Origin of the sequence: Noviherbaspirillum aerium, from assembly GCF_008929045.1 — a bacterium.
GTDB lineage: Bacteria > Pseudomonadota > Gammaproteobacteria > Burkholderiales > Burkholderiaceae_D > Noviherbaspirillum > Noviherbaspirillum aerium.
In genome coordinates this window covers 171,732-229,402 of the sequence record NZ_VFAH01000008.1, presented here as the reverse complement: position 1 = coordinate 229,402, position 57,671 = coordinate 171,732, and the positions used below count along the sequence as shown (strand labels likewise).

General features: G+C 58.7%; 45 protein-coding genes and 3 tRNA genes (1 of these 48 only partly in view). 25 read left to right on the top strand and 23 right to left on the bottom strand.

What is annotated here, in order from left to right; genetic code table 11:
• Positions 1-76: 76 nt before the first annotated feature.
• The 9 genes from FH061_RS14155 to FH061_RS14115 all read left to right on the top strand — a co-directional run bounded on the left by FH061_RS14155 (position 77) and on the right by FH061_RS14115 (position 10,961).
• A complete protein-coding gene (locus tag FH061_RS14155; protein WP_151636465.1) occupies positions 77-1,222 on the top strand; it encodes an alpha-hydroxy acid oxidase in 1,146 nt (381 codons plus the stop codon).
• A gap of 169 nt (positions 1,223-1,391) precedes the next feature.
• Complete coding sequence (locus FH061_RS14150) at positions 1,392-1,595, top strand: hypothetical protein (RefSeq protein WP_151636464.1); 204 nt, start codon at positions 1,392-1,394, stop codon at positions 1,593-1,595.
• 668 nt (positions 1,596-2,263) lie between these two features.
• Complete coding sequence (locus FH061_RS14145; protein WP_151636463.1) at positions 2,264-3,208, top strand: chemotaxis protein; 945 nt, start codon at positions 2,264-2,266, stop codon at positions 3,206-3,208.
• Positions 3,209-3,649: 441 nt separating this feature from the next.
• The gene (locus FH061_RS14140; protein WP_151636462.1) at positions 3,650-4,240 is read left to right on the top strand and encodes a glycine zipper 2TM domain-containing protein; all 591 of its coding nucleotides are present in this window, start codon (positions 3,650-3,652) and stop codon (positions 4,238-4,240) included.
• 222 nt (positions 4,241-4,462) lie between these two features.
• Complete coding sequence (locus FH061_RS14135) at positions 4,463-5,731, top strand: exonuclease SbcCD subunit D C-terminal domain-containing protein (protein WP_318841017.1); 1,269 nt, start codon at positions 4,463-4,465, stop codon at positions 5,729-5,731.
• Positions 5,728-9,483, top strand: a complete 3,756-nt coding sequence (locus FH061_RS14130; protein ID WP_151636461.1) for an AAA family ATPase — start codon at positions 5,728-5,730, stop codon at positions 9,481-9,483. The genes FH061_RS14135 and FH061_RS14130 overlap by 4 nt, the downstream gene beginning before the upstream one ends.
• Positions 9,484-9,598: 115 nt before the next feature.
• Positions 9,599-9,922 carry a hypothetical protein gene (locus FH061_RS14125; protein WP_151636460.1) on the top strand — a complete coding sequence of 108 codons (324 nt, stop codon included), beginning with the start codon at positions 9,599-9,601 and terminating at the stop codon, positions 9,920-9,922.
• Between the two features lie 377 nt (positions 9,923-10,299).
• Positions 10,300-10,551 (top strand): hypothetical protein, encoded by a 252-nt coding sequence (locus FH061_RS14120; RefSeq protein WP_151636459.1) that lies wholly within the window; start codon positions 10,300-10,302, stop codon positions 10,549-10,551.
• 149 nt (positions 10,552-10,700) lie between these two features.
• On the top strand, positions 10,701-10,961 hold the full coding sequence (locus tag FH061_RS14115) for a hypothetical protein (protein WP_151636458.1): 261 nt from the start codon (positions 10,701-10,703) through the stop codon (positions 10,959-10,961).
• A 252-nt stretch (positions 10,962-11,213) separates the two neighbouring features.
• Here the strand turns inward: FH061_RS14115 and FH061_RS14110 are convergent, their stop codons facing one another.
• Entirely contained in the window at positions 11,214-11,642 is a 429-nt protein-coding gene (locus FH061_RS14110) for a VanZ family protein (RefSeq protein WP_151636457.1), read from the bottom strand.
• 827 nt (positions 11,643-12,469) lie between these two features.
• Between FH061_RS14110 and FH061_RS14105 the strand changes: the two genes are divergently transcribed.
• Positions 12,470-13,531, top strand: coding sequence for an acyltransferase family protein (locus tag FH061_RS14105; RefSeq protein WP_151636456.1), 1,062 nt, complete (start codon positions 12,470-12,472; stop codon positions 13,529-13,531).
• Positions 13,532-13,729: 198 nt separating this feature from the next.
• On the top strand, positions 13,730-14,959 hold the full coding sequence (locus FH061_RS14100; protein WP_151636455.1) for a nucleoside recognition domain-containing protein: 1,230 nt from the start codon (positions 13,730-13,732) through the stop codon (positions 14,957-14,959).
• A 64-nt stretch (positions 14,960-15,023) separates the two neighbouring features.
• On the opposite strand, the gene FH061_RS14095 is transcribed toward FH061_RS14100, so the two are convergent.
• Positions 15,024-15,257 (bottom strand): hypothetical protein, encoded by a 234-nt coding sequence (locus FH061_RS14095; protein ID WP_151636454.1) that lies wholly within the window; start codon positions 15,255-15,257, stop codon positions 15,024-15,026.
• Positions 15,258-15,486: 229 nt separating this feature from the next.
• Positions 15,487-17,916, bottom strand: coding sequence for a penicillin-binding protein 1A (locus tag FH061_RS14090; RefSeq protein ID WP_404822471.1), 2,430 nt, complete (start codon positions 17,914-17,916; stop codon positions 15,487-15,489).
• Positions 17,917-18,236: 320 nt separating this feature from the next.
• Here FH061_RS14090 and FH061_RS14085 point away from each other — a divergent pair, with 320 nt between their 5' ends.
• The 5 genes from FH061_RS14085 (at position 18,237) to FH061_RS14065 (ending at position 23,170) form a co-directional block, all read left to right on the top strand.
• Entirely contained in the window at positions 18,237-19,364 is a 1,128-nt protein-coding gene (locus FH061_RS14085) for a CBS domain-containing protein (RefSeq protein ID WP_151636453.1), read from the top strand.
• Positions 19,365-19,374: 10 nt separating this feature from the next.
• Positions 19,375-20,307: an aldo/keto reductase gene (locus tag FH061_RS14080; protein ID WP_225984664.1), complete on the top strand. Its 933-nt coding sequence runs from the start codon at positions 19,375-19,377 to the stop codon at positions 20,305-20,307.
• 100 nt (positions 20,308-20,407) lie between these two features.
• Positions 20,408-20,989, top strand: a complete 582-nt coding sequence (locus FH061_RS14075; RefSeq protein ID WP_151636512.1) for a hemerythrin domain-containing protein — start codon at positions 20,408-20,410, stop codon at positions 20,987-20,989.
• Between the two features lie 327 nt (positions 20,990-21,316).
• Positions 21,317-22,189, top strand: a complete 873-nt coding sequence (locus FH061_RS14070; RefSeq protein WP_151636452.1) for a YihY/virulence factor BrkB family protein — start codon at positions 21,317-21,319, stop codon at positions 22,187-22,189.
• A gap of 138 nt (positions 22,190-22,327) precedes the next feature.
• Positions 22,328-23,170, top strand: coding sequence for an aldo/keto reductase (locus tag FH061_RS14065; RefSeq protein WP_151636451.1), 843 nt, complete (start codon positions 22,328-22,330; stop codon positions 23,168-23,170).
• 72 nt (positions 23,171-23,242) lie between these two features.
• On the opposite strand, the gene FH061_RS14060 is transcribed toward FH061_RS14065, so the two are convergent.
• The 8 genes from FH061_RS14060 to FH061_RS14025 all read right to left on the bottom strand — a co-directional run bounded on the left by FH061_RS14060 (position 23,243) and on the right by FH061_RS14025 (position 31,799).
• Positions 23,243-23,497 (bottom strand): hypothetical protein, encoded by a 255-nt coding sequence (locus tag FH061_RS14060; RefSeq protein WP_151636450.1) that lies wholly within the window; start codon positions 23,495-23,497, stop codon positions 23,243-23,245.
• A 72-nt stretch (positions 23,498-23,569) separates the two neighbouring features.
• Complete coding sequence (locus tag FH061_RS14055; RefSeq protein WP_151636449.1) at positions 23,570-25,582, bottom strand: acetoacetate--CoA ligase; 2,013 nt, start codon at positions 25,580-25,582, stop codon at positions 23,570-23,572.
• Positions 25,583-25,629: 47 nt separating this feature from the next.
• Positions 25,630-26,904, bottom strand: coding sequence for an MFS transporter (locus FH061_RS14050; RefSeq protein WP_151636448.1), 1,275 nt, complete (start codon positions 26,902-26,904; stop codon positions 25,630-25,632).
• A gap of 116 nt (positions 26,905-27,020) precedes the next feature.
• Positions 27,021-28,295, bottom strand: coding sequence for a branched-chain amino acid ABC transporter substrate-binding protein (locus FH061_RS14045; RefSeq protein WP_151636447.1), 1,275 nt, complete (start codon positions 28,293-28,295; stop codon positions 27,021-27,023).
• A 239-nt stretch (positions 28,296-28,534) separates the two neighbouring features.
• Entirely contained in the window at positions 28,535-29,188 is a 654-nt protein-coding gene (gene ribA / locus FH061_RS14040) for a GTP cyclohydrolase II (protein WP_151636446.1), read from the bottom strand.
• Between the two features lie 32 nt (positions 29,189-29,220).
• The gene (locus FH061_RS14035) at positions 29,221-30,120 is read right to left on the bottom strand and encodes a pirin family protein (RefSeq protein ID WP_151636445.1); all 900 of its coding nucleotides are present in this window, start codon (positions 30,118-30,120) and stop codon (positions 29,221-29,223) included.
• Between the two features lie 50 nt (positions 30,121-30,170).
• Entirely contained in the window at positions 30,171-31,052 is an 882-nt protein-coding gene (locus FH061_RS14030) for a pirin family protein (protein WP_151636444.1), read from the bottom strand.
• A 126-nt stretch (positions 31,053-31,178) separates the two neighbouring features.
• Entirely contained in the window at positions 31,179-31,799 is a 621-nt protein-coding gene (locus FH061_RS14025; RefSeq protein ID WP_151636443.1) for an FMN-dependent NADH-azoreductase, read from the bottom strand.
• A 115-nt stretch (positions 31,800-31,914) separates the two neighbouring features.
• On the opposite strand from FH061_RS14025, the gene FH061_RS14020 reads away from it, so the two are divergent.
• A complete protein-coding gene (locus FH061_RS14020; protein WP_151636442.1) occupies positions 31,915-32,883 on the top strand; it encodes a LysR family transcriptional regulator in 969 nt (322 codons plus the stop codon).
• Between the two features lie 146 nt (positions 32,884-33,029).
• On the opposite strand, the gene FH061_RS14015 is transcribed toward FH061_RS14020, so the two are convergent.
• On the bottom strand, positions 33,030-34,049 hold the full coding sequence (locus FH061_RS14015; RefSeq protein WP_151636441.1) for a zinc-binding alcohol dehydrogenase family protein: 1,020 nt from the start codon (positions 34,047-34,049) through the stop codon (positions 33,030-33,032).
• 168 nt (positions 34,050-34,217) lie between these two features.
• On the opposite strand from FH061_RS14015, the gene FH061_RS14010 reads away from it, so the two are divergent.
• The 5 genes from FH061_RS14010 (at position 34,218) to FH061_RS13990 (ending at position 40,359) form a co-directional block, all read left to right on the top strand.
• Positions 34,218-35,144, top strand: a complete 927-nt coding sequence (locus FH061_RS14010; protein WP_151636440.1) for a LysR family transcriptional regulator — start codon at positions 34,218-34,220, stop codon at positions 35,142-35,144.
• A 244-nt stretch (positions 35,145-35,388) separates the two neighbouring features.
• Positions 35,389-36,642: a D-amino acid dehydrogenase gene (locus FH061_RS14005; protein WP_151636439.1), complete on the top strand. Its 1,254-nt coding sequence runs from the start codon at positions 35,389-35,391 to the stop codon at positions 36,640-36,642.
• The gene (locus tag FH061_RS14000) at positions 36,635-37,753 is read left to right on the top strand and encodes an NAD(P)/FAD-dependent oxidoreductase (RefSeq protein WP_151636438.1); all 1,119 of its coding nucleotides are present in this window, start codon (positions 36,635-36,637) and stop codon (positions 37,751-37,753) included. Before FH061_RS14005 ends, FH061_RS14000 begins: the two co-directional genes overlap by 8 nt.
• A 127-nt stretch (positions 37,754-37,880) precedes the next feature.
• Positions 37,881-39,476: an NAD(P)H-hydrate dehydratase gene (locus FH061_RS13995; RefSeq protein ID WP_151636437.1), complete on the top strand. Its 1,596-nt coding sequence runs from the start codon at positions 37,881-37,883 to the stop codon at positions 39,474-39,476.
• Positions 39,451-40,359 (top strand): DMT family transporter, encoded by a 909-nt coding sequence (locus FH061_RS13990; RefSeq protein WP_151636436.1) that lies wholly within the window; start codon positions 39,451-39,453, stop codon positions 40,357-40,359. Before FH061_RS13995 ends, FH061_RS13990 begins: the two co-directional genes overlap by 26 nt.
• A gap of 49 nt (positions 40,360-40,408) precedes the next feature.
• On the opposite strand, the gene FH061_RS13985 is transcribed toward FH061_RS13990, so the two are convergent.
• Positions 40,409-41,092, bottom strand: coding sequence for an ABC transporter ATP-binding protein (locus FH061_RS13985; RefSeq protein ID WP_151636435.1), 684 nt, complete (start codon positions 41,090-41,092; stop codon positions 40,409-40,411).
• Here FH061_RS13985 and FH061_RS13980 point away from each other — a divergent pair.
• Entirely contained in the window at positions 41,091-41,741 is a 651-nt protein-coding gene (locus tag FH061_RS13980) for an arylesterase (protein ID WP_151636434.1), read from the top strand. The two genes, FH061_RS13985 and FH061_RS13980, sit on opposite strands and share 2 nt — an antisense overlap.
• Before the next feature lie 683 nt (positions 41,742-42,424).
• Here the strand turns inward: FH061_RS13980 and FH061_RS13975 are convergent.
• From FH061_RS13975 to FH061_RS13930, 10 genes are all read right to left on the bottom strand, one after another.
• Positions 42,425-44,347: a SurA N-terminal domain-containing protein gene (locus tag FH061_RS13975; protein ID WP_151636433.1), complete on the bottom strand. Its 1,923-nt coding sequence runs from the start codon at positions 44,345-44,347 to the stop codon at positions 42,425-42,427.
• A 146-nt stretch (positions 44,348-44,493) separates the two neighbouring features.
• Positions 44,494-44,570 (bottom strand) — tRNA-Asp (locus FH061_RS13970).
• 24 nt (positions 44,571-44,594) lie between these two features.
• Positions 44,595-44,670 (bottom strand) — tRNA-Val (locus FH061_RS13965).
• A gap of 716 nt (positions 44,671-45,386) precedes the next feature.
• The gene (gene lon / locus FH061_RS13960) at positions 45,387-47,801 is read right to left on the bottom strand and encodes an endopeptidase La (RefSeq protein ID WP_151636432.1); all 2,415 of its coding nucleotides are present in this window, start codon (positions 47,799-47,801) and stop codon (positions 45,387-45,389) included.
• A gap of 243 nt (positions 47,802-48,044) precedes the next feature.
• Positions 48,045-49,313, bottom strand: coding sequence for an ATP-dependent Clp protease ATP-binding subunit ClpX (gene clpX, locus FH061_RS13955; RefSeq protein ID WP_151636431.1), 1,269 nt, complete (start codon positions 49,311-49,313; stop codon positions 48,045-48,047).
• Between the two features lie 161 nt (positions 49,314-49,474).
• The gene (gene clpP / locus FH061_RS13950) at positions 49,475-50,101 is read right to left on the bottom strand and encodes an ATP-dependent Clp endopeptidase proteolytic subunit ClpP (protein ID WP_151636430.1); all 627 of its coding nucleotides are present in this window, start codon (positions 50,099-50,101) and stop codon (positions 49,475-49,477) included.
• Positions 50,102-50,134: 33 nt separating this feature from the next.
• Positions 50,135-51,484 (bottom strand): trigger factor, encoded by a 1,350-nt coding sequence (gene tig, locus FH061_RS13945; protein ID WP_151636429.1) that lies wholly within the window; start codon positions 51,482-51,484, stop codon positions 50,135-50,137.
• Between the two features lie 29 nt (positions 51,485-51,513).
• Positions 51,514-51,600: transfer RNA gene (locus FH061_RS13940), tRNA-Leu, on the bottom strand.
• 198 nt (positions 51,601-51,798) lie between these two features.
• A complete protein-coding gene (locus FH061_RS13935; RefSeq protein WP_151636428.1) occupies positions 51,799-54,903 on the bottom strand; it encodes an efflux RND transporter permease subunit in 3,105 nt (1,034 codons plus the stop codon).
• Entirely contained in the window at positions 54,900-56,090 is a 1,191-nt protein-coding gene (locus tag FH061_RS13930; protein ID WP_225984663.1) for an efflux RND transporter periplasmic adaptor subunit, read from the bottom strand. The genes FH061_RS13935 and FH061_RS13930 overlap by 4 nt, the downstream gene beginning before the upstream one ends.
• 136 nt (positions 56,091-56,226) lie before the next feature.
• On the opposite strand from FH061_RS13930, the gene hpnC reads away from it, so the two are divergent.
• The gene (gene hpnC, locus FH061_RS13925; protein ID WP_151636427.1) at positions 56,227-57,069 is read left to right on the top strand and encodes a squalene synthase HpnC; all 843 of its coding nucleotides are present in this window, start codon (positions 56,227-56,229) and stop codon (positions 57,067-57,069) included.
• Between the two features lie 31 nt (positions 57,070-57,100).
• A protein-coding gene (gene hpnD, locus FH061_RS13920) for a presqualene diphosphate synthase HpnD (RefSeq protein ID WP_151636426.1) crosses the window boundary here: on the top strand, positions 57,101-57,671 show its 5' portion. Its footprint extends 263 nt past the window's final position; 571 of the gene's 834 nt are visible here — the first part of the coding sequence; it begins with the start codon at positions 57,101-57,103; its stop codon lies beyond the right edge, outside the window.

Genomic DNA, 57,671 nt, shown 5'->3' with positions numbered 1-57,671 from the left:
ATAAATTTCAAGCATTCGGCGCTGCGGCAGCGGGGTTGCGTGGATTAAACTTGCGCATCATTGCAAGGAGCACCGTATGCCTATCATTACCACCATCGAAGACTTGCGCAAGCTGGCGCACAGGCGTGTTCCGCGCATGTTCTATGACTATGCCGATTCCGGTTCCTGGACGGAATCGACTTACCGAGCCAACAGCACCGACTTCGAACATATCAAGTTCCGGCAGCGCGTAGCCGTCAATATGGAAAACCGCACGCTCAAGACGACGATGGTAGGGCAGGAGGTTGCCATGCCGGTTGCGCTGGCGCCCACCGGATTGACCGGCATGCAGCATGCGGATGGCGAAATCCTGGCGGCGAAGGCGGCCGAAAAGTTCGGCGTTCCGTTTACGTTATCGACCATGAGCATCTGTTCGATCGAAGACATCGCTGCCCATACCAGCAAGCCGTTCTGGTTCCAGCTGTATGTGATGCGCGACCGCGAATTCATCAAGCGGCTGATCGCCCGCGCCAAGGCGGCGCAGTGTTCCGCACTCGTGCTGACTCTGGACCTGCAGGTGCTCGGACAGCGGCACAAGGATCTGATCAACGGCCTGTCCGCACCGCCCAGACTTACCGTGCCCAATATCCTCAACATGATGACAAAGCCACGCTGGTGCCTGGGCATGCTGGGTACCAGGCGCAGGAGTTTTGGAAATATTGTCGGCCATGCGAGCAACGTATCCGACATGTCCTCACTGTCCGCATGGACAGCCCAGCAATTCGACCCGCGCCTGTCCTGGGATGACGTGAAATGGATCAAGGATCAATGGGGAGGCAAGCTGATCATCAAGGGGATTCTGGACGAGGAAGACGCCCGCCTTGCTGCGGCCAGCGGCGCCGATGCCTTGATCGTATCGAATCATGGGGGACGCCAGCTCGACGGAGCGCGGTCCTCCATTTCTGCAGTTCCTGGCATCGTCGAGGCAGTCGGTGACAAGATTGAAGTTCACATGGACGGCGGCATCCGCTCCGGCCAGGATGCGATCAAGGCGCTGGCGCTCGGCGCGAAGGGTGTCTATATTGGGCGAGCGTTTCTGTTCGGCCTGGGTGCGATGGGTGAAGAGGGCGTCAGTCAATGCCTGCAAATTATCCGCAAGGAGCTGGATCTGACCATGGCGTTTTGCGGGATTACCGACATTCGAAAGGTGGATCGCAACATACTGCTTCCCGGTACGTATTGAGGCGAAGTTACGGTATTGAAAATTGACCGACACGGTCTCCTTTGGAACTTACGTACGTCAGCGCATGACAAACCGCTAACAGATCGAGATCGGGCGCGAACAGAAAGATAGCGTCATTTACGGCTGGCCGCGTCCAACATTGCGGTCCGGCATTCCAAGGAGACGTGCCATGCATGCTTACATCATCAAGACTCCGGACGGCTATCTTTATCCGTTTGCAGACGATTTGTCACTGACGGATGATGCTTCGCAAGCCGGTCGATTCCGCAGCGTCGAAGAAGCCCGCACGACAGCGGAGGAACGCGGATATTACGATGGTGGTTTCGAGATCGTCCGTGTCGATCTGGATAACGAAAAAGCATCCAAACATTGAATTCGACAACGCTGGAGGCGGTTTGATGAACGAATGCGAAGACTGTGCAAGGCTGTTCGGCACGAATGCGACGACGTCTCCGCACGCCAATCTGATTCTTCATTCAGATGCGCTCATCAACTACGGCGCGACTGCCAGCGGACGGATCGAATATTACCGTTGCAATCGCTGCGGAGCGAAATGGGAACGGATCAGGGCGAGAAGTGAGCCGGAAGCACGGTGGACATATACAAGTAAAGAACTTCCGTAGGCTCACTGGAGCAAGCGGCATCTTCTTACTAGCACTTGGCATTGACAAGCCGACTAGGGTTTTATTGGACAAAGGCTTGTACGAACGCTGGTAAGACAAGAAGAGCGGAGACACGATTGATGACGTGTGGCTCGACCTGAAAGCGAATCGACTGAAAATGGTAGAGGGAAAAGAAATATTCTTTGCCACGGACATTATTTAACATAACGCAAATTCTACCCAACCTCGATATATTGCAAGATCACCCAATATCCATCCGAAGACATATTTCGTTGCCTGTTTGCAACAAGGCGTATAAAAGCGTATTTTTGATTTGGTAGCGCTTTTACACTTAGCGTTCAGTACCGGGTGTTGCATAAGCAAACATCTGTAGCCCTGGACAATGGATTCATTCAATAAAACGCATAAGGGAGACAGCATGAGCACTGTCCAGCAAGAAGTCGATGAGCGTACCAATCTGACCGCCTCGAACAAGTTCGAACTCCTGCTGTTTCGTCTCGGCGGCGATAGCAATGGCGAGCAAAATGAACTGTACGGCATCAACGTTTTCAAGATCAGGGAAATCGTTGCGATGCCCCCGGTGACGCCGATTGCCGAGAGCGCACCCTACATGATGGGCGTGGTTAACCTGCGCGGCGAAATCCTGCCTGTCATCGATCTTCCGGGCCTCATTGGATGTAGCCCGACGACCGGTCTCAACATCTTGCTCGTGACGGAGTTTGCAAGGACGACGCAGTGTTTTGCCGTGGAAGCGGTCGATGAAATCGTTCGGCTGGACTGGAGCCAGGTCCGCCCGTCGGCTGGAAGTTATGCCGACAATACCGTTACCAGCATCGCACGCCTCAACGACGAGGTGCACGGTACACGCCTGGTTCAAGTGCTCGATGTCGAAACCATCGTTCAGAAGTTCGTCCCTGGCAAGGAAACGCCATCCGCTCATGCCAGCACAGATATCCGTTTGCCGCCCGGCGCGGTCATTCTTGCGGCGGATGACTCTGCCATCGCCCGAACCATCATCCAGAAAGGACTGGATGAGATGGGGCTGCCTTACATCATGACGAAAAGCGGCAAGGAAGCATGGGAAAAACTGCAGGAGCTGGCGACCGAGGCAGACAAGGAAAACAAGACCTTGCGAGAAAAGGTGGCGCTCGTCCTGACCGACCTGGAAATGCCCGAAATGGACGGGTTCACGCTGACCCGGCAGATCAAGACAAGTAATCGTTACAACAGCCTGCCAGTGCTGATCCACTCTTCGCTGTCGGGTTCTGCCAACGAGGCTCATGTGAAAAGCGCGGGCGCCAATGCCTATGTTGCAAAGTTTTCCCCGGTAGAACTTGCTGAAAAAATCCGCCAGATTCTTTAACTCCCCTATCAAGCCTACCTGTTTACCTGCATCTCGCCGAGAGATGCAGACCCCTTGAGGCCCATTTCCCGTCTACAACCTGCACCACCGAGTGCTTTCACCGACGGATCTGGTGCCACGCTTTAGGCATACACCGACGACGCAGCACCGGAAACGTTTCCTGTGCGCCTTTGCTATGACCTGGCGGTCGCCAATCAGGCTGTGTTTGCCAAGCTGCTGCCAGATGCTGATGCGCGCCGGGGTCGCTCGTTTTCGTTCATACGAATGCACTCCTCCATGCAACTCCGGACCGCTCGCGACACTGCGCAAACACAGCCCGCGAAGACGTGAAGCCAATTGGCGTTACAAGCGCTTACCTGTGATACACAAGAGCGCTACAACGTCGAATCGCCAGGCGGTATTCTGATCCTGCCTTCTTACCAAACCGATGGAAACCCCGAAATGGAAATGTCGCAGACTTCTAACCGTATTCATCCCTTGATGGCTGGTGCCGCTGCTTCTGTCATGCTTGTAAGCTTGCTCGGGGCAGCTGCGATTGTCGGAATCATTCCCGCGTCTCAAGGCACAGTGTCGGACAAAGCCCCGGTAGTGGCGCCCACGTCTCAGGTCATCGTTCCGGCAAGCGTGCCGGCTGCCGCACCGGCATTACCGGCAACCGCGCTGGCGGCCGCTCCCCAGCCTGCGACTGCGCCTGTGGCGCAGGCGGAACCGAAGGAAGTCGTTCGTCACAAGACCGTCGTGCATCATAAGTATGTGCAGCACGCTGCGCCTTCCCGCACGCAACCGGCGCAACCGGTGCAGGTCGCGCAGGCGGAGCCGCAACGAACCTACTCCCCTGCCCCGGTCTACCAGCCGGTTCAGCAACCGGCGCCCGCGGCGCAGAACAGCCCGATCGGCATCGGTGTCGGCGCCGTGGTGGGTGGCTTGATCGGCAACCAGATCGGCAAAGGCTCCGGCCGGGCCCTGGCTACGGTTGCCGGCGTCGTTGGCGGCGGCTACATTGGCAATGAAATTGCAAAGCGGAATCCTTGAGTCGATATTAAAGCCTCGTATTGATTCGTACCGACTTTACACGCCCCTGTTCAAGGGGCGTTTTTCTTTGGAAGACGCCTCAGTTCAACTTCATGTCCGGCTTGTTCTAAACATCCTGCATGATGCAATGAACGGCTAGAGCGCTTGCTCCTGTCATCAAGCCTCGACGCATTTCCTCCCAGTTGCTATATTTCGGCCCAAGCCGGCATGGTTTTGACATGCATGGCTGCTGAATTAAGGGATGTCATGCGTTTCCTGCACACTTCGGACTGGCACCTGGGCCAGACCCTCCACAATTTCGATCGATGTCATGAGCATGAGAGCTTTCTCGCGTGGCTCGTGGAGTCGCTTGTCGCCGAGGAAATTGACGCCTTGCTTATCGCAGGAGATGTTTTCGACAATGCCAATCCATCCGCTGCCTCGCAAAAGCTGTTTTATACCTTCCTGCAGCAGGCCAAAAGGCGACTGCCTTGCCTTAACATCATTATCATCGCGGGCAATCACGATTCGCCCGGACGCCTCGAAGCACCAAGACCGCTGCTGGACGGCCTGAATGTTGCGGTTGTAGGGCATGTTCGCAGGTTTGACGATGGAGAGATTGACCTTGACCAGTTGCTGATCCCGCTCTTCCGGCAAGACAGGACAATCGCCGCATGGTGCCTGGCGGTTCCATTTCTCCGTCCCGGTGATGTACCACGTGTGGAAGACGCCGGCGATCCATATCAGGCAGGAATCGCACTGCTTTATCAGCGACTGCTTGCGCGCGCTCGGGAACGGAGGGAACCTGGACAAGCCATTATCGCGCTGGGTCACTGCCATATGCTTGGCGGCGAAGCGTCGGAGGACTCCGAACGGCGCATTGTCATGGGCAATGCGGAAGCGCTGCCCGACTCGATCTTCGACGATTCGGTCGCCTATGCGGCGCTCGGTCATTTGCACAAGGCTCAGCGCATCGGAAAACGCGAGCATGTCCGTTATTGCGGTAGCCCGCTTCCCATGTCGTTTACCGAAATAGACTATGCCCATCAGGTCTTGTGCGTTGACCTCGAAGGAGAAGGCGTAAGCAAGATTGCCGAACTGCGTGTGCCACGAACCGTGGACCTGCTGCGCATACCGCGCCGCCCTGCTCCCGTGGATGACGTGCTTGCAGCCTTGACCGCCCTTGAACATCCCGTTCATTCCGAGCATCGAAGGCAACCTTATCTCCAGGTCAGAATCAGTCTGGATCGCCCCGAGCCTGGACTTCGCGCGCGGATCGAAGCGGCGCTGGAGGGCAAGCATGTGCGCCTTGCGAAAATAGAAACGACGTTTACGCGTAGGGACCAGCCGAGACAGATATCGGTTGCCACGGAAGACCTCGAACGCGTCCAGCCGGAAGATATTTTCAGGCGCTTGTATGCCGGCAAATTCGGCACCGAGGCATCTGCGGAACAACTGGCTGCCTTCGGTGAACTGTTGCTAGGGTCGGCGGATGAAGCGGGCCGCAAATGAAGATACTAAGAATCGCCGGCAAGAATCTCGCGTCGCTGGGCGGGGAGTTCGAACTTGATTTCATGCAGGAGCCGCTGGTCTCCGCCGGATTATTCGCCATCTGCGGCCCGACCGGCGCAGGCAAAAGCACTCTGCTGGATGCGCTGTGTCTTGCGCTCTATGACGCCACGCCGCGTCTGTCGCGCGCGGGGAGCAAAGGCATCGGCTTGCCGGACGTGCGGGATGAAACGGTAACGCCGCAGGATACGCGCAATCTATTGCGGCGAGGCTCGGCAGACGGCTATGCCGAAGTCGACTTCATCGGCAACGACTCTTGTTGCTACCGCGCGCGCTGGAGTGTCCGGCGCGCACGTGCCAAGGCCGACGGTGCCTTGCAGCAGGTTGTGATGTCACTCCAGAGCTTGCCGGAACGGCAGGCAATTGGTGGCACCAACCGCGAAGTCAAGGCGGAGATCGAAGCCCGCATCGGTCTGAATTTCGACCAGTTTACCCGTGCGGTCCTCCTCGCCCAAAATGAATTTTCTGCATTCTTGAGGGCCGATGACGGAGACCGCGGAGAACTGCTCGAAACCCTGACTGGGACGGCGATCTACAGCGACATGTCCAAGCGTGCTTTCGAGCGTTCAAAATCCGAGCACCAGATTCTCAATGCAATCAGTCAGCGCATGGCGGATCAGCAACCTCTTGATGCGCAAGCCCGTCTGGAACTGGAGCGGGATTGCGCGCTGACGCATGACGCAATGACTGTGTTGGAGCAGCGCAAGGGCGAGCTCGAGTCACAGCTGCGCTGGCACGCCGCATTGCAGGCGGCACTGCGTGACGAAGAGCACGCACGCCTTGAGGCGGAGCGGCTTGCCTTGATATCCCGGAACATGGATGAGCGGCGACATCGACTGGCCTTGATTGAGCAAGTGCAGCCTGCTCGCGCCATAATGGACGACACCGCGCGCCTGTCCGCCGCCATTGAATCGATCAGAGCCGAGATTGAGCACATCGAAACACAACTGGCGTCGGCACACCGAAGCCGCCAGGATGCGGAGCTTGCCGCAGGCGCGGCCGAACAGGCGCACAAAATCGCCTTGCAGACTCTGGAAGCAGCCCTGCCTGATATCGACAAGGCGAAAGCACTTGATGCGCAGATCGCCGCACTTGTCCCCGACAATGAAATCGCGGCGACTGCAGTGGCGCGGATCAAAACAGACAAGGCTGGAATTGAAGCCCGCATGGATGCCGGGTGCAAGGCGCTGGAGGAGGCAAATGGCGCAAGGCAGGCGGCTGAACGGTGGCTCTCGGATCAAGCAAGCGTGCTGCCGCTGGCATTGCAGTGGCCGCGCTGGGACTCGATGTTGAAACACTCAGCTCTGCAGCTTGATTCGTTGAATGTCCTCGAGCAGGAGCTTGCTGCTGCCAGGGAGGCGTCGCATCGGTTTGATACAAGGCTGGCGGAGGTGGAAGACCTGCTTGCAAGCGCCACTCGTGCCCAGGCCGAGGCCGAGATGCAAAGGCTTACCTGTCAGTTCGAATCGGCCAGTCATTCCAGATCAGCAATACGGCAGGAAAGGCAGCAACTCGAACTAAAGCGCGAAAACCTCGACGATGGCGCACGCCTATGGTCGACCTTGAACACCGCCAGACAACAGCTGCGAGTTTTGAAGGATGAGGACAAGCAGCTGCGCAGCGCGGAAACTGAAGCGGCCTTGGCGAACAACCATGTCCGAACCGAGATTGCCGCGGCGAAGGCCGCACTCGGTCAGGCGGAAAAAGCCCAGGTCGCTGCACGCATAGCCTGCAGCGACTCGGTGAAAAACCTGCGTGACGCGTTGGAAGACGGTCTGCCCTGCCCGGTCTGCGGTTCAACCGAACATCCCTATGCGGACAGCGGCGGGCGACTGCACGCCCTGCTGGAGGAATTTGATGCTGAAGTTGCCCGCTGCCGCGAACGGGTCGACAATTTCCTCGCGCGGCAGGCGCGCAGCGAGGCGCTCTTGCATGAGGGTCAACGGCGCCTTCAGCAAATCTCCCGGCAGATGCAGGATGCGCAGGAACGTGTTTCAACTGCGGAATCTGAATGGTCTCAGCACCATCTGTCAGCGCAGGCGAACGTCCACGCCCGCGAGGACGTCGAGCGATGGCTGGCAGACGAAATACGCACCGTGCGGGAACGTCTCCATGAACTGGCCGTCGCCGAAAGCAGCGCGGAACAGGCTGCTCAACGCCTGGACATGGCACAACAGACGCTTGATGCCGCGGCAGTGTCACTGAGGGAGAGGCAGACGCAGTTCGACTTGACCATGACCGAGGCACGTCAGCGAAAACACGAAGTCGACCGTCTTATCACCAGTTCGACTGAAGCAAACGCAAGGGTCGCCCTGGCTCTGGATGAATTGAGTGCCGCATTCACAGCATCGGCGGATTGGCGCGAGCACTGGAGACGTGACCCGGCAGCGTTTCGGCTCGATTGTGAACAACGGGTTCAACGTTGGCAGGAGCAGTGTCGGATTCGCGATGAAAATCTCGCGCGCGTAGCAGAACTCGAAGCCTCTGCCATGAGCTTGAAGGAGGCCAAGTCACGCTGCGACGCCGAGCTTCAACGTGCGGATGCAATGCTGGAGGAAAGCAGCCGGCGCATCGCAGGCATGCGTTCTGCGCGGGCTGAAATCTTCGAGGGCAGAGCCCTCTCCGTAATCGAGGACCAACTTGCCGCAGCAGTTTCGCTCGCAAAGACTGCCATGCATGCGCAATCGATGCGCATGCAGGAATGTGCCATTGCGGTAGCCCGGCACCAGGAAAGCATGGAAAAGACGGCGCGGCGACTGGCGACGCTCGAAGCGGAGCATGCAGACTCGCGTGCCCGCTTGTCGGACTGGCTGACGCATTTCAACGCAGCGAAAGCCTTCGCTGCCGACACTCAAGATACGGAAAGTCTTCAGGTGCTTTTGGGTTACAGCCTTGAATGGATTTCCGCTGAAAGAGATGAACTCCATGCCGCCGTTACCGCGATGCAAACGGCGAACGCCATACTTCAGGAGCGCACCGAGCGCCGCACGGCACATGAACAAGGGCGTGTCGGCAGCGAAGATGCGAATGCCGTCAGCAGCCTGCTTGATGAGCTGATGGTTCGGTTCGAAGCAGTCCGTACCGATTTCACCCGCCAGAAGATTGCGCTAGCCGAGGACGATTCTCGCCACGAGAAATCAGTCGCCATACTTGATGAGTTCGAGCGCCAGCAAGAGAAGGCAAGGTTGTGGGGGCAACTGGCGGAACTGATTGGTTCTGCGGATGGGAAAAAATTCCGCAACTACGCACAGCAATTCACGCTTGATGTTCTTCTGGCCTACGCTAACCGGCATCTCGAAGATCTGGTGCGCCGGTATCGGCTGGAGCGTGTCAAGGACACCTTGGCGCTGCTTGTCGTCGACCAGGACATGGGCGATGAGATCCGTTCCATTCATTCGCTTTCCGGCGGCGAATCCTTCCTGGTTTCCCTTGCTCTTGCATTGGGGCTCGCATCGTTGTCATCAAATCGTGTGCGCGTCGAGTCGCTTTTCATTGACGAAGGCTTTGGCAGCCTTGACGCGGATACCTTGTCCATCGCCATGCATGCATTGGATAGCTTGCAGTCACAGGGCCGCAAGGTAGGCGTCATCACCCATGTTCAGGAGATGAGCGAAAGAATAGCTACCAAGGTCATGGTGCAACGAGTCGCAGGGGGCAAGAGCCTGGTGCGCATCGATAGCGAATCGATCTTGTGACGGAGATATTTCAGGCGTTACACTTGATAACATAGTGACAATGAATCTTTTTAAGGAATGCGGTCTGACGTAGTGACACGTTGATGTCACTTTTATTTTCTTTGAAAGGAATTCAATGAATAAATTCGTCGCCGCTCTTATTACCGGACTGTTTGCCACTTCCGTATATGCTCAAACCGGCACTGCCGAGACAGTTGGCTCGACGCCCGCATCTTCAGCCGGCATCAGCTCCGGAGCATCTACAACGACGACTGTCGAAACTCCCGTAACCAAGGCAGATGCAAAGGCCAATGCCAAGGCGGAAAAGGCGGATGCGAAGGCTGAGGAGAAAGCCGCCAAGGCTGATGCCAAAGCCGAAAAGAAGGTAGCGAAAGCGGAGGCCAAGGCGAAGAAGGACAAAGCCGAGGCGCATGCCGATGCCGCGGACAAAAAACATTGATACCGTAATTGACGACACCTTCGTTTGACTGGCCCATGAAGGTGGAAGGCGACATCCTCGATGTCGCCTTTAATTATGTCAGCTGAATATATACTCGGCTCGATCTGAATAATATCAAGGCAGACAATTTACTTCGCTTCATTAAGTATGGCATTCCCGTTTTAAATATTTAATAGTCCAGCCGTGCCATGAAGGGATCTTAATCCGCTTTGACCCGCGCGTCTGCCCACCCTCGCTTCATACCCTCCATCTAGTGTATCGCTCACACCCTAGGCGATATGTCTTTCCTTAACGAATCCTTTCCTGCAATACATATTGCGCCGCATCTTGCTCTGTGGTGATTACTGCCTATACTGCGAAAAGCCAAGGAGGTCATCGTGGACAAGTACCGTTTGTTGGATCTAATGATGCAGGAGCACGAGGAAGCACCCGATACAGATTTGTATTGCATCTCTGCATTGCTGGCAAAGCATCTGGAGTCTGTCTCTAACAAGTTAAGCGAAAGGGAGATGGAAAGGTTCATCGAAATCGGCGCTGCCATCTGCCGGTATGCAAACCGCGAATTCGGCATGAATGTACCGGTCGAAGATCTTTTCCCTCCGAGCGAAATCTGGCGCAACGTTCGCTAGGATAGATGTTAAGTATTGCCTGCCGGATCCGGTGTATCACGCTACCAACGCTACCCAATGCCTTGTTTAAAAAATGGGGTAAGTTGTTTTACACAGCGGTGCCAGAGGCATATACTAATTCTTGTGCACTGCACTGTAGCGAGGCCGACATGCAAAAATCCATCTCACGTTCTTTCCCGCAAAAAAACGTTTCCGGGACTGAACTTCCCCCTCAGATCAATAGCTTTTTCGAGTCTCCCGAAGCCAAAGGAAACTCGAACGAGATAACGCGCGAAGATGTATCACGCTGCATTAATATCTGGGCGAAAATGTATAGATTGAGTGATGAGGACACCCAACCTTCAGATCTGTGCATGCCTCCGCGTACCTGGATGGGACGAAGCCCCGACAAACTGAAGCGCTTTGATTAAATCATCTTGAAGACTGGAAACTCCTTTTTCCAGTCTTCATGGTTTTAATCATTTGACTAACATGCCACGCTCCGCATAGGAGCGGGTATGGTTATGCATTCACTAGTCTTATCTCTCGAATGTTGACTAGCGTTACCGCGAATCTTCATTCGCGGTGTCATGTCTGGATGCCCTCATGACGACGCTAAGTTCGTCACGTCCGTTTACTTGCCCTCCGTTACGAGAGTCAAGTCCTTAATCAAGGCCTATCGCCTAATTGGATTTGGCGTCTGAGGGAGAATGCGTTCCCGCGATTGCTCTTCTTTGTGCCTTCACGAATGACTGTGCCAATATGGCTGCGGTTATTAGGGCAGCAGCCACGTCGACATACCAATCATGAATCGTGCCGTGGCGATATGGCAGGAACGACTGAATAAATTCATCCAAAGCGCCCATCAACGAAACAATTATCACAGTACGCCATACCCTCCTGGCGGCACTGCCAACTTGGCCGGTAAATAGCAGTGCGGCAATGAAGGCGTACGTTGTGAAGTGCAGGAAAAAGCTCGACGCAACCTCCCCTACTTCAGACCGCGCCCCAGGAATCATTCCAAGAATGATCACAAGCGCGTAACCAAAATATCCAAACCGCCGCCGCAGGCTGACTTGATAAGTATCGGCAGGAAACAAAATCGAATGCATAGCTGTGCGAAAGTAAAAACAACGAAACCATACCGCAGTGATTCTCAGTGCAGGTCAACATTGCACAAACTTGGTTCTCGTTCAGCAGCAAATTCCCATTTGTCGCTTAACGGTCTCTTATGCCGGTCCCAAGTTACGTCATCACATATGAGCACAATGTATTTTCCGGCCCACAGGCGCGGGAGGAGCCAGTAGTGAGTCTGCGAACAAGGGGCGGCGGGCGTCGTGCTGGCTTTTGAAAAAGACACGCTCTCATCGATTGGCAGGCATTGGTATGGAAATTGACTGCCAAGAGTTGCGTTGGGGTATGCCCGCAAGCGATATCCTTATGCGGAAGCGTTCAATGCATCCTGTCTCCGGGACAAACGTCAAAAGATGCAAATTGTTCCCAGCGTTCCGTGCGACGGATCTGGATTAATTCCAATCGCATTACCCCAATTACGTTAACGGCCCTAGAAGTCGGCCGGCGACTATAGGTCGTGAGTATGCAGTCGACCGTATTATCTCGCCTCCGGGTCCTATCATGTTCTTTCGGGTGAATTGGTCGATCGGCACCATATGGATCGAGACAAATTTTTCGATGGGCAGTCGATTCATGCAATTCCTGCGCCGGGAAAATGCCTGTGCGTTTCATAAATCGGTAGCGGAGTTCTCTCCTGCGCGGCCCCGCTTTGCACAAGCGCTTTCTGCGTTTTTGATCGTCGCACTGTCGCACGTGCGCGCAATGGTTCGGACGTCGATACAGGGATGCCGATAACCAACCCGGCATGTAAAATGATCGCCTTTTCAATGGCCTGAACCGCCCTCACCGTCATCGGACTCAACTCATGGACTCATCTAAAGACATCGTCCGGGACCATCGAAAAAACAACTTTGATTTCCTGCGCATCGCAGCCGCACTGCTCGTCCTATTTAGTCATCAATATGCGTTGAGCGGCCTTCCCGAGCCGGCTATCTTCGGCATGAGCGCCGGGACATTCGCGGTGCTCGTTTTCTTTTCAATCAGCGGATTTCTTGTATCCCAGAGCTGGCGCCAGGATGCCAATCCGCTGCGCTTTCTTGCCAAACGTTTTTTAAGGATTTGGCCGGGTCTGGCGGCAGCTACCCTGCTGACCGCTTTTGTGCTGGGCCCCGCCGTGTCGTCACTCGATGCGCAGGCTTATTTCTCCCACCCGGCCCTGACGGATTTTCTTCGTAATCTCAAGATAACGACGGTCCGCTATTTTCTTCCCGGGGTATTCGAAGACAATATCTACCCCAAGGCGGTCAACGGCTCCCTTTGGACCATTCCGCTGGAAGTGCGCTGCTACTTCGCATTGCTCGTCGCCGGCTGCCTCGGCTTGATGAGGAAGCCGGTGCTGGTTGTGCTTGCTACCTTCGCACTGGGAATCCATTATTTTGCCTTCAACCCGGACCCGAATAGATACCAGGTTCACTTCGGTTTGTACTTCTTTGCCGGAGTCTGCCTGGACTTGTTCAGGCGGCATTGGGAAGGCAAGTCGTTTCTACTGCTCGCCATACCGGCGGCCATCGCACTTGCACTTCATGCAGCGGGCTTGCCGCAGCTGGCATTGGTACTGGTCGTTCCGTGCGCCGCGATTCTTATCGGATGCCAGTCGACGCCAGGATTGAAAGACGCCGGAAAATATGGCGATATTTCTTATGGCATCTATATCTATGCATTTCCGGTGCAGCAGACTGTGCTCTGGGCATTGGACAAGGACACCGCATTCGCATCGGGCCTGGCGCTGGCGGTGCTGATGACAGTCTTCTGTGCGCTGTTGTCCTGGCATCTGGTAGAAAGTCCTGCCCTGCGCCTGAAATCCTATCTGCCGCAATGGCCGACCTTGCCTTGGCTCTCGCCTCGCATGAAGATCGTCAATAGGTAACGCCCGGCTTCTTGATACGCCAGTCACTATGCTCTTTTCAGCGAGAAGGACTTTGCTTGCCGGCGCAGTCTCCGCCACGCGTCAAGCTTGATGCTTTGCTGAACAGCATGGTAGAAACCGCTCTCCTCCGCACCAGTATTCGCCTTGCCAAGCGTTAAAGTCTGTCTGTTACTGTGATCGTCATGTAGAAGGAAGCGTATGTTGAATGCCCTGTGGCTGGGATTTTTCATCATTGCAGCCATTTGCGCCTTCGGGCGCTGGCTGTTCGAGGGGAACGCCGCCGTATTTGCCGCCATGGTCGACAGCCTGTTCGCCATGGCGAAGCTGTCGGTGGAAGTCATGATTCTGCTGTTCGGCACGCTCACCCTGTGGCTGGGCTTTCTGAAGATCGCCGAGAAAGCCGGCGTGGTGGATGTGCTGGCGCGTGCCCTTTCCCCTTTGTTTCGCCGCCTGATGCCGGAAGTCCCGGCTGGGCATCCTGCGTTGGGACTCATGACGCTGAACCTGACTGCCAACGCCCTTGGCCTGGACAACGCGGCGACGCCAATGGGCCTGAAGGCAATGCGCGCGCTGCAGGATCTGAACCCCGATCCGCAAACCGCAACGCGGGCGCAAGTGCTGTTCATGGTACTCAACGCGTCTGCGCTCACACTGCTGCCAGTCTCGATCTTCATGTACCGCGCACAACAGGGCGCAAGCGATCCCACACTGGTGTTTCTGCCGATACTGCTTGCGACCACGGCCTCCATGCTGACCGGCTTCGTTGCAGTGGCAATCGCGCAGCGCATCCGTCTCTGGGATCCGGTTGTGCTTGCCTGGCTGGCCGGCACGGCGCTGGTGCTGGGCACGGCCATCGCGGTGCTGGCAGGCATGTCGGCGGCGGCGCTTGCAGCAGTATCGTCGCTGCTCGGCAATCTGGTCCTCTTTCTGCTGATCCTGTTCTTCCTGGCGTTCGCCGCGTTGCGCCGGATTCCCGTCTATGAAACTTTTGTCGAAGGAGCGAAGGAAGGATTCGAGGTGTCGCGCAACCTGCTTCCCTACCTGGTGGCCATGCTGTGCGCTGTCGGAGTGATGCGTGCGTCCGGCGCGCTCGACATTCTTCTGGAAGGTTTGCGCTTGCTGGTGCAGACCTTCGGCCTCGACACACGCTTCGTGGATGCGTTGCCGACGGCGCTGGTGAAGCCCTTCTCAGGAAGCGCGGCGCGCGCCATGCTGATCGAATTGATGAAATCCGGTGGAGTGGACAGCTTTCCCGCGCTTGTTGCCGCAACCGTGCAGGGAAGCACGGAAACGACCTTCTATGTACTGGCGGTGTACTTCGGATCCGTCGGTATCCAGCGGGCTCGTCACGCGGTCAGCTGTTCGCTGATTGCCGATGCGGCGGGCATTGTTACGTCGATCGGGGTGTGCTACTGGTTTTTCGGATGATTCTGCGATGCGCAAGCTAAGAAATATGCCGGAGGCTGTCCACAGATCCCCGGCAGTTGCCCGGTCATGCGAATTTCCGCGCCTTGGACAGGATCACCAGCCAGCGACGGAGAATCAGCAGTTCCACATGGCCCGCCTGGACGCCGGGGCTGCAATCGAGCACCGGATTGACCTTGTAGTAGCGATTGCGGAAGTCACGGCAGACGAACAGTTCACGCTTGCCGAAACGGACCAGGAAGGACATCGGCGCATATTCAAGACCAAAGCGTGTGCCGAAAGAGTTGTTCAGGTAAGCCATGTCAGTTCTCCTTTAACTACTTGCCAATGAATGAGTAGTTAATGTAACACAAGTACTGTACGGAAATACAGTACTTTTTTAAACATGGCTTTTCCCTGACCTTGCCTCGACCCTGCACGTTCAAAAACAGGCGTCGCGAACCGGCGAGAATTCCTGTCTGCGTTGCGGCGGCAATGATGCCACGTAGGACGGTCGAAGGAATAATCGGACTCGATAAAACGAAAGGCCGTTATCCGCCGCCTCCGCCGCCGCGATACGACATGTCGTCACCCGGCAGGCTAGGCCTTGGAGGTGGAGCAGGCGCAGGACCCGGCCCCGGAACCGCGCCTTGCGGCCTGTTTCCGAATAATTTTTCCCAGAAACTGCGAGTATCCTCCACGCCAACCGAGCGAACCGCATTGCCGTTCGCGTATTCCTGATAGATCCAGTCACCGTCGAGCTGCGCAACGCCCTCGGGAACTGAGCGTTCGAGCAGCGGCTTGCCTTTTAGCGCAGTGCGCATGTAATCGATCCACATCGGCAGCGCGACCGTGCCGCCAAATTCGCGGCCACCCAGCGAGCGGGGCTTGTCGAAGCCCATCCAGGACACCGCGACGATATCGCCGCCATACCCGGCAAACCAGCCATCGATGGAATCATTGGTGGTGCCGGTCTTGCCCGCCAAGTCGCGCCGGCCGAGTTTCTGGCTGGCTGCGAAGCCGGTGCCGCCATTGACCACGTCGCGCATCATGCTGTCCATGATGAAGGCGTTGCGGGCGTCGAGCACGCGAGCCGCTTCGTCGCCGGCTTTCGCCGGTTCGGAATTGATGAGAACCTCACCGCGGTTGTTGACGACCTTCTGGATCAGGAATGGCTTTACCTGGTAGCCGCCATTGGCGAACACCGCGTAGCCGCTTGCCATCTGCATCGCCGTGACCGACCCCGTCCCGAGTGTCATGGTGAGGTTGGCCGGATGCTTGTCCTGTTCGAAGCCGAATTTCGTCAGATACTGCTGCGCATACATTGGCGAGATCGACTGCAGGATGCGAATGGAAACCAGGTTCTTGGATTTCTTGAGACCGGTCCTCATGCTTACCGGGCCGTCATATTGTCCGTTATCGTTCTGTGGGTCCCAGCTCTGCCCGCCGGAGTCGCCGGAATTCAGGGTCAGGGGGGCATCGTTGATCAGCGTTCCAGGAGAGAAGCCTTTTTCGAGCGCGGCAGAGTAGATGAAAGGCTTGATGGTGGAGCCCGGCTGCCGCCAGGCCTGGTTCACATGGTCGAACTGGTTGAGCGTGAAATCAAAGCCGCCGACCATGGCCCGTATTGCGCCGTCCCGCGCATTCATTCCGACGAGCGCTGCCGACACTTCCGGCAGCTGGGAAATCCACCATTTTTTCTTCGCGTCGCGCACTACCCGGATGATGGCACCGGGCCGTATCTTGTTCTGCCCTTTCCCCGACAGGGCCGGCGCCGCGAAGCGCAACCCGTCGCCGGTTACTTCCACGTCTTCCCCGGACAGCAATTCGGCCTTCACCAGTTTGGCTGTCGCCGATACCACCACGGCTGACTGCAGTTCATCGCTGTCAGGATACTTGAGCAGGACTTCGGAAATAGCCTGGGCACGGTCGTCCGCGTCCCGCGGCAGCTCGATGAATCCTTCCGGTCCGCGATAGCCGTGGCGGCGGTCATATTCGATGACTCCGCGGCGCACCGCTTCATAAGCCGCAGTCTGCTCGGTGCTGTTCAAGGTCGTATAGACGTTGTAACCGTGGGTATAAACGTCGTCCTTGTACTGCGCCACCATGTACTGGCGAACCAGCTCGGCCGCATATTCCGCATGCGTGCTGAAACGGCGGCGGTCGCCGCGTATGAGCAGCTTTTCCTGGGCGGACTTGGCGTACTGCGCTTCGCTGATATAGCCGAGTTCGCGCATGCGCTTGAGGATGTATTGCTGGCGTTGACGCGCGCGGGTCGGATTGACAATCGGATTGGCGCCGGCCGGCGCTTTCGGCAGACCGGCGAGCATCGCTGCCTCCGCCACCGTGATTTCCTTGACCGGCTTGCCGAAATAGACACGTGCCGCGCTGCCGAAGCCATAGGCCCGCTCGCCAAGATAGATCTGATTCATGTACAGCTCGAGAATCTGGTCCTTGCTCAGCTTGCGTTCGATTTCATAAGCCAGCACGATTTCATGAAGCTTGCGGGCGTAAGTCTTCTGGCGGGAAAGGAAAAAAGTGCGGGCGACCTGCATCGTGATGGTGGATGCACCCTGCGAGCGGCTGCTGCGCAGATTCGCCAGGCCAGCTCTCAGTATCCCGATATAGTCGACGCCGCCGTGTTCGTAGAAGCGGTCGTCTTCAATCGCCAGGAGCGCCCTCTTCATGACTGCGGGCATTTCCGCGATGGGCACGAAATCTCGCCGCTCCTCGCCGAATTCGCCGATTAGCACCTCATCGGCGGTATAGACCCGCAGCGGCATTTTCGGGCGGTAATCGATGAGTGCGTCCAGCGAAGGCAGGTTTGGCATCACGAACAGAGTGATGTAACCGAACATGACCACGCATACCAGCACCAAAGAGCCAAGAAGGATGGCGCCGACCTGTCCGAGCCGGCTGGCGAACGGCTTGAAGAACGACTTGCGAGACCTTGATCCACGCGATGTTTTTGCCAACGAAATCCCCTCTTGTAAATGTGAAGCACCGTCACTTTAACAGGCTGAGTCATCTGCGATGTAACGCGATGTTACGGTCTTCCGACAGTAGAGATTCCGGCTATTTGAACGCGGCGGAAATTTGTCTGAACGGAAGCGTTGCCTGTCCGGCCCGGACCGCATTTTACGTTGAGCAATCCCGCCCGTCATGTCCCGATTTTTGTACTTTATACATCCACTTGGTAAAGATGGGTAGCGACTAAGCGGAGTAGCGCCCTTCCCGGCCACACAAACCATGGCAAACATCTTGCAGGTTCTCGATCGGGGTTTCTTGAATGGAGGCAGCCATGGGGCAACGGCGTTTCGGCAATCGCAGGGAAGCAGGACGCCAGCTTGCATCCGCACTGGCATTCCTGAAACAGCGTTCGCCGGTGGTTCTCGGCCTGCCGCGAGGCGGCGTGCCCGTGGCCTACGAGATTGCATTGGCGCTACAGGCGCCTCTTGATGTGCTGCTGGTACGCAAGCTGGGGTCGCCGGTCTCTTCCGAAGTCGGCATCGGAGCTCTTGTCGAAGGCGACCCGCCGCGCAGAGTGCTGAACAGTGAAATGATCGACCTTCTGCGCCCGTCCTCCCTGTTCCTGGCCCAGGAAGTCGAACGCCAGACACGGGAGCTGCAACGCCGCCGCCAGCTGTATTGCGGCAACCGAGCACGCGTGCCGCTCGCCGGGAGGACCGTCATTCTTGTTGATGACGGTATCGCCACCGGAGCGTCAATGCAGGCGGCGGTGGAAGCGGTGCGGGATACGGGGCCGGAGCGCCTGCTACTGGCGGTGCCGGTGGCGCCCGCCGAAACCCTGAAAAAGCTGTGCTCGCTTGCCGATGATGCCATCTGCCTGCAGGTGCCCGAACATTTTCGCGCGGTAAGCCAGTATTACGACGATTTTGCGCAGACTGATGACCAGGAAGTCACTGCATTGCTCGACGACGCGGCGATGCGCAGCCTGCGAGCACCAAGCGAAAGGATTGCCAATATGCCAACCGTATCGGATCTGATGGACCATGATGCAACTGTCGTCGGCCCGCACGACAATGTCTCCCGTGCAGCAGCCATCATGCGTGACTGGAAGGTGGGCGTGCTTCCGGTATGCGACGGACGACGGCTGATCGGCATGATCAGTGACAGCGATATTCGCGTGGCTGCGGCACGGGAAGGCCGCCCGCCGGAACATATCCATGTGGCCGAACTCATGAGCGAGGAACTGGCATGGTGTTTCGAAGACGAAAGCATGGCCAGCGTCATGCAACGCTTCGGCGGCTCGCTGCTGGAACGCATCCCTGTACTGGACAGTGAAAGGAATCTTGCGGGAATGCTCACTCTCGACCGCAGCATGAGCGATCCGCATGTATCCCATGAGGGATCCGATTTGAGCCGCCTGAACCGCCTGTCGTCGGACCAGGCAAACGGACAGTTTTGAGGGCGGCGCCATGGATTTCAGTCACCTTAGCCGGCGCGACGCGATGCGCCTGATCGCGGCGGCGCTTGGCACCGTCGGCACCGGCGCCAATGCCGTACCGCCGGCCCCCGGCGGAAATGCGATGCTGTCGCGGCGCATTCCTTCCTCCGGGGAGATGCTCCCTGTCATCGGCCTCGGTACCTGGCAGACCTTCGATGTCGGTACGACCGCAGCCGACAGGGCCCCGCTGGAACAGGTTCTTGCGGCGTTCGTCGAGGGCGGCGGCAGGCTGATCGATTCCTCGCCGATGTACGGCCGGTCCGAAGAGGTGGCGGGGGAGCTTGCTTCCCGCATGGGACTGCGCGACAGGCTATTCATCGCCACCAAGGTATGGACGCAGGGAAAGGAGTCCGGCAAGCGGCAGATGGAGGAATCCATGCGCAAGCTGAAAGCCGATCCGATCGACCTGATGCAGGTCCATAACCTCGTCGACGTCGACAGCCACCTTGAAACTTTGAATGAATGGAAGCGCGCCGGACGCATTCGCCATATCGGCATCACGCATTACACCGCCAGCGGCCAGCAGGACGTGGTCCGCGTGCTGGAACGGCACAAGGTGGACTTTGTGCAGATCAATTATTCGGCGGGCGAGCGCGAGGCGGAACAGCGGCTGCTTCCTTTCGCTGCCGAGCGCGGCATCGCCGTGATTGCCAATCGGCCATTTGCCAGCGGAGAACTGCTGCGCCGGCTCAAGACCAGGGCCTTGCCGCCCTGGGCTGCGGAAATCGACTGCAGCAGCTGGGCGCAGGTGTTGCTCAAGTATGTGGTGTCCCATTCGGCACTGCATTGTGCAATTCCCGCCACGGCCAATCCTGCTCATGTGCGTGACAACCTGAGGGCCGGATACGGGCGCATGCCGGATGCGGCGTTGCGCAAGCGCATCGTTTCCGAAGCGCTCGGCTGACACGCCCGCGCTCACAAGGTCGAGCAGGTACGCAGTTTGCTCCTGTGTTGTTTTCGCCTTCGCGGCGAGAACAACATTTACAAAAATGGAGAGCGCCATGATGAAAAGCTTTACTGACAAATTGTCCCCCAGCATTACCAACATGATCCGCATGGACCATACCTCCGTACTGGAAACCTTTCACCAGTATGAAATGGACTCCGCACCGCAAACCAAGAAGGCATTGGTCGGCACCATCTGTCTCGCACTGGAGATCCACGCGCAGCTGGAAGAGGAAATCTTTTATCCGGCAATGAGCCATTTGGCGGCGGACACGCCTATCGTCGGCAAGAGCGTCCCGGAACACAATGAAATGCGACGCCTGATCGCGCAGCTGCGCGCAATGGAAGCCACCGATCCCACCTTTGACCAGACCTTCCTGCAATTGATGAAGGACGTCATGCATCACGTGGCAGATGAGGAAACGACTCTGCTTCCTGACGCGGAAAGACTGATCCCGGATCGCCTCGGCGAACTCGGCATGCAGATGACCAAACGACGCCTGCAGCTGATGGCGCCGCACGCCGGCGAAATGGCAATGAATACGGCACGCACCTTCCCGACCAGCTCCATGCTGGTGGCGGCTGGAGCAGTCCTTGCCGGCACCTACTTCGCCAAACGCACCATGTCGCGTCATCATTGATAAGCGATGCGCCAGTAACGAAAGGATCGGCCCGTTGTCCACCGCGGCCGATCCGCAAGATCGAGCGAACTTAGGTGGACTCTAGTCCGGCACGGGTACCGGCTAGAACGCATTCGTTCTGAATGGACTCGACGACGCCGAGAAAATATCCCTGTGGGCGCAGGCTGGTGACGCGACATGGCGAGCCCGGTGTTCCCGTACCATGGCAAGGAGGACCCGGCGTTCACACGCAACCCAGTGCCGCCGGCAGCTTGCCCGGATCGTCAGTCTGTTCAGGACGAAAGCATCCTGGCAAGCCAGTACCCGTGCTTTCATACGAGGAGGATTATGCGGATTCCGGGATTGCGCGGCCTGAAACCAAGCCTGGTCATAAAAAAAACCATCAGCGACTTCTTTGACGACGACATGACCACCTATGCGTCCGCGCTCGCTTACCAGGTACTCTTTTCCATCTTTCCCTTCATTATTTTCCTGATCGCCCTGCTGGGCTTCCTGCACCTTTCGGATTTCTTCGAATGGCTGCGAAGCCAGGCGCAGTTCGTCGTTCCGCGCGAAGTCATGCCGACGGTCAATCAGGTGATTGATGAACTGCAGCAGGAAAAAAGCGGCCTGCTGTCATTCGGCGTGATCGTTGCACTTTGGTCGGCATCAGCGGCGGTACGTGCGACGATGAACGCGCTGAACGTGGCGTATAACGTGCGCGAAACCCGCCCTGCCTGGAAGCTCTATCCGCTATCGATTCTCTATACGCTCGGGCTTGCCGTTCTTCTCATTCTCGCTGCCGCCCTGCTGGTCGTCGGACCGCAGGCGATACAATGGCTTGCGCACTGGGTTGGCCTGGAACAGCTGTTCGTGACGCTATGGGCATGGCTGCGCTGGCCCGCCGCCCTGTTCCTGTTGATGCTGTCGGTGGCGGTAATTTATTACGTCGCTCCGAATGTGCGGCATGAATTCAGCTTCATTTCACCAGGCGCACTGCTCGCCGTGCCGGTGTGGATCGGCGCCTCGATCGGCTTCAACTACTATGTCAGCAATTTCGGCGATTACAGCGCGATGTACGGCAGCGTCGGCACGATCATCGTGCTGCTGCTGTTTTTCTTCATTTCGGCCGCCGTCCTGCTGTTCGGCGCGGAACTCAATTCGGTCGTCGAACAGAATGCCGGCAATACGCGCGCTAATTCGCCTGAAGAATTAAGATAGCAATCGCAATCACTTGGAGCGCCTGCCAGCATGCCGCCCGGCGCGTTGCACCTGCTTGCCGCAGGTGTCAGCCGTCTTCGTCGGTGCGACGTGCCATCGTCATTACGATAAACATTCTTGAACCCGCAAAGGAATCCCATGCAAACACTGCGTCTGCTTGATTTGCCCGACGAACCCGAGGTTCCGGTACTCGGACAAGGCACCTGGTGCATGGCGGAAGAGCCGCGCAAGCGCGCCGGGGAGATTGCGGCCTTGCGGGCAGGTATCGACCTCGGCATGACGCTGATAGACACTGCGGAAATGTATGGAGACGGGGCATCGGAGACCCTGATCAAGGAAGCATTGTCCGGCCGCCGCAGCGACATTTTCCTGGTCAGCAAGGTCTTGCCTCACCATGCGAGCCGGCGCGGCACCGTTGCCGCCTGCGAAGCCAGCCTGCGCCGGCTAGGCACGGATTACCTGGATCTCTATCTGCTGCACTGGCGCGGCCAGGTGCCTCTGGATGAAACGCTGGAAGCGCTGCAGGCACTGGTGCGGGACGGCAAGATCCGCCGTTGGGGAGTCAGCAATTTCGATCTGGCCGACATGGAAGAACTCGAACGACTCGCAGGCGACGACAAGCCGGCCGTCAATCAGGTGCTCTACAATCTGAGCCGGCGCGGCATTGAATACGACCTGATGCCGTGGTGCGCCGAACGCCGCATTGCCGTGATGGCTTATTCGCCGATCGAACAGGGCCGCCTGCTGAGCAATCCCGCACTTCGACGCGTCGCCGAACGGCACCGGGCCAGCCCCGCGCAAGTGGCGCTTGCATGGGTACTGCGCCAGCCGGGAATGATCGCGATTCCGAAATCAGGCAGGGTCGAACATGTGGCCGATAACCGGCATGCGCTGGAGCTTCGCCTCGGCGACGACGATCTGGCCGAACTCGACCGCGCCTTCCCTCCTCCCGCCGGACCACAGCCGCTGGAAATGATCTGATATCTGGATGGCCGCTTCGATGCAGGAATGACGGATCAAGGGTCTGCCGATTACCTATTGCCTATTGCCGATTCACCCCGCCAGCAGCGAGTCAACAATCGCATAGCCCTTGACGAAGCCGGCCTCGATCGCCGCCTCCTTGGTCGGATAATCGCCGCTGTCGCCCGAGGCGGCGGTCAGCTCGCTCTCGTAACTGGCATCTTCGCCGGGCTGGGAGATGCGTACGCTGAAGTCCCAGGAGGTGCCCGCGTCGTCATGCGCCAGCGGCGACACATGCACCTCCATGCCCTTGTATTCCTCGGTATGCCAGTCCTGCTCGAATGCCATAGCTGCCGTCCGCGATTCAAATAATGATCCGCAGATCGTAACGCGCGCCGGCCCGCCGCTGGTTGAGATATCTCACGCCGGCTGGTGCCCGGCCTGTGCCGGCTGGCTGGCCAGCAGCGCGTTGCGCCGCTTTGCGAAATCGATGAAATAGGCAAGGCTCCCCGGATTGCTCATCGCATCCGGATTGGCCACCTCCTCCACCGCCATCCCGAGCAGCAGCTTCTTCACCGGCAGTTCCATCTTCTTGCCCGACAGCGTGCGCGGTATTTCGGTCACCGCGAATACCTCGTTCGGCACATGGCGCGCCGAGAGCGAGGTGCGTATGCTTGCGGTGATCCGTGAAATCAGCGGTTCATCGAGCGCAATGCCCGGACGCAGCACGACGAACAGGGGCATGTAGGATTCCCGCCCCAGGTACTCCAGGTCCACCACCAGGCTGTCGAGGACTTCCGGCAGCCCCTCCACCACCCGGTAGATCTCGCTGGTACCCATGCGCACGCCATGCCGGTTGATGGTGGTATCGGAGCGTCCGTAAATGATGGCGCCGCCGCGCGGCGTGATGCGCAGCCAGTCGCCATGCCGCCACCAGCCCGGATAGGTATCGAAATAACTGTCGTGATAGCGCCGCCCATCGGGATCGTTCCAGAAGAACAGCGGCATCGACGGCATCGGCCTTGTCACCACCAGCTCGCCCACCGCATCGTCAAGCGGCTTGCCCTGTTCGTCCATCGCGTAGACCGCCACGCCCAGGCTGCGGCACTGCATTTCTCCCGCATACAGCGGCAGGATCGGGCAGGCGCCGACAAAGGATGCCGCCACATCGGTGCCCCCGCTGATCGAGGCCAGCAGGATGTCGGGGCCCAGCTGTTCATAGATCCAGGCGAAGGCATCGGCGGAGAGCGGCGAGCCGGTCGAGCCGACGGTATGGAGATGGTCGATGCGCGCCAGCTTGCGCGGTTCGATGCCGGCCTTCATGCAGCCGGCATAGTAGGCAGCGCCGGCGCCGAACACCGTCAGGTCAGCCTCCTCGGCGAACTTCCACAAGGTCCCGAGATCCGGATAGCCGGGATTGCCGTCGTAGACCGCAATGGTCGCGCCGACCAGCAGTCCGGTGACCTGGGAGTTCCACATGATCCAGCCGGTGGTCGAAAACCACATGAAACGGTCGTCTTCGCCTATGCCGTTCTGCAGCGCCTGGCCCTTCAGCGACTCGAGCAGGGTACCGCCCTGGCCGTGAACGATGGGCTTGGGCATGCCCGTGGTGCCCGATGAATACACCACCCACAAGGGATGATCGAATGGCAGCTGCTCGAAGCGCATCTCGCTGTCACCGGAGATCAGCTCGCGCCAGGAATGAGTGTCGGGCAGCGTCACGCTCTGATCCAGATAAGGCAGCAGGATCACATGCTCCAGCGTCGGCAGCGAACGCGCCAGTTCCTTGACAACCTCGCGCCGGTCGAAGTCCTTGCCGCCGTAGCGGTACCCGTCCACCGCGAACAGCACCTTGGGCGAAATCTGGCCGAAGCGGTCGAGTACGCTGGGCGTGCCCATGTCGGGCGAGCAGCTCGACCAGATTGCGCCGATGCTTGCGCAGGCATAGAAGGCGACGACCGTTTCCGGAATGTTCGGCAGATAGGACACGACCCGGTCTCCCGGCTGAACGCCCATGCTCCGCAAGGCATTCGCCATGGCACCGACCTGCCGGCGCAACTCGCGCCAGGAAAGCCTCACCGTGGATCGGACTTCCGAGCGGCCTATGATGGCCGTACGGTCCAGGTCGCCTTCATGGAAGCGGAAAAGCTGCTCGGCCAGGTTCAGGCGGGCACCGTCGAACCACTTCGCTCCCGGCATCTTGTCGCCGTCCAGCACGCGGGTATAGCCCGAGGAGTGACGTACGTCGAAGTACTGCCAGATCGACTCCCAGAAGTCTTCCAGGCTATCGACCGACCATTGCCACAGGTCCTGGTAGGCGGTGAAGCGCAGCTTCTTTTCACGCTCGAGCCATTGCATGTAATCATGCAGCCGGCTGCGTTCGATTCTTTCCTTGCCGGGTGTCCATAGCAATACCGGGTTTTCCTGGCTCATGGTTGTCTCCTGTTTGTTATAAGTTGTTTGCCGTCTTACTGCCTTTTCTATGCCGATGATTGTCGCTGCGCTGCCGCGCGCTTGCGCAAGCGGTAGCTGAAATTCAGGGCTGCGGCCAGAACCCCCAGACCGCCGGCGAACATCACATTGACCGTGCCGATGCGTTCAACCAGCGCACCGGCGATGCCGACGCCGACCGACTGCCCGATGAAGAAACTGGAAGCAAAGGCCGCTACCGCCGCGCCCCGCCGTTCCGGCGCCATCTGTGTTGCGTTGATCTGCAGGGTATTGTGAAACATATAGAAACCGAGGCCGGCAAGGAAACACCCGGCCACGGCCCACCACCACACGGGCGCAAAACCGATACCCCACAGCGAAATCGCCAGAAAGCCGCCACCCCACCGCGACAGGCCGGCCTCGCCGAGTCGGCGCACCAGGATCCGCGACAGCATGGCGAATACGAAGCCGCCAAGGCCGAAGAGCATGACCAGCGCGCCGGATGCCGTCAGGGACAGACCGAAGGTATGGTGAACATGCGAGGCGATGAAAGCGAAGGCGCCGTAGAGGAAGGCGCCTTCAAGGAAAACGCTGATGAGCACCATGCGGGCCCATGGCTTGGACAGCACCTGGCGGAATTCCCCGATCATGCGCGGAATGGCCGCCCCCTCGGCGCGATGCTGGCGGCGGGCATGGGCCGGCAAGGTGCGGTTCAGACGCAGCAGCGCAATGCCTACCACCAGAAAGAGCACGGCGATGAGCAGGAAAGGCAGGCGCCAGTTGTTCGCGTCCGCAGCCAGCCCGCCGACCAGCACACCGGCCGCGAGGCCGAGGATCTGCCCGATCAGAAAGCGGGCCAAGACCGGCTGCCGGTCCTCGTAGGCGATCACGTCGCCGATCCAGGCCATGGACAAGGGAATGATGGATGCGGCGGTGGCGCCGGCGAGCAGGCGCGCGATCAGCAACGAAGAGAAATCGGGAGCCAAGCCGCAGAATGCGGAAGTCAGCGCACAGGAAAGCGAGCCGCAGGCGATGATGAAATACTTGCCGTACCTGTCGCCAAGCGGTCCGAACAGCAGCTGCGACAAACCATAGGCAATCGAAAATACCGTGATGACAAGCGATACGTTGCCAAGCGACAGGCCAAACTCCCTTGCCAGCTGCGGCAGCATGGGATCGGATACGCGCAGGGAAACTCCGCTTCCGAAGGCGGCCAGTGACAACAGCGGAACAGCCAGCCTGGAAATCGGAGCAATTTGGGCCGCAACCGCCCCTTCGGCCTCTCGGGTTTGCTGCGTGTGGGTGGTATGGTCGGTCTGCGTCATGAATCGGCGAAAGAAAACAGGCGGTTCCGCGCCGGGCCGTTGCCTGGCGACGAAATCCGTGCCGACCATTCTAGTGTGAATCCGGATCCGGCGTATTGGAGCGGATCGGCGCTTCCCTAATCCGGCCGTTTCATCCTGCAGCTGGTTGGCAGCATGGTCTTGGCCAGCGGCAGATAGCGTTCGGTCTTGAAGCCGTAGCCGCTGCCCTCGTTGTCGAAGCGCACGGAACCGTCACTGGTCTTGCGCATTACCGACACATACAGCGGCTGCATCAGCTGATGATCATCGGCGCGCATCACCGCTTCATGAAAGGCATTCTTGTAACGTGCGCCTTCCATGGCCTTCGCCACCGCCGCCGCCTCGGTCGTGCCCGCCTTTTCAATGGCGGCCGCCAGCATCTCGATCATCAGGTGCATGCGCATGTGCACATAATCGTCTTCCGGCTGCGGATAGCGCCGGCGGAATTTTTCGTAGTAGGCGTCGCTCGCGGAGTTGGCGATGCCCTGCCCGGCATTCGGATGCCACTCCGCTACCGCGCGCACGCGGCCGACGCCGGCTTCCCCGATGGCGGCCGGCGCACCGAGTCCGTTGCCGTAGAAGGTATAGAACTTGACGTTGAGTCCGCCTTCGCGCGCCGCTTTCACCAGCAGCGTCAGATCATTGCCCCAATTGCCGGTTACCACTGTGTCGGCGCCGCTGGAGCGTATCTTGGCGATATAGGGCGTGAAATCCTTGATTTTGCCGATCGGGTGCAGCTCGTCGCCGACGATGGCCATGTCGGGCCGCTTGGCGCCGATCTGGGCACGCGCGGAACGCGCCAGCTGCTGGCCGAAGCTGTAATCCTGTCCGATCAGGTAGACGCGCTTGGCACTACCGTCATCCTTGATGACCTCGGTCAGCGCATGCATGCGCATGTCGGCATGGGCATCGAAGCGGAAATGCCAGAAGCTGCATTTTTCATTGGTCAGCGTCGGGTCGACGGCAGAATAATTCAGGAAGAGCACGCGCTGATCCGGTGCTCGCTGGTTATGCTTTTCAACGCCGTCGATGAGTGCGGCGGCCACCGCCGAACTGTTGCCCTGGGTAACGAAGCCGACACGCTGGTCGGTCAGCTGCCGCAACGCGATCAGCGACTCCTCCACGCCCTGCTTGTTGTCGATGCTGACCAGCGCCAGCGGACGCGAACCACCGGGCAGTTTTACGCCGCCCTTTGCATTGATGCGCTCGATGGCGAATTGCAGGTTGCGCGCCACTGCCTGCCCGGCATTGGCAAACGGCCCCGACATGCCTTCAATCATGCCGATGCGGATGGGTTCGGCGGCCTGCGCCATGCCGCTGAAGATCAGTGCGGCGAGCGGGATCAGCTTGTTCTTGAGATTCTGTCTTGACATGGCGGTGCGGTTACGTGAATTCAGTCGCGGGAGAGTGATGGAATGGTATGCCGCGATCGGCCGACGAAAGAATTCACATGGCTCATCCACATGAATTCAATTGGCCCGGCGCGCGGAACTGTGCCGCAGCGTGGTACCACGCGGCACGCGAGATACGCACCGCACCAGGCCGGTCGCGGCAAAATAGACGACGGCATGCACGGAAGTCCGTGCATGCCGAAGGTCTTTGGGAAAGCCGACTATTCGAAATCGAGCATATGCCCGAGTTTTTCCTGCTTGGTGCGCAGGTAGCTGATGTTGTGCGGCGTATGCGCCGTCAGCACCGGGACGCGCTCGATGACGTTGACGCCGTACTCGGCAAGCTTGTTCATCTTGCGCGGATTGTTGGTCATCAGGCGGATCGACTTGATGCCGAGGTTGCGCAGGATATGTGCCGCCACTTCATAGTCGCGGATATCGACCGGCAGTCCGAGGTCGAGGTTGGCTTCGACCGTGTCTCGCCCCTGGTCCTGGAGCTGGTAGGCGCGAATCTTGTTGGCGAGACCGATACCGCGTCCCTCGTGGCCGCGCAGATACACCACCACGCCCTTTCCGGCGGCAGCGATCTTTGCCAGCGCGGCGTCGAGCTGTTCGCCGCAGTCGCAGCGCATCGAGCCGAGTACGTCGCCGGTAAGGCATTCCGAGTGCACGCGCACCAGCACGCGCTCCTGGTCTGTCAGATCCCCCCTGACAATTGCGACATGTTCCACCGTCTCTCCCGCCGGCTGGTAGACATGAATGCGAAACTCGCCGTGCTTCGTCGGCAGCAGCGAGGAGACGATGTGATCGAAAATCTTGCCGGAGCCGGCGGCCGCCGCTTGCTGCAGTTGCTGAGGCTCTCCGTTGTTGTTCATTATGCAGTGTCCTAAAAACGCCAGCCCGAAGTTTAACTGAAAGATTCGGGCGGCTTGCGTTCGGCGGGCAGCGGAATCCATTCCGTCTCATCCGGCACCTTGCCAAACTCCTGGGAACGCCACCTTTCCTTGGCGTCCTCGATCGCTTCCCTGCTGCTGGAAACGAAATTCCACCAGATGAAGCGGTCGCCGTCCATCGGCGCACCGCCCAGCAGCATCAGCCGCGCGCCGGCGCCAGCCTCTATTGTAATTTCCCGGGCATGTTCCAGTACAGCCATGTGTTTCTCCGCCAGCGGCATGCCGTCGACCGCGATCTCTCCGTCGACCAGGTAAATGCCGCGCTGCGCATATTCTGGCGGCAAGGAGAACGACGAACCGGCTTCCATCTCCACCGCCAGATAGAACATGTCGGAATAGGTGCGCGCCGGTGCCGTCTTTCCAAACGCGGACCCGGCGATCAGCCGCATGTTCACGCCCGGATATTGAATGACAGGCAAGCTTGCCGCCGGATGATGTTCGAAGGCCGGCTCGGCCCGCTCATCGCTCTTGGGCAGCGCCACCCAGGTTTGTATGCCTTGCAGCGTGCCTCCGCTTTCGCGCAGCCGCTCGGGACTGCGTTCGGAGTGCGCGATGCCCCGCCCGGCTGTCATCCAGTTGACGTCACCAGGCCGGATTTCCTGGACGGTGCCCAGAGAGTCGCGGTGCAGGATGGCGCCCTCGAAGAGGTAGGTAACCGTTGCCAGGCCGATATGCGGATGCGGCCTCACGTCGAGTCCGGCACCGGACTCGAAGTCGGCCGGTCCCATATGGTCGAAGAAAATGAAAGGCCCAACCATCTTGTGCGGATGGCTGGGCAAAAGGCGGCGAACCGTGAAACCGTCGCCAAGGTCCTTGACGTGGGGCTTGACTAGCGTAAACGGGGTGGTGTCCATGGGTTGCACTCCTCTGAAGTGATCTCCCTAGCATTATCCACGCAATCCGCTCAGGCGGCAGGTTGGGTGAAATTACCCTGCTGGAAGTCCCGGATCGCCTGCTCCACCTCTTCCATCGTATTCATCACGAAGGGACCATATTGCGTCACGGGTTCACGCAGCGGCCGCCCGGCCAGCAGCAGGAAGCGTGCGCCTCCAGGCTCCGCGACGACCTCGATTTGTTCGCCCGGCGACAAGATGCCAGCGCTTTGCGGCTTGAGCAGCCTCTGCGCGCCGTCAGCGCCGATCTGCACCGCGCCTTCGTAGGTGTAGAGAAATACATTGTGCTGCGCATCGACGGCATGCACAAACCTGGCGCCTTCCGGCAGGTGCACATCGAAATACAGCGGTTCTGTCGACAAGCCCTGGATCGGCCCTGCAACCGAGTGTCCGTTCTGTACCAGGGTGCCGGCGATGACCTTGACGCTGCCGCCTTCGGGCAATTGCGCAGTCGGAATTTCGGATGCAGGAATATCACGATAGCCGGCAGGCTTCATTTTTTCCTTGGCGGGCAGATTGATCCAGAGCTGAAAACCGCGCATGCGCCCCTCTTCCTGCTGCGGCATTTCCGAATGGATGATGCCGCGCCCGGCCGTCATCCACTGCACGCCGCCGCTCATCAGTTCGCCGACATTGCCGAGGTGGTCCTCATGCCGCATGTGGCCGTCAAGCATATAGGTCACCGTCTCGAACCCGCGATGCGGATGCGGGGGGAAGCCTGCAATGTAATCACCCGGGTTTTCAGAAGAAAATTCATCGAGCATCAGGAAGGGATCGAGCCGGGTGCTCTGTCCCTGTCCGAGTGTGCGGCGCAGCTTGACGCCGGCGCCGTCGGAAGTCGGCATGCCTGCAATCACGCGCTGCAACGAACGGGAAACGACGGTGGTATCCATGATGATGTCCTTGTTGTCAGTTCAGCAATCCATCTGCTGGTGTTCAATCTACGCATTGCCTCGGCCAGGCGGCGGCGCATGCGGCAACGACATCCTTCTCCTTCAGGATGCCGTCGCCCTGCGCGATCAGGCCGCGGTGCGCAGCGGCTCGACGAGTTGCCCGATCGCGTCGCTGGCGTTCGTCAGCGACTTCTGCTTGCTCTCGTCGCCCATTGCCAAGCCTTCGGCGTAGACGAATTCCACGTCCGTGAGACCGAGGAAAGCGAGAAAATCGCGCACATAGATAGTCTGGCTGTCACGCGGGGTACCCGCGTACAGGCCGCCACGGGCTGCGAACACGTACACTTTCTTGCTCTGCAGAAGACCTTCGGGACCGTTCGCCGTATAGCGGAAGGTTACTCCGGCGCGCGCCACATGGTCGAAGTAGGCTTTCAGTGTTGAAGGAATCCCGAAGTTATACATCGGCAGACCGAGCACGATCACGTCGGCAGCGCGCAGCTCGTCGATCAGGCGGTCCGAGAAATCGACCACCGTCTGCTGCTCGGGCGTGCGCGCTTCAGGTGCGGCCAGGAAGGAACCGAAACGCTCGGCAGTCAGGTGCGGCACCGGTTCGGCGGACAGGTCGCGGGTGACGACCCGGCCTTGGGGATTGGTGGCTTTCCAGGCTGCCACGAACTTGTCGCTCAACTGGCTGGATTGGCCGTTGCCGGCAAAGAGGCTGGAGTTGATCTGCAGAAGCGTTGTCATGTTTTTTCTCCTAGTGATGGTTGGGTGAGTTCATTAAACTATTTATTCAGACGATAAAAAAGTAGAATAATTAGCCTAAATCTATCTAATGATCTGATAAATCATCTTTTCGCCCATGGATACCCAGTACATCACCCTTGAACAATGGCGCACCCTCGTTACCGTTGTCGACACCGGCGGGTATGCCCAGGCCGCCGAAGTTCTGCATAAAAGCCAGTCCTCGGTGACCTATGCGGTGCAAAAAATCGAATCCCTGCTTGGGGTAAAGGCATTTGAAATCCAAGGGCGCAAGGCAATCCTGACGCCCACCGGCCAGTTTCTCCATCGCCGCGCGCGGGCGCTGCTGGATGAGGCGGCGTCACTGGAACGGGCGGCGAAGCGGTTGTCGGCGGGATGGGAAGCGGAAATCAGGATCGCGGCGGAAATCATCTTTCCCAGCTGGTTGCTCCTTGCCTGTTTCGACAAGCTGGGTGAGGAAAGCCCGCATACCCGGATCGAATATGTGGAATCCGTACTGGGCGGAACCATGGAAGCGCTGCTGACCGGACAGGTCGATCTGGCGATTGCCAACCAAGTGCCGCCGGGGTTCCTGGGCTTGCCGCTGATGCAGCTGCGCTTCATTCCGGTCGCCAGTCCGGACCATGCTCTTCACAGGCTGGATCGGGAACTGACGCTGGAAGACCTGCGCCGACACCGGCACCTGGTCGTAAGGGAATCAGGCAGCAGGCGCGATACCCGGGTCGCCTCGCTGGAGGCGCCGCAGCGCTGGACCGTCAGTCATACCGCCACCTCGATTGAAGCGGTAAAGCTGGGCTTCGGATTTGCGTGGTTCCCCGAAGAAAAAATTCGCGATGAACTGCGCAACGGCAGCCTGAAGCCGCTTCCGCTGCGTGACGGCGCGGAACGCTTTACCCACCTGTACCTGGTTCTGGCCGACCCTGACAGCGCCGGGCCGGGAACACGGCGCCTGGCGGAAATCATCCGCTACGCCGTGGCGCATGAATGCATGCGGTTCAGCGATCAGCAGCGCGGCCGGGACGCCGAACCCGCGGGCGATATGAGCGAGGATGCGCGGACCGATTGAAGCTCTGGTGTCCATATGTCCGCATTACACAGATAAGAAAGAGCCGGTCGCGATGCAGGGAAAGCTGGAGGAATCCGGATGCGACGGGCATCCGGCAATACTGACATATGAAAATGGCCTTTTGAAATAGCCTATTCAAGCACGCCCTAGAAATCCTTCAGAACCAGCTTGCCGATCACATGCCCATCTTCAAGCCGGCGATGCGCTTCACGCAGGTTGGCGGCATTGATCGGACTCATCACTTCGGTACCCGTTGCGCGCAACTGGCCGGATTCGACCAGACGGGCGATTTCCTCCAGCAGCCTGCCCTGCTCGATCATGTCTTCGGTCCCGTACATGGATCGGGTGAACATGAATTCCCACACCAGCCCCGCGCTCTTGGATTTCAACGGACTGACGTCCAGCGTATCCCTGTTTTCCACGATGGTGCAAATGGTGCCCTGCGGCGCAATGATGCTGGTGGCCGCAGGAAAATGACGGTCGGTGTCATTGAGGATCAACACGTAATCGACCGTCGGAAAGCCGGCCGCCGTCAGTTGCGCCTGCATGTCGCCAAAATGATCGATCACATGATGAGCGCCCAGCTCCCGGACCCAGGCGATCGACTCGGGGCGTGATGCAGTGGCAATCACTTCCATCCCGGCGACCCGCGCCGCCAGCTGCACGGCGATCGAGCCGACCCCGCCGGCACCGCCGATCACAAGAATGGATTTGCGCGGCATCGCATGCGGCGGAGTCGGCACGCGCAGCCGGTCGAACAGCGCTTCCCATGCGGTGATGGCCGTCAGCGGCAGCGCGGCAGCGGTCTCGAACGGGATGCTCTCGGGCAGGCGGCCCGCGATGCGCTCGTCCACCAGATGAAACTCGGCGTTGGTGCCAGGCCGGGTGATATCTCCCGCATAGAACACGCGGTCGCCCGGCTTGAAGCGCGTGACCCCGGGACCGACCGCTTCCACGATGCCGGCCGCATCCCAACCAAGCACGCGCGGCGTCTTTTCAACGGCATCCTTCGGCGCCCTTACCTTGGTATCGACCGGATTGACGGAAATCGCCTTGATGGCGACCAGCAGATCGCGGCCGGCGGCAACAGGCCGTTCGATCGTAGTATCGAAAAGGGAATCGGGGTGGCTGATCGGCAAATACTGCGTCAGTGCGATGGCTTTCATTGCTGCTCCTGGTTGGCTTGATCACGGTAAAGGTAAAGGTGCCCGCGGCACCGGCTGCATCCGGTTTCCTGTCTTGGCCGGCCGCGCGTTAGACAGAGCAATTATCTTCACCTTGTTATATTTGATAAATATCCCAATAATGAATTGAATTTCAAAAACTTTTTGATAATGTATTCCACAGCCGATCTCCACCTCTTCGTCAGGACAGCCGACTGTGGCAGCCTGACGCGCGCCGCCCGCATGCTGCACCAGAGCCCGGCCGCCGCAAGCGCCGCGCTGCGCCGCCTTGAACAGCGACTTGGAGTCCTGCTCTTTGCCCGTTCCACGCGCAGCCTGCGGCTGACGCCGGATGGTGAAATCTTCCTTGAATACTGCCGCGATGCGCTCGCCAGCCTGGCCGAGGGCGAAGCCTTGCTGATGGCGGGCAAGGACAAGATACGCGGCCAGCTCAGCTTGTCCGCGCCCTCGGATCTTGGCCGCCAGGTCTTGCTGCCATGGCTCAATCATTTCCAGGAGATACATCCCGACCTGAAGCTTTCCCTGCAGTTCGCCGACCGCGTCATCGACCTGCGCCGCGATCCGGTCGACATCGCTCTGCGCTACGGACGGCTGGACGATTCCTCCCTGGTTTCCCAGCATGTGGCGGCCAACCGCCGCGTGATCGTGGCCTCGCCCGATTACCTCGCCCGCCATGGCACCCCGAGGACCTTGCACGAATTGAGTGAACATAATTGCCTTCTCTACTACCTTTCTCCCGGCCTGTTCAATACCTGGCGTTTCAATGCGGGGAAGGAACCGCTTGAAATCAAGGTGCGCGGCGACCGCATGGCCGACGACGGCGGCATCGTGCGTGAATGGGCGGTGGCCGGCATCGGTATTGCCTACAAATCGTGGCTCGATGTATGGCCGGACCTGAAGCGCGGGACGCTGGTCACCATCCTTGACGATTACGCCGGCGAGGACACTCCCCTCAATGCCGTCTGTCCGCATCGCAACAGCATCTCGCCGGCGGTGCGGGCGCTGGTGGCATTCCTGCGGGAAAAGTTCGAGCGGCAGCGCGACGCGACAGGCACGGGCGGAGCGGCCAGCGATTAGAATGATGCGTTCGAACTAGAAATGTGCACGGAGGTCTACGACAGGTCCTCAGGTCCGCCTTCCGATCCGACGCAGTTCGCATTCCTTCCCAAGGCAACTTGGGATGGTGCCAGCTGCGGCAGGATCGAACGTTGTCGGTACGGCAAATCCGATGGCGTCAAAGTCTGTCCGGCAAGGCTGTCATAGGATGGTGTCGGACACTTTTGCACATTCACCAGCATTCAACAGGTTCCCGGGTTAATACGTGACACAAAAACAAGTAGCCGTCATCGGAGGCGGCATCGCCGGCGTCTGCACCGCCTATTTCCTGGCCGAAGCCGGGCATGACGTCGTCGTCATTGAACGCCACCATAACGTGGCGGAAGAAGCAAGCTATACCAATCCCGGCCTTGTCGCTCCCGCCTATACCGGACCATCGGCCGCGCCGGGCATGCCGCGCAAGATTCTTTCCTCGCTGTTCAAGTCGGAATCCGCAGTCAGCTTCAAGCCCTCCGCCGACCGTGCGCTATGGCGCTGGATCAGCCGCTGGCTGGACGAGTGCGATCTGGAGCGCTTCCGGACCAACAAGCTGCGCATGCATAGGCTGGCGGCTTACAGCCGCGACATCCTGCACTTGATGCGCAAGCATTATGAGATCGACTATGAACAGACCCGCGGCGTGCTGCAGCTGTTCCGCACGGCAAAGGACTTGAAGCTGGCCGAACCGGCAATCAACCTGCTGGCCGAATACGATGTGCCTTTCCTGATGCTGGACGCCAAGGGCGCACAGGCAGTCGAACCAACCCTGTCCACGCATACGCCGCTGGCCTCGGCCATCTATCTGCCGGAGGACGAAGCCGGCAACTGCCCGCTGTTCACCAAGCGTCTCAAGTACATCTGCACCTCGATGGGCGTGCAGTTCCATTTCACCAGCGCCGTCGAGGCACTCGAACCCGAAGCCGGCGGCGTCGGCCTGCGCATCAATGGCAATCGCTTCACCGCGGATGCGGTTGTGGTCGCCGCCGGCGTGGACAGCATGCGGCTGCTCAAGCCGCTCGGCATCCAGGTGCCGATCTATCCCGTTAAAAGCTACGTGGCGACGGCCATTATCAAGAACTTCGACCAAGCGCCGGTGGCCACCGTCATCGATGAAGCCTACAGCGTCACGCTGGCGCGCATGGGCGGGCGCATACGCATCGCCGGCATCCCGGAGTTCGGTACGCGCACCGAGGAACTGCAGGATCGCGCATTGCGTACGCTTGCACGGGTGGGCAGCGACTGGTTTCCGCATGCCGCCATCTATGGCAAGGCGAATTTCTGGAGCGGCGCCCTGCCGACCCTGCCCGACGGTCCGCCGCTGCTTGGCGCGACGCCCGCGCGCAATGTCTACATCAATATCGGCCATGGCTCGGGCGGCTGGACCATGGCGGCGGGCGCAGGCAAGCTGGTGGCCGATCTTGTCACCGGCAAGCCGCCCGACATAGACTTGGATGGACTAACCCTGGCACGTTATGGATAAAGTTGATTGCATCGTGATTGGGGCCGGCGTGGTCGGGCTGGCGACCGCCCGCGCGCTCGCCCTTGGCGGACGCGACGTATTGATCGTGGAACAGCACCCGGCCATCGGCATGGAGACGAGTTCGCGCAACAGCGAAGTGATTCACGCGGGACTTTACTATCCCACCGGCAGTCTGAAGGCACGCTTGTGCGTCAGGGGACGCGACGCGCTCTATGCTTACTGCGCGGACCGCGGGATTCCTCACCGGCGCTGCGGCAAGCTGATTGTCGCCACCTCCGAGGCGCAGCTGGCCAAGCTCGGGCAGATCCATGAACAGGCCATGGCCAATGGCTGCAGCGAAGTCGTGTTCCTGACCGCGCGGGAAGCGCGCGAACTGGAACCCGAGCTGTCCTGCGTCGGCGCCCTATCCTCGCCCAATACCGGCATCATCGACAGCCATGCCTACATGCTGGCGCTGCAGGGCGATGCGGAACATGCCGGAGCCGTGCTGGCCGTCGGCAGCCAGGTACGGAATGCGCGCCTGCACGCGGACATGGTCGTGCTGTCGGTGCAGGCATCCGACGGCACCGAAATGGAGATTGCCACCGAACTGCTTGTCAACTGCGCAGGCCTGTGGGCGCCGCGCCTTGCCGGGCTGATCGAAGGACTGGATCAGCGCCAGACTCCCCGGGCCTGGTTTGCAAAGGGAAATTATTATTCCCTCGCAGGCAAGGCTCCGTTTTCACGGCTTGTTTATCCCGTGCCCGAACCTGGCGGCCTGGGCGTTCACTTGACGCTTGACCTCGGCGGCCAGGCGCGATTCGGCCCGGACGTGGAATGGCTCGAGACTCCCGACGGCGAACCCGACTATCGTGTGGCCCCCGAGCGGGCGGACCGGTTTTACCAGGAAATCAGGGCATACTGGCCCAAGCTGCAGGACGCCGCGCTGCAGCCGGCCTATTCGGGCGTGAGACCCAAGATCAGCGGGCCGGGTGAACCGGCCGCCGACTTCATGTTCTGCAACCATGGCAGCCCGCACTATCTCGGCCTGTACGGTATCGAGTCCCCGGGACTGACCGCGGCGCTCGCAATTGCAGAGCATGCCGCATCGCTTGCCGGCAGACGCGGATAGCACGCCCGACAGGAGGCAGACAGATCGCTGACCGATATCAGCGCAATAGCGGATCATCAATTCATCATTAGCTGATCGCTTGCGGACAAACATCCTACGACGACATAACAAGATTGCGAGACAAGCCATGAACAGACCACCCGCCAGCTACCGGATTCCGTCACCGCCCGCCAACACGCACCGGCAGGATCCCACCGCACTGTTCAGCGTGGCGGAGATCCGGGCGATCGAGGAAAAGGCCATGGCGGATATTCCGCCGGGCACGCTCATGCAGCGCGCCGCGAAGGCTGCGGCTTCCCTCGCCCTTGCCCTGCTCAGCCGCGTGACGGACTCTCCCAAGGTGCTGCTTGTCGCCGGGCCGGGAAATAACGGCGGCGACGCGCTTGTCATGGCATGCCTGCTGGCCGATGCGGGATTGCATCCGACGGTCATGGTCTGCGCCGATCCCGCGCGCCAGCCCGACGACGCACAGCGCGCGCTGGAACGCGCGCAGGCGGTCGGGGTGCGCCTCATCGCACCGAATCCGGAAGCGGTACGCCATCCTGTCCACTGGGACCTCGTCGTCGATGGCTTGTTCGGCATCGGACTGGCACGGCCGATTTCAGGCGCCCTGCACAGCCTGGTCGGGGCCATCAACAGCCTCGACTGCCCGGTGCTTGCGCTGGATGTGCCGAGCGGACTCGATGCCGACACCGGCTGCGTGATTGGAGGCGGCAGCGAGGGCGGCATCGCGGTGCGTGCCACGCATACGCTCACCTTCATCGGCAACAAGCCTGGCCTGCATACCTGCGATGGCCGCGATCATGCCGGAGAGGTCCAGGTCGCGGCGCTGGATATTGCGCCCGAGCTGTTCGTCCCTGCTCATGCATGGCTGGGCAGCATCTCGCAATTCTCCTCTTCCTTGCGCAAGCGGCTGCACAGCTCCCATAAAGGCAGCTACGGCGATGTCGCCGTCATCGGAGGGGCGCATGGCATGGTCGGCGCACCGGTGCTGTCGGCCCGGGCTGCCGCGAAATCGGGCGCCGGTCGCGTGTTCATCGGCTTCCTTGACGAGCCGCTCCCCTACGATGCAGCCCACCCCGAACTGATGTGCAGGCACGCCTCGGAACTGGATTTTCGCGCCGGCGCGGTTGTCATCGGGCCGGGACTCGGCACCTCCGACCAGGCGCAGGCCGTGCTGCTCGGAGCGCTGCAAGCCGACATGCCGCTGGTGCTCGATGCCGACGCCTTGAATCTGCTCGCATTGCATGTACACCTGAGAGAGGCATTGGCAGCGAGAACGATGCCATCACTGATGACGCCCCATCCGCTGGAAGCCGCTCGCCTGCTCCGCATCAGTACGCCCGAGGTCCAGTCTTCGCGGCTTGAAGTTGCGCGCAGCATTGCCCGCGAATGCAATAGTGTTGTCATTCTCAAGGGCTCCGGCAGCGTCATTGCGCGGCCCGACGGCAAACTCATCATCAACGCCACCGGCAACCCCGCGCTTGCCACCGCCGGCAGCGGCGATGTCCTCGCCGGCATGTGCGGCGCCCTGCTTGCGCAGTCCTTCCCGGTATGGGATGCGGCACTCGCCGCGACGTGGATGCATGGGCGTGCGGCGGACCGGCTGATCGAAGACGGCATCGGACCGATCGGCGTGACCGCGAGCGAATTGATCCCCATGGCCCGGGCTGTTTACAATGAATTGACCGAACAGCATGCAGGACGCGACCCAGCGATCTAATCTCTGGCTCGGCATCGCCTGCCTGATTCTCGGACAATGGACCCTCTCCCTGCTCGATACCGCCGGCAAACTGCTTGCACTGAGCGGCTATCATGTGGTGATGATCGCCTGGATGCGGTACACCATCAATACCGCGTTCATGGCGGTGACGCTGGCGCCGTTGTACCAGCGGCGTACCGGCAGGAACATCCTGCGATCGCGTCATCCAGTGCTGCAGGTATGCCGCGCATTGCTCCTGCTGCTTTCGACCATCGTCTTCTTTTCGGTTCTGAAGATCGTGCCGCTTGCCGAAGGCACGGCGATGAACTTTTGCGCGCCACTGATGGTGCTGGCGGTATCGCCATGGCTGCTGAAGGAAAAGTCCTACCCGTCCAGATGGATTGCGGTCGCGCTCGGCTTCATCGGCATGCTGGTGGTCATGCGTCCCGGCGGCGCGATTTCTTCCGCCGGCGTCATGCTCGGTGCCGCATCGGCCTGCATCTTTGCCGTCGTCTCGATACTTAACCGGAAGATGAATCAGTTCGACCCGCCGATCGTTACCCTGTTTTACGGCGGCCTCGTCGGAATGATCGCCAGCACCTGTCTCGTTCCCCACTTCTGGTCCTCGCATGCGCCGGATCTGCGCGAGGGCTTGATTCTCGCCTCAACCGGCGTGTCGAGCACGCTGGGGCACTATCTGGTCAACAAGGCTTATCGCCATGCAGAAGCGTCTTTGCTCACGCCGTTCTTTTACCTGCAGGTGATTTCCGCGACAACCATGGGCTGGCTGGTGTTCGGTCAGCTGCCTGACCTGGTGACCGCGGCAGGTATTGGCATCATCTGTGCAAGCGGCATGGGAGCCGCCTACATGGAGCATCGGCGGTCGCACCCAACCGCAAGATGACATTGCTGCCGCAGACGAATCCGGACGAGCCGTGGCCTGCAAAAGCGGCCTACGTCAGCTGCCCCGCCGAGATGGTAATCGTTCTGCCGCAACGCGACGCAATCGAGGGATCATGGGTAACGAGGACGAGCGTCGATCCGCGTTCCGCGTTCAGTTCGAACATCAACTTGATAACCGCGTCGCCGGTCGCGGCATCGAGGCTGCCGGTCGGTTCATCGGCGAACAGCAAAGGCGGTTCGGTGACAAACGCTCTCGCAAGCGCAACGCGCTGCTGTTCGCCGCCGGACATGAACTTCGGATAGTGCCGCAAGCGGCTCGACAACCCGACCCGGCCAAGCATTGCTTCCGCCTTTTCACGCGCCTGGTCTTCGCGCCGCAGTTCCAGAGGAAGCATCACGTTTTCCACCGCGGTCAGATGAGACAGCAGCTGAAAGGACTGAAATACGAAACCCAGTTTGGCCTGCCGCAATCCCGCACGTCCATCCTCATCTAGCGCAAAAATATCTGTGCCATCCAGTTTGACGGTTCCTGCAGACGGCGTGTCAAGGCCCGCCAGCAGTCCCAGCAAGGTTGACTTGCCGGAACCGGATGCGCCGACGATGGCCAGCGTCTCGCCTGACTGCACGGTAAAATCAATGTCCCTGAGAATAGTCAGCTCGCCAGTGGCATCGGCGACACGCTTGCTCAAATGAACCACTTCAATCGCTTTATTTTTCAAGGAAGGTTCCGGCATGCAGGATGATCTGGAGAATGTTGGAAGGAAATGGGGATTCTGGTACTGGTTGCTGACATGCACTCTGCTGGTTGCATCAGCTTGCGCTCATTCTGCACCAAAAACCCTGCTTGTGCTCGGGGACAGTCTTTCTGCCGAGTATGGCTTGGCGCGGGGCAGCGGCTGGGTCGCATTGCTGGAGAAACGAATCAAACAGGAGAAGCTCGACATCGTCATTGTCAACGCAAGCATCAGCGGCGAAACCACCAGCGGAGGAAAGGCCCGCCTGCCGGCGCTATTGAATCAGCACCGGCCTGACGCAGTGGTCATTGAACTCGGAGGAAACGATGGCTTGCGCGGTCTGCCTGTTAAAGCGGCGATGACGAATCTGCATGACATGGTGAAGTCGTCACAAGCCGCCAAGGCAAAAGTTCTGCTCGTGGGCATGCAGATTCCGCCCAATTATGGGCAAGACTACGCACGTCAGTTCGCGCGGATGTATGGCACGATCGCAAAGGAAGCCAATATCGCACTCGTTCCTTTTCTGCTCGAAGGCGTAGCCGAAAATCCGGAGTTGTTCCAGGCCGACCGGATTCATCCGCAAGCCGAAGCGCAACCCATCATGCTCAACAATATCTGGCCCCACCTCAAGCCATTGATCGCAAAATAGGCATCATCGTCAATCATGTACTGCTCGCGCAGCCATCGCAAGCCCTCGCCCGCAGATGGACTCGATATCGCCGCTCGCCTCGATCAACGCATCATGATGCGTATTGGTCAAGAATTCTGATATCAACCCCGCGTCATTCGATGCCATGAGCCCGCGTCTTCTTCCTACTGGACTCGACGAGGCCGAAAAGTTTTGTCTATGGGCGGACGCAGGGTTACGCCAATCCCTGGTTGGCGCTGCCGTACCCGGATCGGTTTGCAAGCCGGTCCGCGGGCGAAGGCGTAGCGATGCGACACGGTGTACTCGGTGCCTCCATACCATGGCAAGGAGAACTCGGCATCCTTACACAACGCAGTGCCGCAGGTAATTCTTACGGGATCTTCAGCCTGGTCGGGACGAAAGCGCTCTAGCCATCCATCGTTCATCGCTCCGCCTTGATTCCTGATCTGCCACCTCCGCCTTGTCAGTCGAAAAATGGGTCAAGCTCGTCCGCCTTGTGATGACACGGGATTGGCGTCAGATGACATTCATGGCATTTATGGCATCTCCAATACGGTATCTGATCAACATTGCGGGCAGACCGCGGGTGTTGGCAAAGTCGAATCACGAACAATTTCTACAGGCGAAAAAAAACCGCTGAAAGCCTTCGCTTCAGCGGTTTTCCAGGATTGCCTGGCGAGATGTCAGTTGGCTTCCGGGGCCGCCTTCTGAGCCGCCACCGGTTTGAGCACTTCGACCTTCGCCTTTTTCTTGAGCACTTCCAGATAGGCCAGCGCCTCCTGTTGAGCCAGTGCATTGGCAATCTGCTGCTGCTCGGCATTGCGCCTTGCGGTGTCGGGATTGGCCGGCTGGCCAAGCTTGGTGATCTTGTACACGCCATAGCCTTGGGCACCGAGATCAACACCGACGTAGGCCGGAAGCTTGGTCGCGTCGGCCCTCATGATCGAGGGCAGTGCCGCCTGATTCACGCCTTCTGCCTTGGTGCGGGACACCGTCCGGACTTCACCGAATCCTGCGTTGTCGCCGGACTTTGCAGCAGCCAGCTTCGCTTCACCCGCCTTCTTGGCGAGTGCAGCAGCCTCCTCCTGGATAACACGCTGACGCACGACCTCCTGCACTTCCTCGAACGGGCGCTTCGCAACGGGCTTGTGTTCCACCACACGTCCGGCAATCAAGGTGCTCGGTGCAACTTCAATTGCCTCGGTATTGCGCTTGTTCTTGATTGCCTCATCCGAAAACAAGGCATTCAGAAATTTCGGATTGTTGTAGAGCGCGGTCGGTGCCGTCGCGGGATTCGGCGTACGGGTCAAGCCTGCGGCTGTTTCGATCTTCAGGCCGAGCTTGTCGGCAGCCGGCTTCAAGCTTTCCGACTGCTCGTACACCATATTGGTAAATTGCTCCGCCATCTCCGTGAATTTTTTAGCAGCAAGCTGCTTTTTGATATCTGCCGCGATCTGGGATTTGACTTCGTCGAGCGGTTTCACGACAGCAGGCTTCACCGCAGTGAGCTGGATGATGTGATAACCGAAGTCCGATTCAACCACTTCGCTGATGTCGCCCTGCTTGAGCTTGAACACGGTGTCCTCGAAAGGCTTGACCATCATGCCCTTGCCGAAGAAATCGAGATCGCCGCCACGCTCCGCGGAACCCGGATCCTGTGAATTTTCCTTGGCCACCTTTGCGAAATCGGCCGGAGTCTTGCGAACCTGAGCGAGCAGTTTTTCCGCTTTTTCCTTTGCAGCCGCCTTGTCGGCAGCCGATGCGCCCTTGTCCGCCTTGATCAGGATGTGGCTGGCGCGACGCTGTTCTTCTTCCGAATAACGCGCGGCATTCTGATCGTAATAGGATTTGATATCGGCATCGCTGACGGTAATTTGCGCAGCAACCGCATCACTGTTCAGCACCACATATTCGGCTTTGACCTGCTCGGGAATTTCGAACTGCTTGGCATTCTTTTCGTAAAAAGACTTCAGCATCTCGTCAGTCACCTTCACTTGCGATGCATAGTCGCCCGTCTTGAAAACGGCTTCCTGCACAGTGCGTTCCTGATCGTTCAGATCGGATAGGCGATTCGCAACGGTCTTCGGCGCGAATGCCGTGTCCTGCACGCTTCCACTGACCTGCTGCATGACCAGGTCCTGGCGCAGACGTGCTTCATACATCGAGGGAGTCATCCCTTGCGCGGCCAGCAGGGATTTGTAGCGCTCGGAATCGAATTTACCATCCGCGCCAATGATGCCGGGAATGCCGAGTATGGTTTGCTGAAGTGCCTGATCGCTGACGGAAAGACGCTTGCTGCTGGCCTCGGCAGCGATGGCGCGCTGTGCAATCAAGCCGTCCAAGACACCTTGACGGGCCTCCGGCGTATCCAGCATTGCGGGATCGAATTGTCCGCCGAACATCTGGCGGAAGCGGTCCATTTGCTCCCGCTGCGCCGCATCGAATTCCTGCTGCGTAATCGACGTGCCGGCAACTTTTGCGACCGCATCGTTGCCCTCGCTAAACCTGGTATAGCCCTCAAGACCAAAAAATACAAATGAAGGGAAGATGAATAGCAGCAGCACGAACTGCATCAGGCGCTGGTGCGTACGAATGAAATCAAACATCGTTCAGTCCACAGAAGACGGATTGCAAAAACAGCGTTTCAGCTTAGCACTCAAGAGGCCCATAAGCCAGCGTCGCTGAAGCCATTGCCAAAAACGTCGCCACATAAGAAAAAAGGCGAACTTGCGTTCGCCTTTTTTCAGTTTTTTGGCGGAGTGGACGGGACTCGAACCCGCGACCCCCGGCGTGACAGGCCGGTATTCTAACCGACTGAACTACCACTCCTGATTAACTACCTGTTTGACTGCTTGGTGGGTGCTGAGAGGCTCGAACTCCCGACCTACGCCTTGTAAGGGCGCCGCTCTACCAACTGAGCTAAGCACCCGGATCCACTCTTAGTCAGTCAAACTTCCCACACGTTTGTCACCACGTCGAGAAAGTCGAAATTATATAGGATCTTTTATTCCTGCGCACTACTTTCTAAGGCATCGAAGCAATTTCTTCACCAAAGCTTTCCGCATGATGCACATCTTGCCCAAGCGGCCGTAAATTTGTGGTGCCGTTACCAGTGATGGCGCTTAAAAAATGTTGGCCAAATGATCGGCGAAAAACACTCCGTGACTGCCTCGGCAATGCATGCAAGACCCACGGCTTCGCAAGCTCTTTCCAATGCTCAGCATGAAATCGTGAAATTTGCCCCCCAAAAATTTCTAACTCACACTACTCGGCTGTATTTGCTAGAGCGTTTTCGCCCTGACTGGCCTAGTCCAGGCCGAGGCAGTTTGACGTTGGAACAGAGCGTGAGGACGCGACACGACCAAGCCATGGAATGGAGTCACAACGCATTGCCGGCGATAGTCTGTTCGGGATCGACAGGCAGATCGGGGCGAGGACGCTCTAAGCATCACAAGCGGTTCAGAGCAGACTTGAGGATCGCGGCGCACGCGCGGGCGCATTCCAAGTACCAGCGGAGCGGTCCGTACCGCGCAGCAGCTTTGCAGACACATCTCCGATCTGCCTCCAAGAAATTGAAGTGAAAATAAAAACGCGCTCCGTAGAGCGCGTTTCATGCAGTCATCGCTTATTCACCGATATCCGTGATTAATGCTTCACCACGCTGGGATCGGATTGACCGGTGGCTTGTGCGACTGCCGTATCCACCGGGGTATCGACGTCCGACAGGGCTTCAGGCTGACGCTCCAACGCCACTTCGAGGACTTTGTCGATCCAACGCACCGGGATGATTTCCAGCTTGTTTTTCACATTATCCGGAATGTCGGCGAGATCCTTCACGTTTTGCTCCGGGATCAGGGCGGTCTTGATGCCGCCGCGGTGCGCGGCAAGCAGCTTTTCCTTCAAACCACCGATCGGAAGCACCTCGCCGCGCAGCGTGATTTCCCCCGTCATCGCGACATCGGCACGGACCGGTATGCCAGTCAGTACCGATACCATTGCCGTCGTCATGGCGATACCTGCCGACGGACCATCCTTGGGCGTTGCGCCTTCCGGTACGTGGATGTGAATGTCGCTCTTGTTGAACAATTCGCTCTTGATGCCGAGACGCTTTGCTCGGCTTCGAACAACAGTACGGGCCGCTTCGATCGACTCCTTCATCACGTCGCCCAGCGTACCGGTGCGGATCACATCGCCCTTGCCCGGCATGGTCATCGCTTCGATGGTCAGCAAATCACCGCCGACTTCTGTCCATGCAAGACCCACAACCTGTCCAATCTGGTTTTCCTTCTCGGCCATGCCGAAGTCATAGCGGCGCACCCCAAGGAACTTGTCGAGGTTCTTGGAGGAGACGATGATTTTGCGCTCCTGCTTCTTCAGGAGCAGCATTTTCACAACCTTGCGGCAGATCTTCGAAACTTCACGTTCGAGCGAGCGGACGCCTGCCTCACGCGTGTAGTAACGAATGATGTCCCGGATCGCGGACTCGGAAACATTGATTTCGTCTTCCTTGAGACCGTTGTTCGTGATCTGTTTCGGCAACAGGTAACGCATTGCAATGTTGGTCTTTTCGTCTTCCGTATAGCCCGACAGACGAATGACTTCCATACGGTCCAGCAAGGCCGGCGGAATATTCAGCGAGTTCGATGTCGCCACGAACATCACGTCGGACAGGTCGAAATCGACTTCGATGTAATGATCCGAGAAAGTGTGGTTCTGCTCGGGGTCAAGCACCTCGAGAAGCGCTGATGATGGGTCTCCGCGGAAATCCTGACCCAGCTTGTCCACCTCGTCGAGCAGGAACAGAGGATTGCGCACACCGGTTTTTGACAGGCTCTGCAGAATCTTGCCGGGCATGGAACCGATGTAGGTGCGACGATGGCCGCGAATTTCGGCTTCGTCACGCACGCCGCCGAGCGCCATGCGGACGAACTTGCGGTTCGTTGCACGTGCGATCGATTGTCCCAGGGAAGTCTTGCCGACGCCTGGAGGACCTACCAGGCACAGGATGGGTGCCTTGACCTTGTCGACGCGCTGTTGAACCGCGAGATACTCAAGGATGCGTTCCTTGACCTTTTCAAGACCGTAGTGCTCGCCTTCAAGGACCTGCTCGGCATTTGCAAGGTCGTTATTGACCTTGGACTTCTTGCGCCACGGCAGGCTGAGCATGGTGTCGATATAGTTGCGCACGACGGTCGCTTCGGCCGACATTGGCGACATCAGCTTGAGCTTCTTGAGTTCGGACTGGGCTTTCTCGCGTGCTTCCTTGGGCATCTTGGCGGCGATGATCTTCTTCTCGAGCTCTTCGAGATCCGCACCCTCCTCGCCTTCGCCGAGTTCCTTCTGGATCGCCTTGACTTGTTCGTTCAGGTAATACTCGCGCTGCGACTTTTCCATCTGGCGCTTCACGCGGCCGCGGATGCGCTTTTCGACCTGAAGAATATCCAGTTCGCCTTCAAGCTGTCCGAGCAGATGCTCATGTCTTTTCGCGACGTTGAAGATTTCGAGGATGACCTGTTTCTGTTCAAGCTTGAGCGGCAGGTGGGCGGCAATGGTGTCGGCGAGCCGGCCAGCATCATCAATGCCTGCCAGGGACGTCAGAATTTCGGGAGGAATCTTCTTGTTGAGTTTGACGTATTGGTCGAACTGCTGGACGATGGCGCGGCGCATCGCTTCGACTTCGGACTCGTCGCCAGGCTCTGATTCGACCGGAGTCAGTTCTGCAACGAAATGCGTCTCAAGTTCGGTGATGTTGTGGATGCGCGCACGCTGGGCGCCTTCCACCAGCACTTTGACAGTACCGTCAGGCAGCTTCAGCATTTGCAGAATGTTCGCCACGCAGCCGATTTCATAAATGTCGTCAGCGGAGGGTTCGTCCTTGGCTGCAGCCTTTTGCGCGGCGAGCATGATGCTCTTGCCTTGCTCCATTGCAGCTTCGAGGGCCTTGATCGACTTGGGACGGCCGACGAACAACGGGATCACCATATGCGGGAAGACAACAACGTCCCGCAACGGCAACAGCGGCAGTTGGGTGTGTTCAGTTAATGTTGTAGAAGTCGTCATGGCGAACCTTATTTAAGAGCCTGTTAATGATGTAGGCACGAACAACCTAAAATTCAAGTCCAAGCAGCAACAGAAATAACTTGTTTTATTGCTCTCATTAAAACATCGCAATAAAAAAAGCCACACACGAAGTCGCCCTCGGGTGGCTTTGCTTTGGCAGCCTGAAGTGATCCCTGTATTTCAAATTGTACTGCTTCCAGGAAAAAACGGGCTTTTAACCATTTTGGCCAAACTGCTGTGCGATTATTTCGCTCCTGACACTTTGGGCTGCTCGTGGTAAATCAGCAAGGGCTTGGCTCCATTGACAATCGTATTTTCGTCGATTACCACCTTGGCCACGTTCTGCTGACTTGGAAGTTCAAACATCACTTCCAGCAATGCATGTTCAAGGATGGAGCGCAAACCACGTGCGCCAGTCTTGCGTTCAAGCGCTTTTCTAGCAATTGCGTGCAATGCTGCCGGCCGAACCTCAAGCTCCGCGCCTTCCATCTGCAGCAGCTTCGCATACTGCTTGATGAGCGCATTCTTGGGTTCAAGCAATATTTGGATTAGGGCTTCCTCGTTTAGTTCACTCAGCGTTGCGACGACCGGCAGACGGCCGACGAGCTCCGGGATGAGGCCAAACTTGATCAGGTCCTCGGGTTCCGCATCGAGCAAGACTTCGCTGGCATTCCGTTCTGTCTGAGTCTTCACGCTGGCTGAAAAACCGATTCCGCTCTTTTCCGAGCGATTGGAAATGATCTTTGCCAGGCCATCGAACGCACCACCGCAAATGAACATGATGTTGGTCGTGTCGATCTGCACGAAATCCTGGTTCGGATGCTTGCGGCCGCCTTGCGGTGGCACCGATGCCATTGTGCCTTCAATGAGCTTGAGCAGTGCCTGCTGTACACCCTCGCCGGACACGTCGCGCGTGATTGACGGATTGTCGGACTTACGCGAAATCTTATCAATCTCATCGATATAGACGATACCCTTCTGGGCCTTCTCGACTTCGTAGTTACAGTTCTGCAGTAACTTCTGAATGATGTTTTCGACATCTTCGCCAACATAGCCGGCTTCAGTCAGCGTTGTTGCATCAGCGATAACAAAAGGCACATTCAGCATCCGCGCCAGCGTTTGTGCGAGCAGTGTCTTGCCTGAACCTGTCGGGCCCACCAAAAGAATATTGCTCTTGGCAAGCTCGACTTCATCTTTCTTGCCGAGATGCTTGAGACGCTTGTAATGGTTGTAGACCGCGACGGAGAGAATACGCTTGGCGGTTTCCTGGCCAATCACATACTGGCCTAGCAGCTCGAAAATTTCTTGCGGCGTTGGCAGGTCGGATTTGGGGCCAGCGACCGACTCAATGCTGGACGCTTCGTCGCGGATAATGTCATTGCACAAGTCGATGCATTCATCACAGATGAAAACGGAAGGACCCGCGATTAGTTTCTTCACCTCGTGTTGGCTCTTACCGCAGAAGGAGCAGTAAAGCAATTTTTCGCCGCTAGAGGATTTTTTGTCAGACATAGAGCTATGTGTGGGTGGAGAATTGATCCGATATTACCTGCGAATTCAGTATTCGTCACGACGCTGCTCAAGAAATTGAGGAATCACACTGAATTCGTCGTCATAAATGCAAAACGCCCGAACGCGAGACGTCCGGGCGTTCTTTCGCATGGACGGTCGACTTAGACGCGGCTTGTCAGCACCTTGTCAATCAAGCCATAATCAGCCGCTTGCGCAGCAGACATGAAATTATCTCTGTCTGTATCCTTGGCGATTTGTTCCACGTCGCGGCCAGTTTTTTCTGCCAGGATGGTGTTCAGGCGCTCACGCAGGTAAAGAATTTCACGTGCCTGAATCTCGATATCGCTGGCCTGCCCTTGGGCGCCGCCCAGGGGCTGGTGAATCATGATGCGGGAATTCGGCAGCGAGAAGCGCTTGCCCTTCGCACCAGCCGCCAGAAGGAAAGCGCCCATTGAAGCGGCGAGTCCCGTGCACAGTGTCGACACGTCCGGCTTGATGAACTGCATCGTGTCAAAGATCGCCATGCCAGCCGATACCGAGCCGCCGGGGGAATTGATGTAAAGCGAAATATCCTTGTCAGGATTTTCACTTTCCAGGAACAGCAGCTGCGCGACGATCAGGTTCGCCATCTGGTCATTGACCGGACCGACGAGAAAGATCACGCGTTCTTTCAGCAGGCGCGAATAGATATCGTATGCGCGCTCGCCCCGGCCGCTTTGTTCAATCACCATCGGCACCATACCGAGCATTTCCGTATCGAGTGCCGAATTTCTAATCATGCCTGACATGTGCTTTCCTTATGGAGTGCGCAGAAGCGAATCTCAGCCCTGCGCGTTGTTGCCCATCAACTCGTCGAAGGGAACGACCTTCTCGGTCACCTTCGCCTTACCGAGTACATAGTTAACGACGTTTTCTTCCAATACAAGAGCTTCGACTTCAGCAAGGCGGCGACGGTCGCTGTAATAGAACTTGAGAACCTGCTGAGGATCTTCGTAGCTCTGTGCGAATTCTTCCACTTGTGCCTTCACCTGATCTTGTGTCGCTTCAAGCTTGTTGGCTTTGACGACTTCAGCAAGGATCAGACCGAGGCGTACACGACGTTCTGCCTGTGCAGTGAACAGTTCCGGCGGGAACGGCATGTCCTTGACATTCATTCCGCGTTGGGTCATGTCCTGGCGGGCCATTTCCATCAGACGCTCAACGTCCTGATCAATCAGCGCCTTGGGAACGTCCAGTTCCGAGACCTTGATCAGTGCATCCATCACGCTGTCCTTGGTGCGTGCCTTGACGCGGCCATTGACTTCGCGCTCGAGATTGGTCTTGATGTCTTCGCGCATCTTGTTCAGATCGCCGTCTTCGATACCCAGCGACTTTGCGAACTCGGCATCGACTTCAGGCATGTGCGCCCACTCGATCTTTTTCATGGTGATCGTAAACTCGGCGGTTTTGCCGGCCACGTCCTTGCCATGATAATCCTCGGGGAAGGCCAGCGGGAAGGTCTTGGATTCGCCGACCTTGAGGCCGGTTGCGGCCGCCTCGAACTCGGGCAGCATGCGGCCTTCGCCCAGTACGAACGGGAAATCTTCGGCTTTGCCGCCCTGGAATTCGACACCGTCGATCTTGCCGACGAAATCTACGGTAACGCGATCGCCGCTCTGGGCGGACTGGTCAGCACCGCCGTCGCCGTGCGCACCCTGCTCGCCCTTGACATGATAATGAACGCGCTGCTTGCGCAGGATATCGATGGTCTTGTCGATTTCGGCGTCCGTGACTTCGCCCTTGGTCTTTTCGACTTCAACCTCGGCGAGTTCACCGACCTTCACGTCCGGGTAGACTTCGAAAGTCGCGTCGAATGCGACCGTGCCCTCGGCCACGCCTTCGCCGGCCTTCGGCTCGATCTTCGGATAGCCTGCCACGCGCAGGTTGTTTTCGCTGGCGGCCTCGCTGAAGGCGCGTCCGACCTTGTCGTTCAGGACTTCAGTCTCGACCTGAAAACCGAACTGCTGCGCCACCATTTTCATCGGCACTTTGCCAGGACGGAACCCCGGTGCCTTTGCGGTGCGGGCGCGAATTTTCAGGCGCTTTTCCACTTCCGCCTGTACGTCTGCCAGCGGCAGGGTAATGGTGATGCGGCGCTCGAGTTTTTCCAGGGTTTCGACTGCAGTTGCCATGTGAATCGTCCAAAAAATTAAATATGCTGTGGTGCGAGGAGGGGGACTCGAACCCCCACACCATTGCTGGCGTCAGGACCTAAACCTGGTGCGTCTACCAATTTCGCCATCCTCGCGGGAATGTGCTCTGTGCTTCGATACCGGCGTTGAATTGCAGAAAAGCAGAGGGCGACCATGAAGTGAATCCGGTCGCCCCCAGAGTGCCTTGTTATTAGCTCTTCAACTTCAACCGCGCATTTTACTGGATTTTTCCCCGTCATGTCCCGATTTTTCATTGCACGGAATCAGGCCGGACCGGAAAAGCCATGCTGGTTTCATGGGATAACCGCCACTTCCGGCTCCGGTTTTTTCACCCTGAACCAGGTGGCATACAGCGCTGGCAGGAACAGCAGGGTCAATGCGGTGGCGATCACGAGTCCGCCCATGATGGCAACCGCCATCGGTCCCCAGAAGACAGAGCGCGACAAGGGAATCATGGCCAGCACTGCCGCCGCGGCGGTCAGAATGATCGGGCGGAAACGGCGGACGGCCGACTCCACGATCGCATCCCAGGGCGCGGCGCCTTGCGCGATGTCGTGCTCGATCTGATCGACCAGAATGACGGAATTGCGGATGATCATGCCGAATAATGCGATGACGCCAAGCTGGGCCACAAAGCCAAACGGGCGCTGCAGAAGAAGCAAGGCCATGGCCGCGCCCGCAACGCCGAGCGGACCGGTCAGGAACACCAACAGTGCGCGGGAAAAGCTGTGCAACTGCAGCATCAGCAAGGTAAAGATGATGAAGATGACCAGCGGTACATTGGCAGCGATCGACTCCTGCGCCTTTCCGCTATCGGCAGCCGCGCCCGCCAGTTCGATCCGGTAGCCTGCCGGCAGCGAAGCGCGCAGCTTGTCAAGGGCGGGATTGATCTGGCTGGATACGGTCGGTCCCTGGATGCCGTCGACGACGTCGGACTGCACCGTGATGGCCCATTCCCTCCCCTCTCTCCATACAACGCCCGGCTCCCAGACGAAGCTCACGCGCGCCACCTGCGCCAGCGGAATCGCACGGCCGCTTGCCGACTGGAGGTTGGCCTGCTGCAGCGCGGTGATCGTGGAACGTTCCTCCACCGGCTGACGCACGACGATATCGATCAGCTTGTTGTCTTCCCGGTACTGGCCGACCGTCGTGCCGGTGAGGATCGTGTTCGCAGCGCGCATGAGGCTTTGCGAACTGATGCCCAGCGCGCGCAGCTTGTCCTGGTCGACATCGAGACGGACGACCTTCACGGATTCATTCCAGTTGTCGTTGACGCCTACCGCATTGGGATTGGCGCGCATGACCTCCTTGACCTGGTCCGCAATGCCTCGCACCTTGTCGACTTCATAACCGGTCACACGGAACTGCACCGGATATGGCACCGGCGGACCGTTGGGCAGCAGCTTGACCCTTCCTCGAACGCCCGGGAAATCATTCTCGAACACATTGGCGATCTTCAGCCGCAGCGCTTCCCTGGCTTTCAGGTCCCTGGCCAGCACCACGATCTGCGACACGTTCGTCTGGGGGAATATCTGGTCGAGCGGCAGGTAGAAGCGCGGACTTCCCGTGCCGACATAGGTGGTGACGCTTTCCACGCCATCCTGCTTGCCGACGAAAGCCTCGAATTTCTTTGCCTGCGCTTCGGTGGCCTTGAACGAACTGCCTTCGGGGAGCCACATCTCCACCATCAGCTCGGGACGGCTGGAGTCCGGAAAGAACTGCTGTTCGATGAAACGGAAGCCCACCACGCCAAGCAGAAAGACCGCCAGGGTCAGCAGTATCGTGGTCTTGCGCCACTCCACGCACCAGGTGACGATGCGGCGGAAGCGGGAGTAGAACGGACTGTCGAACAGTTCGTGATGGCCGTCCGCTGCCGCCGCGGGCTTTACCTTGAGCAGGATGTAGCCGATGTATGGGGTGAACAGCACCGCGACGAACCAGGAAATGATCAGCGCCAGCGCGTTGACGGAAAACATGGAGAAGGTGTATTCGCCCGCGGCGGATTTTGCCAGGCCGATCGGAAGAAAGCCGGCGGCGGTGATCAGCGTGCCGGTCAGCATCGGCATCGCGGTCGACGTATAGGCGAACGTGGCGGCGTCGAAGCGCGAAAAGCCCTCCTCCATTTTCCGCACCATCATTTCGACCGCAATGATGGCATCATCCACCAGCAGGCCGAGTGCGATGATGAGCGCGCCCAGCGAGATCTTGTGCAGGTCGATGCTGAAAATGCGCATGAAGAGAAAGGTCACCGCCAGCACCAGCGGGATGGTGAGCGCAACCACCAGGCCGGGTCGCACATCAAGCCGCAGCGGCTTCGTATGCAGGCCCAGCGCGATGAAACTAACCGCAAGCACGATGAGCACCGCTTCCGCCAGCGTGCGCAGAAATTCATTGACCGACGAGGAAACCGCCTTCGGCTGGTCGGATACCCGCTGCAGCTCGATGCCGACCGGGAGCTTGGCTTTCAGCCGCTCCACCGTCGCTTCCAGATTGCGTCCGAGGGAAATGATGTCGCCGCCCCGCTCCATCGAAATGCCGAGGCCGATGACTTCCTTGCCGTTGAAACGCATCTTGTCCTGCGGCGGATCCTTGTATTCACGCGTGACGGTGGCGAAATCGCCGAGCCGGAAGGTGGTTCCGCCGGCGCGCAGTTCCAGGTTTTCCAGGTCTTTCGCCGAGGCCATTGCGCCGGTTACCCGCACTTGCAGATTATCGGTCGGCGTCACCAGCACGCCGGTTGCCTCGACCGCATTCTGCGCATTGATCTGGCTGACGATGGTGTCGAAGCCGATGCCGAGCTGGGCAAATTTCTTGTGGGAGAACTCAATGTTGATTTTTTCGTCCTGCACACCGAACATTTCCACCTTCGACACCGACGGCACTTGCAGGAACTGCTGGCGCACGAAATCGGCATAGTCCTTCATTTCGGCATAGCTGAAGCCGTCGGCCGAGATGGCAAAGATCGAGCCGTAGGTATCGCCGAACTCATCGTTGAAGAACGGCCCCAGTACTCCGCCGGGCAAGGTATTGCGGATGTCCCCGATTTTTTTTCGCACCTGGTACCAGGCGGCCGGCACGTCCTTGGGCGGCGTGGATTCCCGCAACTGCAGGATGATGAGCGTTTCGCCCGGCTTGGAATAGCTGCGGATCTTGTCGATGTAAGGCGTCTCCTGCATCTTCTTTTCCAGCTTGTCGGTGACCTGTTCCGCCATCTGCAGGGAAGTGGCGCCGGGCCAGATCGCCCGTACCACCATGGCGCGGAAGGTAAAGGGAGGATCCTCGTCCTGGCCGAGACGGCCATAGCTCAGGATGCCGCCGATCAGCAGGGCCACGATCAGATAACGCGTGAGCGGAATATGTTCGAGCGCCCAGCGCGAGAGATTGAATCCACCTTTCATTTGGCGGCTCCGGCTGAGCTTTCGCCCGACACGCCGGACACGCCCGATGCCTGCGCGGGATGTGCAGCCGCGTTCATGGCCACTTCCTCACCGAGTATCTTCACTTTCTGACCCGGCTTCAGCAAATTCACGCCCGCGGTCACTACCGTCTGCCCCGGAGCGACTCCGCCCGACACCAGGATGTCGTTGCCCGCGGTACCGGCAACCTGCACCGGCACCATCTTGACCACGCCGTTTTCCACGACCCAAACCGCGGTATTGGATTTATCCTGGAACAGCGCCGTCAGCGGCAGGCGGATCGCCGGATTCTCCGTCTTGGCGGCGAACGTGACATAGGCGGTCATGCCAAGCCTGACGTTTTCCGCGCTGGCCGGAATCGAGACCTTGGCGGTATAGGTACGCGTAGCCGGATCGGCCACGGGAGAAACTTCCCGGATCTTTCCGGGAATGATCTGCTCGCGATCAGCCCAGGTGCGAACGCGCACATCGGACACGCGGCGCAAATCCTCGACCTTGTCTTCGGGTATGCCGATGACGATTTCCCGTTCGCCCGTCTGTGCAACGCGAACGACCGGCGTGCCGGCAGTCACCACCTGTCCAGCTTCTGCGTCAATGCTGGTCACCACGCCATCGACATCGGCCTGGAGCACGGCATAGCCAGCCTGATTCGACTGGTTGCGGTAAGCCGCAACGGCCTGGTCGTAACTGGCCTGCGCGGCCTTGTAAGCGGTTTCCTTGCTATCCAGCACCGCCTGGCTCACGAAATTGCGCTCGCGCAGATCCTGATAGCGTTTCAGTTCCGCCCTAGCGAGGTCGCGGTTGCTTTCGGCCGCCTTCAATCCGGCATTGGCCTGTGCCTGCGCCAACTGCAGGTCCTGCGGATCGAGCTGCATCAATACCTGGCCGCGCTTGACCGCAGAACCGACTTCCACCTTGCGCGCAACGATTTTTCCACCCACACGGAAGCCAAGGCGCGACTCGTAGCGGGCCCGTACTTCGCCAGGAAATTCAGCCACCGTATCGATATTGCCCGACGCCAGCTTCATCACGCGTACAGGACGCACATCTTCGGTTTTCTCCACCGGTTTTGAACAGCCGCCAAGCAGGAGAATGCTGCTGCATGCCAGAATGGCGAGCTTTTTCCGGAAGGGTCGTGCAGAGCCGAATGGTTTTATCGAAGCGACCACGGTAATTTCCTTTACTATTCAGGACTGAGTTGCCTGGCTTGCAATATTGTTTGGGAATTTTTTAATGACCAGGCGGTTAGTAATTATAAGCAGGTCGTTTTTGTTTGCATATGACTTTTTGGTCAGTTAGTAATCCATGCCAGTAGAACACTACGAGAATTTCCCGGTCGCCTCGCTTTTGCTGCCTGCCCGGCTCCGCCCCGCAGTCGAGGTAATCTATGCATTCGCCCGCAGCGCGGACGATCTAGCCGACGAGGGGGATGCGCCTGCTTCTGAGCGGCTTGTCAGCCTGGAGGCCTATGACCATGCCTTGCATGGGATCGCCGGTGGCACACCTCCGGCGCAGCCCTTGTTCCAGTCGCTTGCCAAAGTCATTGCGGATTACCGGCTGCCGCTGGCGCCTTTCCACGATCTGATATCGGCATTCAAGCAGGATGTGGCGACGACCCGTTACGCCGATGTTGACGGCTTGCTCGATTACTGCCGCCGTTCCGCCAATCCGGTCGGCACCCTGATGCTACATCTCTATGACGCAGCCGACACGGCCAATCTGCGGGATTCCGATGCCATTTGTTCCTCGCTTCAACTGATCAACTTCCTGCAGGATGTGGCCATCGACTGGGAAAAGCAGCGGATCTACCTGCCGCTGGAAGAGATGCGGCGCTTCAATGTCTCCGAAGATCATATTGCCCGGGCGAATGCGGATGACGCATGGCGCGCCCTGATGGCATTTCAGGTCGGGCGCGCACGCGGCATGATGCTGTCAGGCGCGCCGCTGGCATTCCGCCTGCCGGGCCGTGTCGGCTGGGAACTGCGGCTGATCGTCCAGGGCGGCCTGCGCATCCTGGAGCGCATCGAAGCCAATGATTACGATGTGTTCCGCCGCCGTCCGCAGCTGGGGCCGACGGACTGGCTCGCCATGCTGTGGAAAGCCGGCAGCATGAAAATACGTTTGTCGCGCATGGCGCATGTCGGCTAGCATAGCGGCTTTCGATCAGTCCCCCTAGTTCATGTCGCCCGACGAATACTGCCAACAAAAAGCCGTACAAAGCGGCTCCAGCTTCTATTACAGCTTCCTGTTCCTGCCGGCCGAGCGCCGCCGAGCGATCACGGCGCTGTATGCCTTCTGCCGGGAAGTCGACGACACCGTGGACGATGCTACGGATGCCGGCATTGCCCGGAACAAATTGCAGTGGTGGCGCCAGGAAGTCCAGGCCATGGTGAAGGGCACGCCCAGCCATCCCGTGATGCAGGCGCTGCAACCTCACATGGCGCCCTATTCCCTCGATCCCAAGCATCTGCTGGCCATCATCGACGGCATGGAAATGGACCTTGACCAGACCCGCTACCTCGATTATCCCGGCCTGAAGCGTTATTGCTGGCATGTGGCTAGCGTAGTCGGGATTCTTTCCGCCAGCATTTTCGGCGCAACCCAGCCGCAGACGCTGCAATACGCGGAAAAGCTCGGCCTCGCCTTCCAGCTGACCAACATCATTCGCGATGTCGGCGAAGATGCGCGCAAGGGCCGCATCTATCTGCCCGTCAGCGAACTTCAGCAATTCAATGTCACCGCCGCCGATA

What these genes read in the sequence shown, in the direction of transcription:
- FH061_RS14115 (WP_151636458.1), top strand. Translation starts at nt 10,701, where the DNA reads ATGCAAAAATCCATCTCACGTTCTTTCCCGCAAAAAAACGTTTCCGGG.
- FH061_RS14110 (WP_151636457.1), bottom strand. Translation starts at nt 11,642, where the DNA reads ATGCATTCGATTTTGTTTCCTGCCGATACTTATCAAGTCAGCCTGCGG.
- FH061_RS14135 (WP_318841017.1), top strand. Translation starts at nt 4,463, where the DNA reads ATGGCTGCTGAATTAAGGGATGTCATGCGTTTCCTGCACACTTCGGAC.
- FH061_RS14000 (WP_151636438.1), top strand. Translation starts at nt 36,635, where the DNA reads ATGGATAAAGTTGATTGCATCGTGATTGGGGCCGGCGTGGTCGGGCTG.
- FH061_RS14025 (WP_151636443.1), bottom strand. Translation starts at nt 31,799, where the DNA reads ATGACAACGCTTCTGCAGATCAACTCCAGCCTCTTTGCCGGCAACGGC.
- FH061_RS13985 (WP_151636435.1), bottom strand. Translation starts at nt 41,092, where the DNA reads ATGCCGGAACCTTCCTTGAAAAATAAAGCGATTGAAGTGGTTCATTTG.
- FH061_RS14155 (WP_151636465.1), top strand. Translation starts at nt 77, where the DNA reads ATGCCTATCATTACCACCATCGAAGACTTGCGCAAGCTGGCGCACAGG.
- FH061_RS14150 (WP_151636464.1), top strand. Translation starts at nt 1,392, where the DNA reads ATGCATGCTTACATCATCAAGACTCCGGACGGCTATCTTTATCCGTTT.
- lon (WP_151636432.1), bottom strand. Translation starts at nt 47,801, where the DNA reads ATGACGACTTCTACAACATTAACTGAACACACCCAACTGCCGCTGTTG.
- tig (WP_151636429.1), bottom strand. Translation starts at nt 51,484, where the DNA reads ATGGCAACTGCAGTCGAAACCCTGGAAAAACTCGAGCGCCGCATCACC.
- FH061_RS14140 (WP_151636462.1), top strand. Translation starts at nt 3,650, where the DNA reads ATGGAAATGTCGCAGACTTCTAACCGTATTCATCCCTTGATGGCTGGT.
- clpP (WP_151636430.1), bottom strand. Translation starts at nt 50,101, where the DNA reads ATGTCAGGCATGATTAGAAATTCGGCACTCGATACGGAAATGCTCGGT.
- FH061_RS14015 (WP_151636441.1), bottom strand. Translation starts at nt 34,049, where the DNA reads ATGAAAGCCATCGCACTGACGCAGTATTTGCCGATCAGCCACCCCGAT.
- FH061_RS13995 (WP_151636437.1), top strand. Translation starts at nt 37,881, where the DNA reads ATGAACAGACCACCCGCCAGCTACCGGATTCCGTCACCGCCCGCCAAC.
- FH061_RS14130 (WP_151636461.1), top strand. Translation starts at nt 5,728, where the DNA reads ATGAAGATACTAAGAATCGCCGGCAAGAATCTCGCGTCGCTGGGCGGG.
- FH061_RS14035 (WP_151636445.1), bottom strand. Translation starts at nt 30,120, where the DNA reads ATGGACACCACCCCGTTTACGCTAGTCAAGCCCCACGTCAAGGACCTT.
- FH061_RS13935 (WP_151636428.1), bottom strand. Translation starts at nt 54,903, where the DNA reads ATGAAAGGTGGATTCAATCTCTCGCGCTGGGCGCTCGAACATATTCCG.
- FH061_RS14020 (WP_151636442.1), top strand. Translation starts at nt 31,915, where the DNA reads ATGGATACCCAGTACATCACCCTTGAACAATGGCGCACCCTCGTTACC.
- FH061_RS13980 (WP_151636434.1), top strand. Translation starts at nt 41,091, where the DNA reads ATGCAGGATGATCTGGAGAATGTTGGAAGGAAATGGGGATTCTGGTAC.
- FH061_RS14105 (WP_151636456.1), top strand. Translation starts at nt 12,470, where the DNA reads ATGGACTCATCTAAAGACATCGTCCGGGACCATCGAAAAAACAACTTT.
- clpX (WP_151636431.1), bottom strand. Translation starts at nt 49,313, where the DNA reads ATGTCTGACAAAAAATCCTCTAGCGGCGAAAAATTGCTTTACTGCTCC.
- FH061_RS14030 (WP_151636444.1), bottom strand. Translation starts at nt 31,052, where the DNA reads ATGGATACCACCGTCGTTTCCCGTTCGTTGCAGCGCGTGATTGCAGGC.
- hpnC (WP_151636427.1), top strand. Translation starts at nt 56,227, where the DNA reads ATGCCAGTAGAACACTACGAGAATTTCCCGGTCGCCTCGCTTTTGCTG.
- FH061_RS14060 (WP_151636450.1), bottom strand. Translation starts at nt 23,497, where the DNA reads ATGGCATTCGAGCAGGACTGGCATACCGAGGAATACAAGGGCATGGAG.
- FH061_RS14070 (WP_151636452.1), top strand. Translation starts at nt 21,317, where the DNA reads ATGCGGATTCCGGGATTGCGCGGCCTGAAACCAAGCCTGGTCATAAAA.
- ribA (WP_151636446.1), bottom strand. Translation starts at nt 29,188, where the DNA reads ATGAACAACAACGGAGAGCCTCAGCAACTGCAGCAAGCGGCGGCCGCC.
- FH061_RS14065 (WP_151636451.1), top strand. Translation starts at nt 22,328, where the DNA reads ATGCAAACACTGCGTCTGCTTGATTTGCCCGACGAACCCGAGGTTCCG.
- FH061_RS14010 (WP_151636440.1), top strand. Translation starts at nt 34,218, where the DNA reads ATGTATTCCACAGCCGATCTCCACCTCTTCGTCAGGACAGCCGACTGT.
- FH061_RS13975 (WP_151636433.1), bottom strand. Translation starts at nt 44,347, where the DNA reads ATGTTTGATTTCATTCGTACGCACCAGCGCCTGATGCAGTTCGTGCTG.
- FH061_RS14050 (WP_151636448.1), bottom strand. Translation starts at nt 26,904, where the DNA reads ATGACGCAGACCGACCATACCACCCACACGCAGCAAACCCGAGAGGCC.
- FH061_RS14125 (WP_151636460.1), top strand. Translation starts at nt 9,599, where the DNA reads ATGAATAAATTCGTCGCCGCTCTTATTACCGGACTGTTTGCCACTTCC.
- FH061_RS14100 (WP_151636455.1), top strand. Translation starts at nt 13,730, where the DNA reads ATGTTGAATGCCCTGTGGCTGGGATTTTTCATCATTGCAGCCATTTGC.
- FH061_RS14145 (WP_151636463.1), top strand. Translation starts at nt 2,264, where the DNA reads ATGAGCACTGTCCAGCAAGAAGTCGATGAGCGTACCAATCTGACCGCC.
- FH061_RS14080 (WP_225984664.1), top strand. Translation starts at nt 19,375, where the DNA reads ATGGATTTCAGTCACCTTAGCCGGCGCGACGCGATGCGCCTGATCGCG.
- FH061_RS13990 (WP_151636436.1), top strand. Translation starts at nt 39,451, where the DNA reads ATGCAGGACGCGACCCAGCGATCTAATCTCTGGCTCGGCATCGCCTGC.
- FH061_RS14095 (WP_151636454.1), bottom strand. Translation starts at nt 15,257, where the DNA reads ATGGCTTACCTGAACAACTCTTTCGGCACACGCTTTGGTCTTGAATAT.
- FH061_RS14055 (WP_151636449.1), bottom strand. Translation starts at nt 25,582, where the DNA reads ATGAGCCAGGAAAACCCGGTATTGCTATGGACACCCGGCAAGGAAAGA.
- FH061_RS14075 (WP_151636512.1), top strand. Translation starts at nt 20,408, where the DNA reads ATGAAAAGCTTTACTGACAAATTGTCCCCCAGCATTACCAACATGATC.
- FH061_RS14045 (WP_151636447.1), bottom strand. Translation starts at nt 28,295, where the DNA reads ATGTCAAGACAGAATCTCAAGAACAAGCTGATCCCGCTCGCCGCACTG.
- FH061_RS14085 (WP_151636453.1), top strand. Translation starts at nt 18,237, where the DNA reads ATGGGGCAACGGCGTTTCGGCAATCGCAGGGAAGCAGGACGCCAGCTT.